We start from the raw sequence: 55396 nt of genomic DNA, 5'->3' as shown, positions 1-55396 counted from the left end.
AGGCATCGGGATGGCGGGCGGCGATCTGCGCCAGAGCATCCCGTATATGGAAAGCACCAACGCTGCGCAGTGAAGCGCTGACGAGATCAGGATCTTCCTTGGGAGTAAAAAAAGCCACCGGGCGACCTGTCGCCTCAACGATCTTGGCCGCGCAGATTCCTTGCACCCCGGCATGTCCTGCGGGGTCGAAGATGCACAGCGCCGCGGCATCGGAGCGGAGCTGTTCCTGCACCTGCCGCTGCGCCGCACCCAGCATCTGCGCCTGCACCGCCTTGCGCGCCTCGTTATCCTCCAGAAGCACGGCGGCGAGGCTTTCCGCCTCGGGCAGATTTTCGCTCAAAAACAGTCGTACGCTGTCCTCCGCCGAGTCGAGACGGCCACGAGCATTGATCAACGGTGCAAAACGAAAGGCCAGGGTAGCGGCGTCAATCTGCGCACTACTCCGGGTCAGGGCGGCGAGGGCGGTCCAGACCGGCCGCCGGCGAGCTCCGTTCATCAAGCGCAAGCCGTACGCGATGACGGCTCGATTATTGGGGGAGCGGGCCAGATCCACACAGTCCGCCACCGTCCCCAAGGCCACCAGATCCAGCAAGTCGCCCAATTTGGGGGCCGTGGCCGGCAGCAAGCCCGCCTTCTGCAAGCCCTGGCGCACCGCACAGCAATACAGCCAGGCGACATGGACGCCAGCCACATAGGGGTCGGGAAACTGCCCATCGCGGCGTACCGGATTGACGCAGGCAACCGCGCCGGCGGGCGGGCCCGCCTCCGGAATCCCATGGTGATCGGTGACGATGACGGTAAAGCCTGCAGCTTGCAGGCGGGCAATGCGCTCCTGATCGCTGCTGCCCTGATCGGCGGTGATCACCAGGGCCGGACGCGGTGCCTCGGCCAGAATGCGCTCGGTGAGCTTCTCCGAGACACCATAGCCATCGCGCAGGCGATGGCCGATGAAGCTGTGCAACCGCTCTTCCGGCACCAAAAAGTGGTCGCGAAAGGCCAGTTTCAACACCGCATGGGCAGAGGCACCATCGGCGTCATAATCAGAGATGAGGAGAATCGGCAGGCGCCGTCGCAGCGCGTCGATGGTGGCTTGCACCGCGACATCGATGTCGGGGAGCAAGTCGGGGGGACTCAGTTGCGCGAGCTTCCCCGATAGCAGATCCGCCACGCATCCGGCATACTCCGCGCCCAGGCGGCCAGCGATGATGCGCGCTTGCAAAGGGCGATAGCCAAGGGCCAGCGCCGCCGATTCTACTTCCGCAGAGACTTTCCGCGTGCAGATTTTCGGTCGTTGCATCGCTACCAATGTCCTTGTCGCAGCGCGGCGCCCGGCTGCCGACGGCGACGCCAGAAGGCCCAGCGGCTACGCGGTGACAGATACAGGTGCTCCAGACCATCCCCCTGGGCAAGTAGCCCGGTGTAGAGGTCGATGACACCGTGCCTTTGGCGAAAAGCGCGCAGCGCGGCTGCCTGTTGCTCGAACTGCGCTGCCACCTCGGGAAGACGCCAGTCCTCCGACCACACCCACAGCAGGGCCTCTGGCCAAGGATCCTGGCCAGGACTCCAGTCCGTCAACCCCAGCCACCGCTGGGCCGCGCGCAGCTCCTCGTCCGTCGCCGCCAGGTGGGTCCAGGGGCTTTGCGGGCGCTCGCTGGGCAGGCTTCCCTCGCCCCAAGGCCAGAAGTAACACCAGGGGTCGAGACCCTCGGCACTGCGCTTTTCGTTGTGGGAATGTGCGGCCAGCAGCATCTGCAATTCGTTGAGAAAGGCATGCACGGCGCGGGCATCGGCACCCTGTATCCGCTCCACCAAGGGTTCGTGGGCCCACACCGTATTGGGGTCGGGGGTGTGCAGCGCGAGGGGAGAGCGGCTGCACAGATACCAGCGCTGGCGGCCCCGCTGCAGCCGCCAGGGCATGGCGGCAAAATGAGCCTGAGCGGCGGCGAACAATGCGGCGTCCTCAGCCTCTGGCAACGTCCCAACGGGCGTCAGCACCGCCCTCCCCGCCTGCCCGCCAATCGCCACCGGCTCCAAGGCCAGTGTCCAGTCACCAGCGCAGTCTACGCCATCCTGCCATGCCAGCAGGGCGGCGGCTGGCAGCGATGCAGAAAAACCCAGGAGCCGGCCCGCCGCCTCCAAGCGGGATGGCGCCGCCAGGCGCTCGGCCCGGCCCTGCCCCCAAAGCCTTGGTAGCAACGTACCGAGCCTTTCCTCGGGCAATCCGTGCAGGCCCGTGAGCCACAGGCCCAGTCGTGACATCAGCGCTCCAGGATGGCGCGCTGCACCGCCTCCAGATTGGCATCGACGGTGACGACCGATCCGCCTTGGGCAATGGCAGCGTCCGGGTCCTTCAAGCCGTGCCCCGTCAAGGTGCAGACCACCGTTGCCCCGGCCTCGATCTTGCCCGCCCGCGCGGCCGCCACCACGCCTGCAACAGAGGTTGCCGAGGCCGGCTCGCAGAAGACGCCCTCGTACTGCGCGAGCCAACGCTGCGCCTCGAGGATCTCCGCGTCGCTGTGCGCGGCAAACCAGCCACCGCTCTCCTTTTGTACTTGATGCGCCTGCTCCCAGGACATCGGGCGACCGATGCGGATGGCGGTGGCGATGGTTTCCGGCTCGCGCACGAAGTCGCCCGCGATAAAAGGTGCGCTGCCTGCCGCCTGAAAGCCCAGCATCTTGGGCCGTTTGCTGCTGCCCGTTTGCTGCCCATAGGGGCACTGTCCCGCGCAGAACTTGCACGCCCCGGTCAGCACATCCCCGACGTCACAACGTGAATCGGTGGACTCGCAATAGCCCATCCAGTGCGCCGTGATGTTGCCGGCATTGCCAACGGGCAGGGCATGGTAGTCGGGGGCCTCACCCAGCGCCTCGATGATCTCGAAGGCCGCCGTCTTCTGCCCTTGCAGACGATAGGGATTGACCGAGTTGACCAGGGTGATGGGGGCATTGGCCGCCACGTCCTGGACGATCTGCATACCGGCATCGAAGTTGCCGCGAATCTGCAGGACCAAGGCGCCGTGCATCATGGCCTGCGACAGCTTGCCCAGGGCGATCTTGCCTTCCGGAATGACGACGAAGGCGCGCATCCCCGCCCGCGCCGCATAGGCAGCGGCAGCGGCGGAGGTATTACCGGTCGAGGCGCAGATGATCATCTCGCTGCCTTCTTCCTTGGCCTTGGTCACCGCCATGGTCATACCGCGATCCTTGAAAGACCCGGTGGGATTCAGGCCCTCGAACTTCACGAAGAGCCGCAGGTCGATACCCAGCTGGCGCGGCAGATTGATGCATTCGATGAGCGGCGTGTTGCCTTCCCCCAAGGAAACCGCCTCGGTTTCCGGTTGCAGGGGCAAGAAGGCACGGTAACGATCGATAATTCCGGTGTAACGGGTCATGTCAAAGATCCTTGAGTGGAAATTAGCCTTCGTCCAGGGACTCGACGCGCAAGCGCAGCACCGCTGCAGTGACGACGGGAAGGGCCTCGATACGGGCAATGGCCTGCTCCAGATCGCCCTCGCGACAACGATGCAGAAGCAAGACGATGGGAACCGATGCGGCACCAGGACGCTCACGCTGCACCAGCGCCTCGATGGAGATCTGATATTCCGCCAGAATCGTCGCCAGCTGGGCGAGAACCCCAGCGCGGTTCTCCGCCTGAATGCGCAGGTAGTAAGCGCTTTCGACTTCGGCCATGGGCAACAAGGGCAAGGGGCTCAGGGCATCCGCCTGAAAGGCCAGATGCGGCACCCGATTGCTGGGATCGGCGGTCATGGTGCGTGCTACGTCGACCAGATCGGCCACCACCGCACTGGCGGTCGGATCGCCACCGGCGCCGCGGCCGTAATAGAGACTCTGCCCCGCGGCATCGCTATCGGCGAGCACGGCATTGAAGGGGCCTTCCACGTGGGCAAGCAGATGATCCTGAGGAATCAGGGTGGGATGCACGCGCAGCTCGACACCATCGTCACGTCGCCGCGCAATGCCCAGCAGCTTGATGCGGTAACCGAGCTCCGCCGCATAGTGCACATCCTCGCCCTGTAAGGAGCGAATGCCCTCCACATGGCAGTGGGCAAAGTCCACGGGAATACCAAAGGCGATGGAGGCCATCAGGGTAATCTTGTGCGCCGCATCGCCGCCGTCCACGTCGAGGGCCGGATCGGCCTCGGCATAGCCAAGCTCCTGCGCCTTGGCCAAGGCCTCGGCAAAGCTCCAGCCCTCGCGAAACATCTGCGTGAGAATGTAATTGCTGGTGCCGTTGATGATCCCTGCCAGCCAATGGATGCGGTTGCCTGCCAGGCCCTCGCGGATCGCCTTGATGATCGGGATAGCCCCGGCTACCGCCGCCTCGAAGGCCACCATGACACCGCGGCGCTGCGCCGCGGCGAAGATCTCGTTGCCATGCTCAGCGAGCAGCGCCTTGTTGGCGGTGACCACATGCTTGCCGCTGTCGATGGCGGCGAGGATCAGCTCGCGCGCAAGGCCAGTGCCCCCCATCACCTCCACCAGCACATCGACCTCGGAGTCGCGCACCACCGCCCACGGATCCACGCTGACCCGGCCAGGAAAATCGAGACCTTGCAGCCGTTGCGGACTGCGCACCGCCGCGTGGACCACACGCAGATCGCGCCCTACCCGGCGGGTGATCTCTTCGGCGTTGCGCAGCAGAACGCGCACGGTGCCCTGTCCCACGGTACCCATACCGAGGATGCCAACGCGCACTGGACGACTGTCGGTGCTCATCCCCATCCCTCGCGAAACATCTGCTTGATCCCTCGAATGGCCTGCCGGGTACGATGCTCGTTCTCCACCAGACCGAAACGCACATATTCATCGCCGAGTTCGCCAAAACCGATGCCCGGGCTGACGGCCACCTTGGCGCGCTCCAACACCATCTTGGAGAACTCCAGCGATCCCTTGCCGCGCAGTTCTTCCGGGATCCGCGCCCAGACGAACATCGTGGCCTTCGGGCTCGTCACCTCCCATCCCGCCGCATTCAATCCTTCGCAAAGGACATCACGGCGCTGTTCATACATCTTGCGGATGTCCTCGACGCAATCCTGCGGCCCTTCCAGGGCAGTGATGGAGGCCACCTGGATGGGGGTAAACGTGCCATAGTCCAGATAGCTCTTAATGCGTGCCAGGGCGCCGATCAGCTTGGGGTTACCCGCCGCGAAACCGACGCGCCAGCCAGGCATGTTGTAGCTCTTGGACAGGGTGAAGAACTCGACCCCGACATCCTTGGCCCCCGGCACCTGCAAAAAGCTCGGCGCCTGATAGCCATCGAAGACAATGTCGGCGTAGGCCAGATCATGGACCACCCAGATGCGATGTTCCTTGGCAAATTCCACGATGCGGGCAAAGAAGTCCAGATCGACCACTGCAGCGGTGGGGTTGTGCGGAAAGTTGATGACCAGCATCTTGGGTCTGGGCCACGCCGCCTTTATCGCCTTTTCCAGTTCGTCGAAGAAATCGAGACCCGGCAGCATGGGCACATGGCGCACATCGGCGCCGGCAATGACAAAACCATAGGGATGGATGGGGTAGGTCGGGCTCGGCACCAACACCGTATCACCGGGGCCCATGGTAGCAAGGGCCAGATGGGCCAGCCCCTCCTTCGAGCCAATGGTGACGATGGCCTCAGATTCCGGATCGATGGAAACGCCATAGCGGCGCTCGTACCAGCCGGAAATGGCCTTTCGCAGCCGTGGAATGCCACGCGAGACGCTGTAGCGGTGGGTATCGCCGCGCTGGGCGGTCTCACAGAGCTTGTCGACGATGAACTGCGGCGTCGGCTGATCGGGATTGCCCATGCCAAAGTCGATGATGTCTTCGCCACGCTTGCGGGCCTGCAGCTTCAGGTCCGTGACAATATTGAAGACATATGGCGGGAGGCGTCGAATCCGCTCGAAATCGCTGTTCATGGCTACCAGAGTCCTGCCCTTGAGGCATCTATCAAAATCGGAGAACAATAGAGAGGCAAATCGGCGCTGTCAATTGAGGAGACGGGCATGAAACTACACCGGCAGGTCGGCAACCTGCGCCACAACCTGCAATCCTACGATGAGCTGGGATTTGTCATCGATGGTCAGCATTACCACGGCGGCGTTCTGCTCGCGCAAGACCTCTTGCTGCACCCCTGGGGTCCGACCCACGCCGGCCTACTTGACCGCGAGGATTTCCAACCGCTACTGGCTGCCATTCCAGAAGTCGTGCTACTCGGCACCGGACGGAGGCAGCACCTCGACGTCACCCTACTGCGCACCCTGCGCGATAGCGGACTGACGGTGGAAGCAATGGACAGCGCCGCGGCCTGCCGCACCTACGGCATCCTTTTGGCAGAAGACCGGCAAGTGGCAGCGGCGCTGCTGCCCATCAGCGCCTGAGTTCAGGAAAACAGGGTGAAGGGATCTAGCTGCTCGGCCTCGATGCGCCGCCGCAGAAGGAGGAGGCTCTCCACCTGGATCTGGCGCACCCGTTCGCGCGTCAGACCGAGTCGACCGCCCACATCTTCCAGGGTGGCACCGTCGTTGCCGTCCAGACCAAAACGCCAGAACAGCACCAGGCGCTGCTTTTCCTCCAGCGCCGAAATCCAATCGTACATGCGCTGGTTGAGGTTGAGCTCCGCCAGACGCTCTTCGGGACCGGCCACCTCGGGGTCGCGCACAATCTCGGCCAGACCAAGATCCTCTTCCCGCCCACCGCCAGAGTCCAGACTGGTGACCCGGCCATCGAGGTCAAGGCACTGACGAATCTGCTCCACTGGACGGTCCAGTGCTGCGGCTACCTCATCCGGCGTGGGATCGCGCTGCAGCTTTTGCTCCAGGCAACGCGCCGCACGCAAAATGGAGGAAATTTCCTTCATGACATGAATCGGCAGACGGATGGTACGCGTCTGGTTCATCAGGGCACGCTCGATGTTTTGCCGAATCCACCAGGTGGCGTAGGTAGAAAAGCGAAAGCCCTTCTCCGGGTCGAATTTTTCCACCGCATGGATCAGGCCAAGATTGCCCTCTTCAATCAGATCAAGGAGGGGCAATCCGCGATTGATATAACGTCGCGCCAGCCGAACCACCAGACGCAGGTTGCATTCGATCATACGCTGGCGCGCGGCGCTGTCGCCCTGTTGCACCAAGCGCCCCAGAGTGATCTCTTCCTCTGCCGTCAGCAGCGGATTATGGCCAATCTCTTCGAGATAGCACTGGGTGGCATCCCAATCCGGACCATGCTCGGCGAAGGGAGAAGCTGCTGCGTCGTTGTCTTGGCTATTTTCTTCTTCCAGTTCCAGCTCCGACCGCAGTTCCAACGCTTCGCTGCTCATGTTCAGGCTCCTTGGTGATCCCTCTGATTGACCGTCCCGGGTAGTAGCGGGACAAAACGACAGTCGCCAAGGTCTTCCTCTTCGGCATCCTGTCCATTCCAGCGATAAAACTTGAGACGCTGCCCGTCGGCGGTGTCGGCCTGCGGCATGAGCAGACAGCCCCCCGCGACGAGTTGGTGAAACAAGGGGGGCAAGACACAAGGGACGGCAGCAGCAAACAGCACCGCGTCGAAGGGCGCAAACGCCTCCCAGCCCTGACTGCCATCTCCCAAGCGCAGACGCACGTTTGGAGCGCGCAACCGCTGCAGAAGTTCCTGCGCCGCCGTAAACAAGCCTTCGATCCGCTCGATGCTGTATACCTCATAGCCCAACGCGGCGAGCAACGCCGTCTGGTACCCCGAGCCCGTGCCAATTTCCAGAACCCGCCGCGGATTTCCACTGGCCCGCAGCACAGAAAGCATCCGCGCCACGATGAGCGGCTGAGAAATGGTCTGCCCCCAGCCGATCGGCAGGGAAACCGGCTCGTAGGCGCGACAGGCCAGCGCCTCGGCGACAAAGAGATGCCGGGGTACCTGGGCCATTACGGCCAGGACCTCTTCGTCGTCGATACCGGCCGCACGCAGCGCGGCCACCATGCGCTCCCGGGTGCGCGGCGAAATCATCCCGACTTCGGGGTTCACCGCGCGCAACAACGCAGCCATTGCGAGAGATCATCCATGAAGCGGTAGCGGGTCATGTCGAGATCGAGGGGGGTGATGGAGACACAGCCGCGCCGCACTGCATCGAAGTCCGTACCGGGACCACCATCCGCCTCGCGCCCCGAAGGACCAATCCAGTACACCGGCTCTCCCCGCGGATCGGCCGCCGGCATGAGCATCTCGCTCTTGTGCCGCCGCCCGAGGCGGGTGACCTCAAAACCCTGTAACTCGGCATAGGGCAGGTCCGGGACGTTGACATTGAGGATGGTGTCGCCGGGAAGGGGATTTTCCAGCAGGCCCCGTAACAAATCCGCCGCAACCCGTGCCGCGCTGTGGAAATGCTCCGGTTCCCGTCCAACGAGAGAGACGGCCATGGCCGGCATACCCAGGTGGCGACCTTCCATGGCGGCAGCGACGGTACCGGAGTAGAGGACATCGTCGCCCATATTGGCGCCGCGATTGATACCAGAAACCACCATTTCGGGCGGCTCGGGAAGAATTCCAGTGGCCGCGAGATGGACGCAATCGGTGGGCGTGCCACCTACCAGATAGTGGAAACCGTTGAGACCTGTGCGAACCCGTAGGGGCCGGTCCAGGGTGAGGGAATTGCTGGCGCCACTGCGATCCTGCTCCGGGGCCACCACGTCGATGCTGCCAAGTGGCCGCAACGCCTCGGCCAAGGCGGCCAGACCGGGAGCCAGATAACCATCATCATTACTGAGAAGGATTCGGGGCATTGCTCATCCATGGCTGGAGACTGGCACGGCGATCCAGCAAGCCTTGGACCGCTGGCCTATGGTACGTCAGGCGCGGTCCCGCGGTCTAGTTCCGCGGCTCGGGCGTGCTGGAGGATTGCTGCTGCAACTGATGCTGGAGCAGGGCTACCCGCAGCTCCGCCACGTGTACCGCCTCTTTCAGGCTATCGATGCGCTGCAGATAGCGGGCATAATTACGCTCATTGCCATAGCGAACTGCTTTCCCTTTCTCGTAGGCTTGAGTAGCTTGCAGAAGCTGCAAGCGCGCAGCCGCCAGTTGCATCTTGAGGGCCTGTTGTGCTTGGTTATCTGCATGATTCTGCGGCGCAGCGGGCTGCTCCGGCGACGACTGCGCTGGTCGATTGCCCAGCGGCCCACTTGCTGGCGCGGCATGGTCCGGGGCGCTAGGCATTGGTGCCCCGTCGAGGGTCTCTACCTGGCGCGCATTGGCGGGAGGATTTCCGCCGTAACTGACCACACCATCCGGAGAAACCCAGCGATAGATCGTGGCCTGTGCATCGAATGCCAGGCCGGTACTTAGCAAAGCGACTACAACTGCAAGCGTGCACGTGCGACGCCCAGATGATTGCATGATCAATCTCCTCTGCATTCCTCAGTCCGGAACAATTAGCGCAAGTCTGCCGGTTCAGCAAGTAAAAAGCCCCGCGAGGGCGGGGCTCCAGCAGCAGAAACCAGCTAGGCTCAGAGACTATAGTACATCTGGTATTCTACGGGATGGGTGGTGACGCGCAGGGCCTGGACTTCGGCCCACTTCACGTCCAGGTAGCCTTCCAGCCATTCCGGGGTAAAGACCCCACCTTTCATCAGGAACTCATGATCGGCCTCCAGGGCACGCAGGGCCTCTTCCAGCGAAGCCGCCACGCCGGGGATCTTCTCCTGCTCTTCGGCGGGCAGATCATAGAGGTTCTTGTCCATGGCATCGCCGGGATGGATCTTGTTCTGGATGCCATCCAGACCCGCCATCATCATCGCCGCAAAGGCCAGATAGGGATTGGCGGTGGAATCCGGGAAACGCACCTCGATGCGCCGCGCCTTGGGGTTACTGACATAGGGGATACGAATCGAGGCCGAACGGTTCTTGGCCGAGTAGGCGAGCAGCACCGGCGCCTCGAAGTGGGGCACCAGACGCTTGTAGCTGTTGGTGCTGGGGTTGGTCAGGGCGTTGATGGCCTTGGCGTGCTTGATGATGCCGCCGATGTAGTACAGCGCCAGTTCCGACAGACCACCATAGGCGTCGCCGGTGAAGAGGTTCTTGCCATCCTTGGCCAGGGACTGATGCACGTGCATGCCGCTGCCATTGTCGCCGACGATGGGCTTGGGCATGAAGGTAGCGGTCTGCCCATAGGCCGCCGCGACGTTGTGCACCACGTATTTGAGAATCTGCACCTCATCGGCCTTGCGCGTCAGGGTGCTGAAGCCCACGCCGATCTCATGCTGCCCGGCGGTGGCCACCTCGTGATGGTGCACTTCGACGGTCAAGCCCATCTCCTCCAGGGCCAGACACATGGCCGAACGCAGATCCTGTGCCGAATCCACCGGCGGTACCGGAAAGTAGCCGCCCTTGACGCCCGGACGATGGCCCATGTTGCCCGATTCGTATTCCTTGCCGGAATTCCAGGCCGCCTCTTCGGCATCGACCTTATAGCCGCAGCCACTCATGTCGATGTGCCAGGTGACGGAATCGAAGACGAAGAATTCGTTCTCCGGCCCAAAGTAGGCGGTATCGGCAATGCCGGTGCTCTTCAGATACGCCTCGGCGCGCTTGGCCAGGCTGCGCGGATCGCGCTCATAGCCCTGGCCGGTGGCAGGCTCGATCACGTCGCAACGAATGATCAGGGTGACCTCGTCGGTGAAGGGATCGAGTACCGCCGAACCCGCCTCGGGCATGAGGATCATGTCGGACTCGTTAATGCCCTTCCAGCCGGTAATGGAGGAACCATCAAACATCTTGCCTTCGATAAAGGTCTTCTCTTCGATGGTGTGGGACGGCACCGAGACGTGCTGTTCCTTGCCCTTGGTGTCGGTAAAACGAAAATCAATGAACTTGACATCTTTTTCGGAAATCAATTGCAGCACGTCTTTCGGGCTGTACCCCATGAGCTTTTCCTCCACGGCACTCGTCAATGAACCTGCCCCAGATTGGGGCGCCAATGCGGCAAGTGTACGGCGGAATGCAGGCGGCGCCTAGGGCTTGATCGAGCCGCCCAGCGCGTCGCTACAGCCGAACACGACAATTTCTCTTATACTAGAGTGCTACGCAAAATCAGGAGGCACACCATGGACACTGAAGAAATCCTCGCCCGCGCTACGCAGCGGGCGCAAGGCAAAAAGCACGCAGGAGACCTGACTCCGGAAGAGGCCCATGCGCTTCTACGCGAGCATCCCAAGGCCAAATTGATCGATGTGCGCTCGCATCCCGAGCTGGAGTTTTCCGGCTTTGTTGAAGGGTGTTGCCATGTGCCGTGGAAGCTCTATCCGGGGATGACTCCCAACTCGGATTTCGACCAACAGCTCCAGGCAATCACTGAGCCAGACGATTTATTGCTGCTGCTTTGCCGCACTGGCGGACGCTCCACCGAGGCCGCCGAGCATCTGGCCGACCTGGGATACACGCATGCCTACAACATCCTTGGCGGCTTTGATGGCAAGGGCGACGAACACGGACAGCGCGGCAAGCTTGAGGGCTGGAAGGCGAGCGGCTTGCCCTGGCGCCACCCTTGAGCAGCACCCCGCGGAGCGCGGACTGATCCTCGCGCCGCACCAGCAGCAGACCCTTTCAGATCTGGCAGGCAGGGCAAAACAGCGCCGTTTTGCCCCCAACCGGCAACGACTCCAACGCTCCCCCACAGGTCGGACAGTGCCCATCCTCCCGATGGCGGGTGAGGAAGGTCTTGGGCAACAAGGGAATCTTCGCCTGCGAGCGCAGCACTCGTTGCAAGACCTGCGGAATCTGTTCCAGAAAACGATCCCGCTCCTCTTCACTGAGGCTGGGAACCGTACGATCCGGGCGCAAACGCGCCTGAAACAGAATCTCATCGGCCCACAGAGGACCGATGCCGGTCACGAAGCTGTCATCCAGCAGCACATTGCGCAGGGCGCTACGACGCCGCGCCAACGATTCGCGCAGATGACTCAGCCCATCTGTCGGGACGAGCAACGGATCCGGCCCCAGCTTGGTGAGAAAATCCACATCACTGGTCTCGTCCAGCAGGCGCAGACGACCCCCCAGTTGGGTCCCTTGCAAGCGCAGGCGCAGCTGCGCATTGATGGCCAGTTCCAGGCCCGCGCGGTTATCGTTGCCCTCTTCCGCTGGAGCGCCGCGCTCCAGATCCATTACCAGATCTCCGCCCAACTGCAGGGCAAGGATCTCGCGCCGGTCCAGCTCGCAAAAGACCTGGGTACCGTAGCGATGGATATCGGTGATTTCCTTCCCTTGCAAGGCGTCCTCCGCCAGTCCGCCGGCCTCGGCGAGCTGCTCGCCCTTGGCATTCTGCAGACGCAAGGCACCGAGCTTTTTGCGCAGCACACTACGTTGCAGTTTTTGTTTGAACAATTCGATTTCGGGCAATTCTGCCATAGTCTGTACTCACTTCATTATCCTGTCGGCCCTAGTCTACCGCGCTCGCTTGCCAGGCGGAAACTGCCAGTCGGAAACTTGGCAGCCCGAAAGCGGGGGAATAGACTGACAAGAACGCTAGCGAAGGAGCGATGATTTATGAGCGTCCCGACCGAGATCCAAATTCAGGTCGACACCCGCTATATCCCCGAGCAATCCAGTCCGGAGCAGGAGCATTACGTCTTTGCCTACCAGATTCGCATCGAGAATCATGGCCCGAAGACCGCACAGCTGCGCAACCGCCACTGGATCATCACCGATGCGGATGGACGGATACAGGAAGTGCGCGGCCCCGGCGTCGTCGGCGAACATCCCACCCTCGCCCCGGGCGAGCACTTCCAGTACACCAGCGGCACCGTGTTACCTACCCCGGTCGGCAGTATGCATGGCAGCTACGAGTGGGTGAGTGAAGACGGCGATGAGTTCGAGACCCCAATCCCCGCCTTTCGCCTGGCCGTGGCCACCGTCTTCCATTGAGCTACCGGAGTCTGCAGCGCGCCTATGGCCTGTGGGCGCCCATCTACGACCGCGCCGTAGCGGGCTTTTCAGCGGCCGCACGGGCCGCCAACATTGCCAATATTCCAGCAGAGGCGCAGCAAATCCTGATCATCGGCGCCGGAACCGGTCTCGATTTTCCCTATCTACCTACACAGAACTTCAATGTTGCGGTGGATTTCAGCGCGGCTATGCTCGCGCGAGCGCGCCCGCGGGCAGCGCAGGTGCGCCTCCTGCAGGCCGACGCCGAGCGCCTACCGCTGCGGGATGCCAGCTTTGACGTCGTGCTGATGCATCTGATTCTCGCAGTAGTACCGCAGCCAGCACAGGCCTTGGCGGAGGCGAGTCGCGTACTGCGCCCCGGCGGGACACTGCTGATCTTCGACAAGTTCCTGCGGCCGCAGCAAAGGGCGCCCCTGCGTCGACTCCTGGCCCCCCTCTCGGCGAGTCTGGCGACGCGCACCGACGTCGTCTTCGAAGACTTGCTGGCGCAGCGCCCGGAATTACGTCTGCTGGACGACCAACCGGCCGCCCTGGGCGGCTGGTTTCGTCGCCTACGCCTGGAAAAAAAGACAGAAAGCCCCGCCTGAAGCGGGGCCAAGCCGGCAGCTCAAGCGCCGCTGCGCGCTGCTTTTTTCCGATCGTTTTCCTTGAGATAGCGCTTGCGGATGCGGATCGACTCCGGCGTAACCTCCACCAGCTCGTCATCCGCAATAAACTCCACTGCCGCCTCGAGGCTCATGCGGATCGGCGGAGTGAGCAGGATGTTTTCGTCCGAACCCGAAGCACGCATGTTGGTGAGTTTCTTTTCCTTAAGGGGGTTCACCACCAGATCGTTGTCGCGACTGTGAATGCCGATGACCATGCCTTCATACACCTTGTCACCGGGATTGACGAAGAGTCGTCCGCGATCCTGCAGATTGAAAAGGGCATAGCCTACCGCTTCCCCTTCCTCGGCTGAGATCAGCACCCCGTTGATGCGTGCCGGAATGGCACCCTTCACCGGACCATAGCCATCAAAAATGTGACTGATGACACCGGTACCCGAGGTGGCAGTCATGAATTCGGTGTGAAAGCCAATGAGGCCGCGGGCGGGAATCCGATACTCCAGACGCACTCGACCACGGCCATCGGGCTGCATATCCTGCAACTCGCCGCGCCGCGTGCCGAGGCGCTCCATGATCGTGCCCTGATGGGTCTCTTCGACATCGATGGTGAGGGCTTCATAGGGCTCTTCCGGGACGCCATCGACGACCCGCTGAATGACCCGGGGTCGGGAAACCGCCAACTCATAGCCCTCGCGACGCATGTTCTCGATGAGGATGGTGAGATGCAGCTCCCCCCGACCGGATACCTGAAACACGTCGGCGTTGTCGGTATCTTCCACCCGCAGGGCGACGTTGGTGAGGAGCTCTTTGTAGAGACGCTCGCGCAGTTGGCGGCTGGTCACGAATTTCCCTTCGCGCCCGGCGAAGGGACTGGTATTGACCTGAAAACTCATGTTCAGGGTGGGCTCGTCGATGGGCTTCCATGGCAGCGGCTCCGGTGCTTCGGGGGCAGCGATGGTGGCACCGATAGACGGCGCATCGATGCCGGTCACGGCTACGATATCGCCAACAGTGGCGCCGTCCTCCCAGGGAATCCGCTTCAGGCCCTCAAAGCCCAGCACCTGCAGGATACGACCTTTTATGGGCTTGGCCTCCTGTCCCTGCAGCATGACCACGTCCTGGCCTGGCCGGATACGTCCGCGCCGCACCCGGCCAATGGCGATCTGTCCCACATAGCTGGAGTAGTCCAAATCGGCAATTTGCAGTTGCAACGGCGCTTCCGGATCGCCCTCGGGCGCTCGTACATGGCTCAGGATCAGTTCGAAGAGCGGGCGCATATCACCCTCGCGCACGCTTGGGTCTTCTCCGGCATAACCCTGCAAGCCCGAGGCGTACATCACCGGGAAGTCCAGTTGCTCCTCCGTGGCACCGAGCTTGTCGAAAAGGTCCAGCGTCGCGCTGATCACGTAATCGGGGCGCGCGCCAGGCCGGTCGATCTTGTTGATGACGACGATTGGCTTGAGCCCCAGCTCCAGGGCCTTGCGCGTCACAAAGCGGGTTTGCGGCATGGGGCCTTCGACGGCATCCACCAGCAGCAATACCCCATCCACCATGCCCAGTACCCGCTCCACCTCGGCCCCAAAGTCGGCATGGCCGGGGGTGTCGACAATATTGATGTGGGTCTCGCCCCACTGCACCGCGGTGTTCTTGGCCATGATGGTGATGCCGCGCTCCTTTTCCAGGGCGTTGCTGTCCATGACCCGCTCTTCCACCTGCTGATGCGCGGCGAAGGTACCGGATTGCTTGAGCAGTTGATCGACCAGGGTGGTCTTGCCGTGGTCGACGTGGGCGATGATGGCGATGTTACGAAGTTGACGTGACACAGATTTCCCCAAAAAGACAGAGCCGGCTGGCAGCGGGCTCTCTTATAACGGCATGCCCCCCAAAAAGCAAACCGCCCCGCCACGAAAACTCGTGACGGGGCGAAGAAACGAGGCGCCGCAGCGCCCCGCAAGACTAAGCGAACTTAGAAGCCCGCCTGGAACTGCAACATCAGAGTGTTGTAAGCCATGCCGTTGATGGGGGCACCATTGCCGCCAAAAACGCCCCCTGGGGTTCCTACACCGAAATTACCGTTGCGAGCCGTGGGGATGATGTAGTTCACCTGAATCTCCGCTGCGTGCGGGTTATTCGGATTGACATAATAATTCAGGCCGACCGTGGTGTTATCCAGCTTCGCATCATAACCTTGACGATCATTATAACTGAAAGAATCGAAGCGAACCGCAGGCTCAATGTCTAGCCAAGACGGGGTAAGGGTCATCTGATAAAGATTGAGCGCCAAGCCGACGTTCCAGTCCTGCGCCAGGAATCCCGGCAACCCATTGCGACTCTCACCGGTGTTGAGATTGGTGTAACCCGCAACATAATGGATTCCCATCAAACCACCATGCACACCCACATTCCAGGTGGTCATGGAATCCGCATTGTAGATACTATTCTCCGGCAAGGTCATACGCGACCCGCTGACCTCGGCATTGAGCAACGGACCCATGAAATCATAGGTCAAACGAGCCGAAGCAATATAGCGACCGCTTCCGTTGAGAAATCCACCTTGGCCGCCGCCAAAGGGATTGGACACAGTTCCGAGCCCCCAGTTATAGGCGCTGCCGTAGTCCAAGGAGCTATCATCGGCAATAGCGAAAGCATAGCCGATGCCCGTGCCCATTACGTCCTTGGCGTGCAGCATCGCACCGGCACTACGCCCCGGCAACAATGACTGGCCCATAGAGCGTAGGATGAAGGGCAAGGCGTTACCTTGCGTATCGATATACTCATTGCCTACAGGCTGTTTGAACTTACCCACCTCCAACTGCACGAAGGGCACTGGGGCAAAGTTGATCCAGGCATCCAGAATGGAAGCATTGCCACCGTTACCCAAGCCGTTGTTCAGCGCATTGGTACTATATCCAGGAATGCTTTGATTGTTAGCATTGTTCCCACTGATAGCGGCGTTATCCCAGCCAGCCATGATGTTATACGTCACACCATCCGTTGCCTCACCCTTCACACCCAGGCGGATGCGGTTGGCACCGATAACCAGGCCATTGGGGCCAGACTGAGAGCCGTTCGTAGACGTACCGAACTGATTGCTGCCAGTAATCTGGGCATAGCCGTACAGGATCGGGCCGTTGTCCTTGGCGGAACTGTCGGCCGCAAAAGCCGCACCGGGGACCAGTACTGCTGCAGCAACTGCAAAAGCTACAAGATTCTTCTTCATGACAAAGCTCCTCCTCATGAGCCGTTGTTAAAGTACAACGAGAGAAGTTATAGCACCACTTTTGCGCCGTTGCAACGATATGCCAAGAACTTTTTGCAACGAGGCGCTAAGAAAGGGAATTTTGCGGCACTCGCACGGTTTCTCCGCTCGCCATGGCGGCGCGACGCGCGCTCAGATTGGCGCGCAAAAAGGTGATGGCGCGGCGGTACTGTCCGAGTTCGCGGTCTACCTCCAGGACCTGATCAAGGAGCTCCGCTGGCGAGGCCCCCGGTAAACCGCGCAAGAGGCGGTGCCAGCGGTCGTCGACGCGCTCCTGGCCTGCGAGTAGGGCATCCAGAACGGAAAGGGAGTCCAGGCATTCGGCGGGACACTGGGAGTCACAGAGCTGATGAAGGAGATGAATGCTATCCATGGCGGTCTGCTTTGCGGTGACTGGGGTTATAACCCTACGACCGTGGCGAAAACGAAAAGTTGCGCACCCACAAAAAAACCGGGGCGGTGCCCCGGTTCTTTGTGACTCCCCGATCAGTGGGCAGCGTAGATGCTCTTTTTGGTGAAGCGTCCGCGGAACACCCAGATCTGGTACCAGTTATACATGATCATGATGGGGACGAAGCCCGTCATGAACAGGGTAAATACCGCCAGCGAATTGGCCGGGTTGGCGGCCTCCTGAATCGTCCAGGTACCGGGCACGATATAGGGGTACATAGTCGCCCACATGGCAGCCCAAAGGAGTACTACTACACCTTCTCCCCAGAGCAGGGCGACGAAATTGTGCCCAGCAGAATGATTGCTCATCGACTTGAAGGCAAAGAACAGCACGATCACGATCCAGGCCGCCCAGACCCACCAGTTCGGGCCGGTCCACTTGGCCGCCGCCCAGGGGAAGATGGCGTAGGACCAGACCAAGGTTACCACGATGGCAGCCAGGGCCAGAAGCGAGAAGAGGCTGGTCCAGCCCTTGGCGCGCTGGTGGATGACATCACCGGGGACAAAGCGCGCGCAGAGGTACAGGCCGCCGGCCAGTCCTGCAGCGATGACCGCACCAAAACCCGTCCAGATGCTGAAAGGCGTCAGCCAGGTCAGCGCGTTGCCAGAGAAGTGCATGACCGGGGTGGTATAATCCCGCCCGGCAATATGTGCCATGGCCAGGCCGTTCTCCATGGGGAAACCCTGCAGGGCGGCACCCAGGGCAACACCGGCAAAGAACGGTGCCAGCAGACTGCCAATGGCAAAGAACCAGCCCCAGACCTTGCGACTGGAACGGGCATGGACATGGAACTCGAAGGCCACAGCACGCATGATGATGGCCCAAAGGGCGATCATCAGCGGGATCATCAGGTAGTTGAACGCTGAGCCATAGACCAGCGGAAAGGCGCCAAAGAGCACGCCGCCGGCCACGACCAGCCAGGTCTCGTTGCCATCCCAAAAACCGGCCATCGACGCCATAATGGCGCCGCGCTCGTCTTCATCCTTGGAAAACAGGGCAAAGATTCCGGCACCCAGATCGGCGCCATCCAAAGCGATATAAAACAGAAACATCAGCCCCAGCAAAATCCACCACCAAGTAGATAGAGCTGAGGTTATCCGCACGATGTCGTGGGTAAAATCCATGGTGACCTCCGTCAAAATCAGTAACTGGGGTGGCACAGGCCACCCCAGGCGGCTTAGCGCTCAGCCTTCAACATCGGCTTGGCGAAGCTGGCCTGCGCATGTCCACCGCCGGCGTGCGCATCACCCTCTTCCCCGTGATGGAAGAGCTGATCCGATGGAGCAATACCGTCCACCCCCTTGGCGATGACACGGGCGAAGAAGTACCAAGCACCCGCCCATACCAGAAGTTCAAAGACGATATAGCCGGCAAACCAGATAACTTCCTGAGCCACGCTCATGTGGCTGACCCCCTGATAGGTGCGCATCTGGCCGTAGACCACCCACGGCTGACGGCCGATTTCGCGTACCCACCAACCGGTCCAGATGGCGAGATAGGGCAGGAAGGCCGAAAAGATCACCGCCCGCAGGAACCAGGGACTTTTACGGAGCGATTCGGCACTGAGCTTGCCACGCAGGCGCAGCCAGTTGCCCCAGAGCGCCACGAAGAAGAGGAAGAAACCAATCGCCACCATCACCCGGAAGGAATAGAAGGGTACCCAGACATCCGGGCGGTCCTCGGGCGCAAACTGGTCCATACCCTTCACTACACCGTCCCAGGTATGCGTTTCCAGCAGACTCAAGACATGCGGGATGGAGATCTGGAAGAGGTTGCCGTCGTTGTTGGCATTAGGGATGGCGATCAGATTCCAGCTGGTGTTCGGCTTTCCATCCGGCAGATAGGTATGGTAATGCCCTTCCATGGCCGCCAGAGAAGTCGGCTGGGTATCCGCCACATCCTTGCCCACGCTATCACCGATAAAGATCTGGATGGGCGTTACGATGAGTAGGGCCAGCAGGGTGGGCTTGAGCATCTTGGTGAAGAGATCGGCGTTGCGATTCTTCAGAATGAACCAGGCACTCACGCCAGCCATGACGAAGAGAGACAGCTCCACCGTTGCCACCCACATGTGCGGGAAGCCCCAAATAAAATTATCATTGAGGATGGCGTGCCACCAGTTCTCGACCTGGAAGAGGCCATCCTTGAGTACGACGCCATTGGGTGTCTGCATCCAGGAATTGGCGACCAGAATCCACATGGCCGAGAGACTGGAGGACAGGCCGACGTTGAAGGTGGCAAAGGCGTGCATGCCCTTGCTGACCTTGCCCCAGCCAAAGACCATCAGGCCAATGAAGCCAGCTTCGTACATGAAGGCGGTAATGGTCTCGAAGCCCAGGATATTGCCAAAGAACGGGCCCGCGGCCTGAGAAAAGGGGCCATAGAGGATACCGAAGGCCATCTCCATGGTCACCCCGGTCGCCACACCGGCACCAAAGTTGATGATGAAGATTTTCTCGAAGAAGCGATTGAGCTTATACCAGCGCTCGTCACCGGTACGCAGCCAAGCAATCTCCAGGAAAAATAATAGCCAGGACATGCCGATGGTCAACGGCGTCCAGAGAATGTGCATGGTCGTGATCCACGCAAAGTCCAGCCGACTGAGCAGGACGGGTAAACTGTTTTCGATGATCATTGCTGATTCCTCGACTCGCTAAGGTTATAGATGAACTACTGCTTCCTAAATTGAGCAAAGGGCGTGCCACATTTCTGGCGAAGGGAACGGCAGAAAGAATAAGGATTTGGTGATATAGACAGTCGCGGCCCGTTCAAAAGCACCAAAAGCATCGGTTCATTTGCACCATCATCGTCCAAATAACCCAATATAATTATATATCTAGATACTTTTTTCTATTTTTATCCTTGCGCCTGGCATGGCCTTCTCCTACTCTTTCTGGAGTATCTCCCAATCAACTTGGCAAGCCCAGGAGAGTGAACATGTGCGCAGCAAGATTGCAGGATTTACCGGCCTGGCAACAAGTGCAGAAGCAACGAGAGGATTGGGGCGATGCGAAGATCGCCGACCTCTTTGACGCGGATCCCGAGCGCGGTACCCACATGACCGCCGAGGCCTGCGGCATCTACCTGGATTATTCAAAGAACTGGCTGCGCCAGGAAACTCTGGCGGCACTGATCGATCTGGCGCGGGAGCGCGGTCTGGAAGCGCGGCGCGGCGCCATGTTCGCTGGCGAGCACATCAATACAACGGAAGATCGTGCTGTCCTGCATTGCGCCCTGCGCGCACCGAAAGATACCCAGATCTGCGATCAAGGCGTCAACGTCGTGCCCGAGGTGCACGCGGTTCTGCAGCGCATGATGATCTTCTGCGACAAGGTCCACCAAGGCGAGTGGCTGGGCGCGACGGGCAAAGCCCTACGCCAAATCGTCAACATCGGTATCGGCGGCTCTTACCTGGGCCCAGAGATGGCCTATCGGGCCACGCGCCAGCAGCGGATCGCAGGTATCCGCGAGCACTTCGTGGCGAATGTCGATGGTGCGGCACTCGCTGCGGTACTCGCCGAGATCGACCCCGAAGAAACTCTGTTCATCATCGCCTCAAAGACGTTTACTACCCTGGAAACCATGACCAATGCCCACGCCGCCCGACGCTGGCTGGTGGCGGCCCTGGGCGAGGCGGCGGTGGAGCAACACTTCGTTGCCGTCTCTAGCAATGACAAGGCGGTCGCCGCCTTTGGTATGAATCCGGAGCATAGCTTTGGCTTCTGGGACTGGGTAGGCGGGCGCTACTCGATGGATTCCGCCATCGGCCTGGCCACTATGCTAGCGATTGGCTCGGCGGCCTTTACCGAGATGTTGCGCGGTTTCCATGCCATGGATGAACACTTTCGGCATGCCGAACTGGCGCAGAACCTGCCTGTCCTGCTGGGTTTGATCTCGGTCTGGTACAACAACTTCTGGGGCGCCCAGAGCCAGGCGATCCTGCCCTACGCCCACGACCTCGCCCGCTTTCCCGCCTATCTGCAGCAACTGCAGATGGAGAGTAACGGCAAACGGGTAGATCTGGCAGGGAACCCTCTCGCCGTGGATAGCGGCCCGATCATCTGGGGGGAACCAGGCACCGACGGCCAACATTCCTTTTACCAGTTGCTGCATCAGGGAACCCGTTTGGTGCCCTGCGATTTGATTGGCTTTATTGCGCCCCTCAGCGAATACCACGATCAACATGACCTGCTCATGGCCAACCTCTTTGCCCAAAGTGAGGCCCTGGCCTTTGGCCGTTCGGCGGAGGAACTGCGTGCCCTGGGGGTACCCGAAGCACAGATTCCCCACCGGGTTTCCCCCGGCAATCGGCCCAGCAATCTGCTCCTCGTCGATGCCCTCACCCCGTTTTCTCTGGGCGCTCTGGTCGCCCTCTACGAACACAGCGTCTTCACCCAAGGGGTGATCTGGGGCATCGACTCCTTTGACCAGTGGGGGGTAGAGCTCGGTAAGGTCCTGGCCACGCGCGTCGAATCGGATCTGCAGGGCAAAACCAAACATCCCCACGACAGCTCTACCCGGGCGCTGATCGAGCGCTACCGCGCCAGCCGCAGCTAGGCGGCGGGAACTTTTCCCGGCGGCAGTTTTTCCAAAGGAAAATCTTTCCTGAAGAGTTCTGCCGCCCCTATGAAGAAAACCGCCGCGTTTTTTGCTGTTTTGCTGGTCTCCAGCACTGCCTATGCCGTTGTACCCACCCCCACCCTGCCCGCTGCACCCCCCATGCCGGCGCCACAGATTTCTGGCGTCAAGGCGGCGGTGCTGATAGACGTCAATACCGATCAAGTCCTGCTCGACCAAAATGGGCAAGCGAGCTATGACCCCTCGGGCCTGGTAAAACTGATGACCGCCTATCTGCTCTACCAGGCAGAAGCGCAGAAGATGTTGCAACCCGACCAGCACGTCTCGGTAAGCGTCGATGCTTGGCATGCCCCTGGCTCGCGCATGTTCATCCAGCCCGGGCTGCCGGTTACCGTCGACCAACTTACCCATGGCCTGCTGATCGACGGGGGCAACGACGCCGCCATTGCCATCGCCCAGTCGGTAGCAGGCAGTGTCGGCGGCTTTGTCGACCTGATGAATCGCGAAGCCGCCAGCATGGGGCTGACCCAGACCCATTTCGTCAACCCCGATGGCATGCCGACGCCCGGACAGCGCAGTACAGCGCTCGACATTGCCCGCCTGGCACGCGCCCTGGTGGTGAAATTCCCGCAGATAGAGAAGGTCGCCGGGCAGGCCAGTTACCGCTACAACCACATTACCCAGTACAACTACAACCCGCTGGCAGGACAAAACGGCATCACCGGTCTGGGAGTGGGCTTGGCCTCCGCCAACAACTGGGATCTGGCCGTCAGCGCCAGCCAGGATGGCCGAGGCCTGGTAGCGGTCATCCTGGGCGCCAGCTCCCGTGCCGTCGCCGGTACCGATGCTGCCGCCATGCTCCACTACGGTTTTCATGGCTGGCAGCAACAGCAGATCTACCCGGCCGGCGCGATGGTGGCACAAATCAAGCGGATCGACTGGAGCCCGGAGACCCTCTCGGTCATCACCCCCAAAGCGATCAACGTGGTCATTCCCCGGCCCAGTCAGGGTAAGGTGGAAAGCCGCTTCGTCGCCGCCAGCAACCTGCAGGCCCCGATCAAGGCCAATAGCAGCGTGGGCACCCTCGACCTTCTCTGGCAAGGCAAGGTCCTGAAGACGGAGCCGGTCCTGGCGAAAAATGCGGTGGCCAAGGCCGGCTGGTTCAGCCGTCTCTGGCATCGCGCGCAGGGTGCGCTATGAGCGGCGTACGATCGCGCTCCTGCGAGGCCTGAACGATGACTGCGACTACCTTCTTCCGCCAGCGCAGCTGGCGGTTCTGGCTGGTCTTTGTCGTTCTCTTCGTATTGGTGGACGCCGCTGTTGCCGCTGCTTTCTGGACCTATCGTATCTACCAGGAACTTCCTCCGGTGCATGCGCTAGAACATTGGCATCCGGCCGAACCACTGCGCATCTATGCCGACAACGGTAAGCTCCTGCAGGTCATCGGTCCGCAGTTGCGCTACGCCCTGCCTATCCGTCAGGTTCCGAAGCGCCTGCAGGACGCCTTCATCGCCGCCGAAAATTCCAAGTTCTACAGCCACAATCCACTGTATTATCCGGTTAGTTTTCCCGGCATCGTTCGCGCTGCCTGGGTGGACCTCATTCATTGGGGACCAGTGCAAGGGGCCAGCACGATCACCGAGCAGGTTGCCCGCAATTTTTATCTGACCCCCAAAAAGACCATTACCCGCAAGGTGGCGGAGATCCTGCTTGCCTATAAACTGGCGCAACATCTTGATCGCGCGCAGATTCTCGATCTCTACGTCAACAAGATCTATCTGGGCGAAGGCGCCTACGGAGTGCAGGCCGCCGCCGAGACCTATTATGGCAAGACGGTCTCGCAACTGAGTTTGGGCGAGATGGCGACTCTGGCGGGTTTGCCGGCTGCCCCGTCGGTGTTCAACCCCATCGCTTCGCCGGCTTCGGCCAAGACCCGGCGCGATTATGTACTGCGACGCATGGCAAAACTGGGATTCATCAGCGAGGCTGCCGCGCAACGCGCCATGGCCGAGCCGATTCGCGCCCGCTACCACGCCCCAGCAAGCAATCTGGCGCCCTATGCCACCGACTGGATCCGTAGCTGGCTGGAAAAGCATTTCGGGCCGGATTTTACCTACCGCAGTGGCCTGCGGGTCTATACCAGCATCGATCCGCGCGATCAGCAGGCAGCCAGCCAGGATGTGGCAATTGGCCTGGAGAATTACGCCATGGGCCTCGATAGTATGGACCCAAAGGCTTGGCGTGGCCCGATTGCGCAACTGCGCGGAGAGATGCTCCAGGCCGCTCTGCATGGACAGCGTCCGCCCATGTTACCGGACTTCGACCCGGCCAACCTGCGCTGGGCGGTGGTGGAAAATGTCGATGCGCAGAGAGCGCGTATTAACATCGAAGGACAACGGCAGGCCGAGCTGCGTCTTCCAGACGTTGCCTGGGCCCGGCTACACCCCAACGGCCAGCGCCCGACGAGCGTGAATCAGGTGCTGGCAGCAGGCGATCTCATCTGGGTGCGGCACTATGTCGCGGCAGCGACGGAAGGCACCGGCAATCCCGTCTGGGGCACCAAGGTCTGGCATGATGTTCCGCATGCTGGCTGGCAGTTGGCGCAGATCCCCCACGCCCAGGGCGCCCTGGTTTCGCTGAATAGCCACAGCGGCGCCATCCTTGCCCTGGTCGGCGGCTTCAGCTACGAACTCAGTCATTTTGATCGCGCCCTGTATTCCTACCGGCAACCGGGATCCGGCTTCAAGCCCTTCGTCTATTCCTCGGCCATCGACGCGCCAACGCTGCTGGCCAGCGGTCACAAGGGCTACTACACCCCAGTTTCGTTGATTGCTGACACGCCCCTGATCATCCATCTGGCGGACGGGCAGATCTACGCACCCACCAACTACAGTCGCACCTTTTCCAATACCCCGTTCCCCATTTGGGAGGATCTGGCAGATTCCCACAATGTACCGAGTGTGCGCCTGCTCATGGATGTGGGCATCCCTTACGCGAAAACCTACGTGCAGCGTTTCGGCTTTCCCGCCAAACAGGTACCAGCAACCCCGTCCATGGTGCTCGGCGCCGGCGATTTCACGCCTCTACAAATGGCACGCGCCTATGCCACCTTCTCCAGTGGCGGCTTTCTGCCCCATCCCTATCTCATTCGCAAGGTGGTCACCGCCAACGGCACCGACGTGGCGCTTCTGCACTGCCCCTTGGCCTATCAACCACCCGCCCGGCAGACGGTCATCCCCCCGGGGGTGGCCTATCTGATGACACGGATGATGGAGAGGGTGATCCGGGTCGGGACGGGGGTCGCCGCGCAGATCCTGCATCGCCATGACCTCGCCGGAAAAACCGGCACCACCAATGCCGAAGAAAACGCCTGGTTCAATGGCTTCAATCCGAAAATCACGACCTCGGTATGGGTGGGCTACGACGATAACCATACCATGGGGACCTGGGCAGCGGGCGCCCGCGAGGCCCTGCCGATCTGGATACGCTATATGGGGACGGCTCTACAAGGCAGGCCGGACACCGGCTTTTTCCGGCCGCCCGACGTCGTCACCGCGCGCTATGACCCGCAGACCGGCACCCTGGCCGACCCCGGTGCGAAAGCAGATTCCGGTAAACTAGGATATTTTTTGGCAGGCTATCTACCGCCCACAGCCAAGTCACCACGACAGCGGCAAGAACAGAGTTTCGTGCGCGCATTGATGAAAATTTTCTAGGAGCAAAAATGACAGAAGATGGCAAAAATACCAGTGCCTACGCCTGGATTTGGAGTACGCTGATCCTTCTCTTGGCGGTGGTCGCGTACTTTTTTCTGCATACCTGGTTGGTGAACGATGTTGACCGGCCCAACCCACATCCGTTGACTGTCATCGAAGGAAATGCCGCAACGCCCGCCCCGCAACTGCCCGAACACAAAACCCTCGACGGCCAGGCCGCTCCGTACTCCTGAAAATCAGTCCATGAACAGGGAACTGACGGAGTCTTCCTCGGCAATCCGGCGGATGGTTTCAGCAAAGAGTTCGGCGACCGAGAGCACGCGGATCTTGTCACAGGCGCGCGCCTCGCTGCTCAGGGGGATGGTATCGGTCACCACCAGTTCGTCGAGATCGGAGCCGCTGATGCGCTCGATCGCCTTACCCGATAGCACCGGGTGGGTGCAGTAGGCGCTCACACGCAGGGCCCCGCGCGTCTTCAGGGCATGGGCTGCCTCGCAAAGGGTATTGGCGGTATCGACCATGTCATCCACCAACACACAGCTGCGTCCATCCACTTCACCGATGATGTTCATGACCACCGATTCGTTGGGACGCGGGCGGCGTTTGTCGATGATGGCGAGATCGACTTCCAGACGTTTGGCGATGGCACGGGCGCGCACCACGCCACCAACGTCGGGGGATACCACCATGAGGTTTTCCGGATTCTGCCGCCAGATATCGCCGAGCAGAATGGGGGAGGCATAGATGTTGTCTACCGGAACGTCGAAAAAGCCCTGGATCTGGTCCGCATGCAGGTCCATGGTCAGGACGCGGTGCGCGCCGGCGGTGGTTACCAGATCGGCGACGAGTTTGGCGGTGATCGCGGTGCGGGCACGGGATTTGCGATCCTGCCGCGCATAGCCAAAGTACGGCATGACGGCAGTAATGCGATTGGCCGAAGCGCGCTTGAGGGCGTCGATCATGGCCAGCAGTTCCATGAGATGATCGTTGGTCGGGGCACAGGTGGGTTGCAAAACGAAAACGTCATGACCGCGGACATTTTCCAGAATCTCGACGAAGACCTCACCGTCACTGAAGCGGCTGACTTCCGCCCGCCCCAGGGGAATCTGGAGAAATTTGACGATCTGTGCTGCCAGGGCGGGATTGGCGTTCCCGCTGAATACCATCAGGCTACCGTGAGACATGAAAGGATGGATACCTCTGCACTGTCCGCAAAAATAAAATGGCTGGGGCGCCAGGATTCGAACCTGGGAATGCCGGAATCAAAATCCGGTGCCTTACCGCTTGGCTACGCCCCAGCAGGGATTTCCGGGAGAAGTTCGAGAAGCGGGTGGCGGTTACATCCTCTCACCAACCACCCACGCCACGACGCTGGCAGACGGTCGAGAAGGACGTCATTCGCCGTCTCTTCCGGAACTTCGGCAAAACAGCAGGCACCGCTGCCCGTCAATCTTGCATTCCGCAGGCCCTGGGCACGCAGCCAATCGATGCACTCGGCAATGACGGGATAGCGACTCCGGACCAGGGGCTCCAGGGTATTCTCCTGCTCTCCCCCCAAAAACGCCGATATTGTGCTGGGCGGGTGTTGGCGTGTCAATTCGGGGGCGCGGAAAATTTCCGCGGTGGCGACGGATACGCCGGGATGTACCAGCAGATACGGGAGCTCCGGGATCGGCGGCATGGGCTGCAGGATCTCGCCGATGCCTTCCGCCCAGGCGCTGCGGCCAAAGAGGAAAATGGGGACATCGGCACCGAGGGTAGTACCCAGAGAGATCAATTCCGCCCGCGACAGGGCGCAGTTCCAGAGATGGTTGAGCACCAGCAGGGTAGTGGCGGCATCAGACGAACCTCCGCCCACGCCGCCGCCCTCGGGCAAGCGCTTGCGCAGGGTGATCTCCACGCCTTCGCACACGCCACAGCGCTCGGCGAGGAGGCGCGCCGCGCGCAGGGTCAGTTCCTTTTCCGGCGCTAAGCCGACCGGCCCGCCAAAGGAGCGAAACACGCCGGACGGCGCCGAGGCAAAGCGCAGATCGTCGTGCAAATCCAGAAACTGAAAGACGCTTTGCAAAAGGTGATAGCCATCGTCGCGCTGACCAATGACCCGCAACATCAGATTCAGTTTGGCCGGCGCCGGATACCAGTGCTCGTGCATCATTGCCCCAGTTGCCAGTTGCTGACTGCGATACGCAACTGCAGGTCATCTGGCCCGGAGGCCTGCAGAAGGGCCGGCATCTGCAGGCCACCCACAGCGTCAAAGCGCAGATATTGCAATTGCCAGCGGCCCCAGCGCGCACGCTGCGGCAGCCCGGCGGCATCGTAGGCATCCACCTGCCCGGCTGGCGGAATGCCGAGCAGCCACTGGGGAAGTTCCGCAACGGGCAAGGTCACCCCCAGTACCCGTTCGAGCAAGACGCTCATGGTACTCGCCGTCAGGCGCTTGCCACTGGCTTCCAGCAACTCGGCCTGCGTACCGTCATCGCGTAATTCGGCAACCGTGTTGCCCAGGGGCCCCAGAATCCGGAGCTGCTCACTGTTTGCCTGCTGCCGCCAGACAAAGCCAAAACTCTGGCTCCCACGCGAGCTGCGCAGGGAGGCCTGGCCGGTGGCCGTCCAGCGCGGTACCGAGGCGAGAACCTGCGCCCGCTGCTGCGCCGGCAGGACGAGCTGCGCCTGCCCCGTCGGCGCGGGTAGCTGGGCGCAGGCGCCGAGCAACAGCAGCGCGGGAATGGCCAAGACCCGCCAGTTCTTCCGCATCAGACCTTTCATGGGTGCAACAGGGCCTCCTGTAACTCCTTACTCTCGGGATGCTTTTCGAGACCACGCTGCCACAGGGCACGCGCCTCCTGCTGACGCCCCAGCTGCCAGAGGACGCGACCCAGATGATCGAGCACTTCCGGCTCGTCGCCCAGTTGGGCATGGGCTTTTTGCAGGTAGTCCAGAGCCTTCTTTTGATCGCCCTGCAGATGGTAATACCAGCCTATGCTATCCTGGATGTTGGCGTCTTCGGGAGCCAGCTGGATGGCCTTTTCGAGATACGCCCCGGCCTGCGCCAGTTGCTGGCGTCGTTCGAGCAGGCTGTAACCGATGAAGTTATAGGCTTGCGCATCATCTGGGCGCAGCTCGATGACGATGCGCATGGCCTTTTCCATGCCGGCATAGTCCTTTTGCAGTTCGGCGATGGCGCCACGGGCATACCACAGGGCGGCATCGCGGGGGTGGCGCTCCAGGGCCTGATCGAGCAGCTGCGCGGCAGCGGCATAATTGCCTTCTTCCTGCAGTAATTGCGCACGCAGGAGAGGAATCTGCGCATCGTTCGGGTGTCGTGTCTGCAGTTTCTGCAACTCCGTCAGCGTCTTGCTCTTTTGCCCCTGCGCATAATAGGTCTGGGCGATGCGCAACTGCGCCTCATCTGCCAGAGGCGTACCAGCCAGCTTGGCGTACGCCTCCCGCGCCTTCGACCATTCGTTTTGACCTTCCGCGATACGCCCCTGGTAATAGGGAACCAGTGGCGAGTGCGGAGCCAGCTCGCGGAAATGCTCCAACGCCTGCTGGGCCCCCGGCCAGTCCGTTTCGGCAATGGCCAGGGGTAGTAACTGATCCCAGACCTTGGGTTGATCCGGTTGCAACAAGCTGATCTGCTGCAACACCCGATAGGCTTGTGTTTGTCCACCGAGACTGAGGTAAAGCGAGGCCAGATAGCTACGCGCCTGCACGGCGCTCGGATGTGCGGCACAGAAGCCCTGCAGCATCTGCAACGCCGCCAGGGAGTTCCCCTGTTGGCGGAGACTTTCGGCCTGCAATACCGCCGCTTCTTCCCAGTCCGGGCGCAGTCGTAGTGCCGCAGCGAAGGCCTCGGCTGCGCGTTTCGGCTGCTTCTGCAGCAAGGCAAGGCGACCCAAGGCGAGCTGCGCGGCAGCAGAATGGGGATGATTCTGCATGACCGTGTGGAGCAGTCGTTCTGCATCGCCAAAACGGCCATGCTGTGCCAGCAATTCGGCCAGTTGGCTACTCACCCGCTCCTCATCGGGAAAACGCGCCAGCGTCGCCTGCAGCAGTTCCAGGGCCGCCGGCTCCTGACCATCGGCAAGAAGCAGGCCGGCTTCAAAGCGCGCCGACTCGCTGTCCTCGGGTGCCAGTTCATGCCACTTCTTGGCCCAAAGCAGCGCCTTGGGCAGATCTCCAAGCTGCGCTGCGGCCCTGGCTGCCGCCGCCAAGATTGGCGCCGTGGGGAGTTGGTCAACGCTGTGCTGCCAGGCCGGGATGGCGACTGCGGGATCCTGTTGTTGGGTGGCAAACTCTGCACTGAGGAGGTAGTACAGACTCTCCCCCGTCAACTGGAGGCTCGCCCCGGCCCAGGGAGACACCCCAAGTACTATCAAGGCCAGCCAACGCCACTGCATCTTCCTGCCCATACCATTCCCTGCCCACCACGATGCGCCGACAATAGCGCCAGCCCCTGCGGCTTGCAATCCAGACACGCCTTGCGGACAATGCGCGGGTATTATCAGGTCCCCAATGTTACGGATGGTACCGCCATTTTTTGCTACGGTTTGAGTCATCACAGCGCACCCATCGAGGTTCGCGAAAAAGTCGCATTTGCGCCGGAGCAACTGGCAGCGGCCCACCGGGATCTACTGGCCCAAAATCTGGCCAGGGAAGCCCTGATCATTTCCACCTGTAACCGCACCGAAATCTACACCTACGGCGGGTCGGGCCCCAGAGAAAGTCATCTGCAGCATTGGCTGGCCGACTTTCACGGTATCGATGCGGATCTCCTGACCGGCAACAGCTTCAGCTTCCACGATGCGGCAGCGGTACAGCACCTGTTTCGCGTGGTTTGTGGCCTCGATTCCATGATCATCGGCGAACCGCAGATTTTGGGTCAGGTGAAAGATGCCTATCAGGTCGCAGCCGACAGCGACAGTACCGGGCCCGTCCTCAACCGTCTGCTGCACTGGGCCTTTCGTGTCGCCAAACAGGTGCGCACGGAAACCGCCATTGGCGCAGCGCCGGTGAGCGTGGCCTACGCGGCAGTGACCCTGGCGCGGCAGTTGCTGGGTTCCCTACAGGGCAAGCGGGTGCTGCTCATCGGTGCGGGCGAGACCATCGAACTGGTCGCCACACATCTGCGCGAGCATGACCTGGATGGATTTCACGTCGCCAACCGCAGTCCCGAGCGCGCTCGCCTGCTTGCCAAACGCCTGGATGGTCAGGCGTATCCCCTGGAAGATGCGGCGTCCCTGCTTCCCAAAGTCGATCTGGTCCTGAGCTGTACCGCGAGCCCCCAGGCGATCCTGCGCTCCGCTGACGTTCAGCCCGGGTTGCCGCGCGAGCGTGGCAGTCTGCTCTTTCTTGATCTGGCCGTACCACGTGACCTCGACCCGGCCATTGACGAGCTGGACGGCTGCTATCTGTATACCATCGACGACCTCAACGACATCGCCCAGGCCGGCATGCAGGCGCGGCGTGAAGCGGCAGCAGAGGCGGAGCAGATCATTGCGCAGGAGTCCGATGGATTTCAGCAATGGCGCGACAGCCTGGAAGTGGTGCCCGCCATTCGCCGCTTGCGGGAGCACGTCGAGCAGGCGCGGCAGGTAGAGTTACAGCGTTTTCGGCATTATCTGCAGCAGGGGCAGGATCCCGAAACGGTATTAGAGGCCTTTTCCAGGGCGCTCATGAACAAAGTCCTGCACGACCCCATCTCCACCCTGCGCCAGCCCTGCCAAGACGCCACCAGCGAGGCCCTGGTCGCCTCTCTCGACATTCTCTTTCATCTCAGCGACGCAGAAGGATGAGTCTCAGCCCCCGTTTGGCGGGCCAGCTCGAGCAGTTGAGCCTGCGTGCCGAAGAACTCGAACATCGTCTGGCGAGCCCGGAGATCTTACAGGATCCGCAGCAATATCAAGCCTTGTCCCGCGAGCTAGGCGAAATTCAGCCCCTGCGGGACCTGCTCGCGCAGCAAGAACGCCGGCAGGCAGAACGCGAAGATGCCCTGCGCATCCTGCGCGAAGAAAGCGATATCGAACTGCGCGACCTGGCGAGTGAAGAGCTGGCCGCGGCGGAGAGCGAACTTACCGAACTCGAGGCGGAGTTGCGTCTGCGTCTGCTCCCCAAGGATCCGCAGGACGAGCGCAATGTCTTTCTGGAGATCCGTGCCGGCACCGGTGGCGAGGAGGCAGCGCTGTTTGCCGGTGATTTAGCGCGTATGTATACCCGCTATGCCCAAACCAAGGGTTTCGGCGTCATCATCCTTTCCGCCTCGGAGTCCGAGCGCGGCGGCTACCGCGAGGTGGTACTGGAAATCTCCGGGCGGGGCGCCTATTCCCGCTTCAAGTTCGAATCCGGTGGGCACCGTGTACAGCGGGTGCCGGATACCGAGGCGCAGGGGCGCATTCATACCTCGGCCTGCACCGTGGCCGTCCTGCCGGAGGTGGACGAGATTGAAGGAATAGAGATCCAGAGCAGTGATCTGCGCATCGACACCTTTCGAGCCAGTGGTGCCGGCGGCCAACATGTCAACAAGACCGATTCGGCAGTGCGCATCACCCATCTGCCCACGGGGCTCGTGGTCGCCTGCCAGGAAGACCGTTCGCAACACAAAAATCGCGCCAAGGCCATGGCCCTGTTGCAGGCCCGTCTAATGGAAATGGCGCAGGAAAAGCAGCAAAGCGCCACCGCAGCGACGCGGCGCTCCCTGGTCGGCTCGGGCGACCGCTCGGAACGCATCCGCACCTACAATTTTCCCCAGGGCCGCGTAACGGACCATCGCATCAATCTCACCCTGTATCGCCTGGAGGCGATCATCGCCGGGGATCTGGATCCGCTCTACGAGGCGCTCCTGCGCGAACATCAGGCCGATCTTCTGCAAAATCTGGGTGATGATGCCTGAGGTACCCGCCGCCGAAGATTCTCTGCGGCACTGGCTTGCCTGGCTCGGCATCCAACTTGCAGCGCATTGCGATGCGCCGGAGCAAGAGGCCCGCTGGCTTCTGGAGGAGATCCTGGACAGCGGCACCGAACTCTGGAGCCATCCCCAGGCGCCTCTAGGAGAAACGCGCCGTAGCCACTTGCTGGCGCTGCTTGCCCGCCGCATGAGTGGCGAGCCTCTACCCTATTGCCTTGGCCACTGGTCGTTCATGGACCTCGACCTGCGCGTCGATCCACACGTCCTCATTCCCCGCCCGGATACCGAAACCCTGGTGCGTTGGGCCCTGGCGCATCTACCCGAGAAGGGGTCGGTGCTCGATCTCGGTACCGGTAGCGGCGCCATTATCCTCGCCCTGGCGCAGGCGCGACCGGATCTGGACTACTGGGCCGTGGACCGGTGCGAGGACGCCCTGGCCGTCGCCCGCCACAATGGGGCCGTCCTGGGGCTATCGGTGCATTGGTGTGCCGGAGATTGGTGTCAGGCGTTACCGGCAGGACAGCGCTTTTCACTCGTGTTGAGCAACCCGCCCTATCTGGCGACTGATGACCCCCATCTGGCCGAGCTCGACGCAGAGCCCATCAGCGCCCTGGTGGCCGGAGAGACCGGACTGGAGTCCTACCAAGCCATTCTCGCCGGACTCCCCGCCCACCTGGAGCCGCAGACCCGGATCGCTTTCGAACACGGCCACGAGCAAGGGCCGGCGCTACGCCAACTCTTGCGCGCGCATGGCTGGGAGGGGGTGGAGACACATCGGGATTTGGCCGGCCGCGAGCGGGTGAGCAGCGCCGTCTGGAGCACTCTCTATGCCTGAACTGCCCGAGGTGGAGGTCACGCGGCGCGGCATCGAGCCGCATCTCGTGGGTCGGCGCATCGCAGCGGTCGCTGTGCGTGAAACACGTCTGCGGCGCCCCGTCAATGACGATCTCGCCGCCCGCTTACAGGGACAAAGGATCGCCCGCCTGCACCGTCGCGGGAAGTACCTGCTGGCCGATCTCGATCGGGGCCAGCTCCTGCTGCACCTGGGCATGTCCGGTCATTTGCGCGTCGTGCCACAAGATACCCTCGTGCAGCGACATGACCATGTCGATCTGCTTCTGGAGGACGGCAACTGCCTGCGTTTTCATGACCCGCGACGCTTCGGTCTGCTCCTCTGGGGCGAGGACTGGACCAGCGATCCCCTGTTACAGGGCCTCGGACCGGAACCCTTGGGCAGCGAATTTGATGCAGATTACCTCTTCGCTCGCAGTCGCCGGCATCAGCAGCCCATCAAGAGCTTCCTCATGGATGCCCACGTCGTGGTCGGCGTAGGCAACATCTACGCCAACGAGTCGTTGTTCCGTGCCGGCATCGATCCCCGCCGGGCGGCCGGGCGCATCGCTCTGCCCCGCTTTCGCCGCTTGCATCAGGCAATCGTGGAGATCCTGCAGGAGGCCATCATCGCCGGCGGCACTACCCTGCGCGACTTTACCCGCCCCGATGGCAGAAAGGGCTATTTTCGACTATCTCTGGCCGTGTACGGACGCGAGAAGGAACCCTGTATTCGCTGCGGCAAAGCTCTGCGCGCCGCGCGCATCGGGGGCCGCTCGTCATTTTACTGTGGACAGTGCCAGCGCTAGAGGCAGCGAACGGGAGCGATATGCCGAATTCATTGAATGATTCGCCGATTCTGCAAGGCTTGCGATCCTTTCGGCTGTGGCGGGAGGAGGTAGCACAATCGCTGCATCAACTCGCCGAGCTCACCGGCGATCTCGGGTTACTTCCCGGAGGGAATATTCTGCAGCTTGAGAACCTCGCCTTCGAGGTCGAACAAGACAGTCTACGCCTGGCGGTGGTGGGTGAGTTTTCCCGTGGCAAGACTGAACTGATCAACGCCCTGTTGTTTGCCGATCTCGGCCAGCGTTTCCTACCTTCCAGCACCGGCCAGACGACCATGTGCCCAGTAGAAATTCGCGGTGCTCCACAAGGCCGCGCGGGACTGCAGCTCTTGCCCATCGCCAGCCGCAGCATGGATGTCAGCATCGAAAAGCTCAAACGGGCGGGCAGCGCGTGGGTACGTCTCAGTTGTGAGGAAGGCGGCAACCAAGGCCAGCGTTTGAAGGTCTTGACCGAGACCATCTGTGTCGCAATCGAAGAAGCCAGGCGCCTGGGACTCTGTCCACCCCTCAATCGCGTGGCCAAAGGTCAGGAAAGTAGCGTCTGTCCCTCCTGCGGCCTGGGCAAGGTCCTGATTCCGCGCTGGCGGCACTCCATGCTCTTTCTGCCCCATCCGATCCTCGACGCCGGCCTGACCGTGCTCGATACGCCCGGTTTGAACGCCATCGGCGCGGAACCCGAACTTACCTTCAGCATGCTTGCCGATGCCGACGCCCTGCTCTTCATTCTCGGGATCGACACCGGGGTCACGCAAAGCGATCTGACCATTTGGGAGCAATACCTCAAACGCAATCGGAATCAACACCAACTCGTCCTCTTGAACAAGGTCGACACCCTCTGGGATGAGCTGCGTGACCCCTTCGAAATCGAGGAAGAAATCGAGGCCCAGGCGCAGCGCACAGCGGAGCGTTTGGGAATTACCCGTGCGCAGGTGATCCCGATCAGCGGCCAGAAGGCGCTTCTGGCTCGCATCCGCGGCAATGAGGAATTATTGCAGCGCAGCGGCATTCTGGAGCTGGAAAAGGCCATCGCCGAACTGATCATCCCGGGCCACCGCGCAGCCCTGGAACAGAAGAGCAGGACTCTGACAAAGCGCATTCTGACCGAGCAAAAAGCACTGCTGGCCGAGCAGGATCGGCACCTGGCCATGCAAACCCAGAACCTGCAAGAACTCAAGGACCGTACCGGCGAAAAGGTACCGAAACTGGTCCGCCAGCATCAACAGCGTCTAGCGCATTTCGAGCACGATCGAAGCGCCTTCGAGGGACGGAAGCTGGCCTTTCAGGAATCGGTACAGGAACATTTGCTCGCTCCGCTCTCTACCGCCACCTTTGACTTGATCATCAGCAATGCCAAGGGCGAGATGCTCTCCGCCTGGACCACGGCCGGCATCGTCGATCGCTTTCGCAACTTTTTCGCCGAGGCCACCCGGCAGTTCGACTTGGCGCTAGCTGGTGCAGAAAGGGTCAATGGGGAAATCACCAAGGAGTACGCCGCGTTGCAGCAACGCTATTCCTTACCGGCCTTGGCCACCATCCCCTATGCCATTCTTCCCCGCCGCGCCGAGCTGTTGGCCATGGCAGAGAGTTACGAACGTTTCGGCATGATGCTGGAAATCGCGGTGAACACGCAAAGCTCCGTCGTCCGCAAGGCGTTTCTCACGGTGGCCGGCAAGGTGCGTGACTATATCGTCGACACGCGCCGCGACGCGCAGAACTGGGTAGACGAGGTCATGGCCGTCATGAATCAGTATCTGGAGAGCTACCATCGCAAAGCGGCCGAAGAGCTCGAGGCATTGGAACGCATCTCACTGGCCATGGATAGCATCGACGGTCGGGTGGAACACCTGCAGACACAGCGCAGCACCACGCAGCAGCAAGTTCAGGAACTGGAAAGAGTCAGCAATTTGGTACAAAACAGCCTGGACGCGAAGGCCCTCTGATTCGGGCAGCGTCGCTGCCGCAAAGATCAGATCTGGCCGGTCAGGAGCAGGAATTTTTCCTGCAAGGCCTCCGCAGATTCCGGGTTAGCGGGATCGAGCTCGATACAGTCTACCGGACAAACCTCCTGGCACTGCGGGGTATCGTAGTGCCCCACACACTGGGTACAAAGCCCCGCCTCGATGACGTAGATCTGCTGCCCCATGTGAATGGCACCGTTGGGACATTCGGGCTCGCAAACGTCACAATTGATGCAGTTGTCAAGAATGTGCAACGACATGGAAAAGTACCCCAAGAAGAAACTGGACTGATTCTACGCTCTCCTAGCCTTGCGGGGCAAAGCGCCGACGCAGAGCATCGGCAACGACGGGCTGCACAAAGGCGCTCACGTCGCCGCCCAGGCGGCTGATTTCGCGTACCAGACTCGACGACAGGAAGGTGTGGGCGTCCGAAGTCATGAGAAATAAGGTCTCCACGCGCAGATCCATGCGTCGCTGAATCGATGCCAGCTGAAACTCATGCTCAAAATCGGAAACCGCGCGCAGTCCACGGAGAATGACCCGCACCCCCTCAGCCTGCAGCAAATGCAGGAGGAGCCCCTGAAATGGCCGCACCCGCACCCCCGGGATTTCCGCCAGGCAGGCCTCGGCCAAAGCTACCCGCTCGTCCAGAGGAAAAATGGTCCGTTTGGGGGTCTCGGCGGCGACGGCAACAACTACCTCATCAAAAAGGCCGGTAGCGCGACGCACCAAGTCCTCATGGCCGAGAGTGATCGGATCGAAGGTGCCAGGATAAACGATGCGGCGCGGACTCTCGTTCTGACTCATGCTTCCCCCTCCTGCAAGTGCAGCAGCACATAGTGGCTGTCGCCGCAACGACCGCTGCGATACCACTCCCAGCCGGCGGGGAGCTCGCTTTCCTGCCAGAGCTCCGCAGCATTGGCCTCCAGATATAGCCATCCTCCCGCATGTACCGGGCTGTTTTCGCCCAGCAGGAGCGGCCGCAGGCGCTCCGGCCAGCCCGCCGCAAAGGGCGGATCGGCAAGTACCAGATCGTACTGCCGCGCCAGGCGCGGTAGCACGCTGAGCGCATCGTGGCCGAGCAGGCGGAGCTTTGCGTCGGGGCCACAACTGGCAAGGTTTTTCTCCAGAATACGCCGGTGCGCGGCCGCACTCTCGACAAAGTCCACCCGTTCGGCACCCCGCGACCAGGCCTCCAGACCCAAAGCACCGGTCCCGGCAAAGAGGTCGAGCACCCGGGCACCCGCGCTTTCCGTCGCCAGCCAGTTGAACAGACGCTCGCGCACCACGCCTGGTGTGGGCCGGATACTGGCACCGCTGGCCGTCTGTAATTTCTTGCCGCGCAACTTCCCGGCAATGATGGCAACCGACATCGCATCTCCAAGAGATTGTTCGAGTTCGTCCTTCGCGAGATAATGCGGGCCGACAGCGACAATGAGGTTGGCCCACAGATCATGGTTTTTTCTTGGTTCAAGCGTAACAAAAGCACCCCCGCAGAGGAAACGCCATCGGTTCCCGAGCCTGCGGAGCCAAGCCAAGAGCCGCTACCTTCCGCACCCGACACTCCGTCCAACCCGGTTCCTGCCGCCGAGCCACCAGAAGAAAGCCAGCCGACGCCGGAAAAGCCCCCTGCAGAGCCCGGGACTACGCTGAACGAGGCGCAGCCGGCTCCCGCCACGACCGCAGGCGATGAGATCGAGAGGGCGGCTTCCCCGACGGTAGGGGAAAGCGACACGCAACCGCCTGCAGAGGCATCCAAGAAAAGCCTATTTGCCCGTCTGAAATCGGGGCTCAGCCGCTCCCGCGAACAACTCAGCGAGGGTGTTGCACGCCTCGTACTCGGCAAAAAGGAAATCGATGACGAGCTTCTGGAGGATCTGGAGACCATCCTCCTGCAGTCTGATGTCGGCGTGCCTGCCACCCGCAGCATCATGCAAGCCGTCACCGAAAAGGTCCGTCGCAAGGAGCTGAGCGACCCGGCGGCGCTGCAGCAAGCCATCCGTCAGTCTCTCCTCGATCTCTTGCAGCCCCGTTGCGAGCCTTGGTCCCCAAAACCAGGACAAACCCAGGTGCTGATGATGGTGGGCATCAACGGTGCCGGCAAGACCACCACCATCGGCAAGTTGGCTGCGCGCTGGAAACGGGAGGGCTTTGGGGTTCTGCTGGCGGCTGGAGACACCTTCCGCGCAGCGGCGGTGGAGCAGTTGCAGGGCTGGGGGACGCGAGTGCAGGTGCCGGTGATCGCCCAAGGCAGTGGCGCCGATAGCGCCTCGGTGATCTTTGATGCCTTTGCCGCAGCCCGCTCGCGCGGTGCCGACCTCCTCATTGCCGATACGGCCGGGCGCCTGCATACCCAGGGCCATCTGATGGAAGAACTGAAAAAGGTGAAGCGCGTCCTGGGCAAGCAGGATCCCGGCGCCCCGCAGCAGATCTGGCTGGTGCTGGATGCCGGTACCGGCCAGAATGCCTTGCAGCAGGCCCAACAGTTTCACGCGGCGGTAGGCCTCACCGGCATTTGCATCACCAAGCTGGATGGCACCGCCAAGGGCGGCGTGGTGGCGGCCATCGCCCAGGCGCTGCCCATTCCCATCCGTTTCATCGGCGTCGGCGAGGGGGTGGAAGACCTCCGCCCCTTCGATGCCGAGGCCTTTGTCGATGCCTTGTTTGCGCGGGAGTCTGCATGATCGAGTTCATCAATGTCACCAAACACTATCCAGGACGTCGTCACGTCCTGCGCGAGCTCAATCTGCAGTTGGGCAAGGGCGAAATGGCCTTGCTTACGGGTCCATCCGGCGCGGGTAAGAGTACCCTGTTGAAGCTGTTGACCCGGCTGGAGGCGGTGAGCCACGGCACCCTGCGCGTTGCCGGGGTAGACTTGGCCACTCTGCGTCGCCGCCACATCCCGGCGTATCGACGGCGCGTCGGGGTCGTCTTTCAGGATCACAAGCTGCTCATGGATCGCACCGTCTACGCCAATGTCGCACTGACCTTGCAGGTGGCGGGCATGTCAGCGCGGCAACTCGACCATCGCGTGCGTGCTGCCCTCGACAAGGTGGGGCTGGGAGACCACTGGCGGGAGTTTCCGGAGACCCTCTCGGGTGGTGAACAGCAGCGGGTGGGCATTGCCCGGGCCATCGTCCACACCCCGGAGATCCTGCTGGCTGATGAACCGACCGGCAATCTCGATCCCGAACTCAGCAGCGAAATCCTGGACATGTTCCGCGATTTTTATCGGCACGGCACCACGGTACTAGTGGCAACCCACGATCAGGGTCAGGTGGACCGCATGGGCGTACGCACCCTGCACCTGGCCCACGGACAGTTGCAGGAGAAAGCATGAGCCTTCACATACGCCTGCAGGCCCTTGGCAATGCGCGGGATACGCTGCTGCGCCAACCCATCGCCACGGCACTCACCATCATCGCCCTCGCAGTCGTATTCGCCCTGCCCGTCGGCTTGTTTACCGCCCTGAGCAACCTGCAGCAGCTCCTCGCCAGCTGGCACAACCAGGCGCAGATTTCGCTCTATCTGCACGACGATGCCAGTCCCCAGGCCGTCGCCCAACTTCGTCGCCAGCTCCAGCAGAGCCCTGGCGTCGTGGCCGTGCGCTTTGTCGACAAGAATCACGCCCTGGCGGATTTTCAGCACTATGCGGGCATGACCGCAGCCATTCAGACACTGGGCGAGAACCCCTTGCCGGCCTCTCTGATCGTCGAACTGAACCCGCTGGCGCAAAGCTCTAGCAGTCTGGAGGCCCAGGTCCAGCAGTGGAGCCACGAGCCGATCGTGCGCAGCGCCCAGTCGGATCTGAAATGGGTGGCCCGCCTGCAGGCCATCGTCGCCCTCGGTACACGGGCGGTCTACATCCTCGCCATCCTGCTGGCCCTGGGCGCGGTGCTGGTGATGGGCAACACCATCCGCCTGCATATCGAGCAGCGTCGCGACGAGATCGAGATCAGTTCCCTGGTCGGGGCAACCAAGAGTTTCATTCGCCGTCCCTTCCTGTATCAGGGCCTGATCCAGGGCATCCTCGCCGGATTTCTGGCTTGGTTGATCGTGGCCATCGCCTTTGCAGTGTTGCAGGGTCCGGTCGATCACCTCGCAAATCTGTATGGCACGAGCTTCCCGCTGCATGCTCTGACCGTCGGCGAGGGATTTCTCCTGGTGCTCATCAGTGCCGCATTGGGCTGGCTGGGTTCCTTGGTGGCGGTGGGCCGGCATCTCGACAACACCGTCTCTTGAAATCCCGGATGCACGTCCCCATGTAGAAAGATGTTGTTCGGAGTAAACCTTTGTCCCTAGCACGGGTCTATACTCAGAGCGGAAACAGGAGACAGGCAATGAATGAACTGGCGGTCGCGAACAGAGATTTGGCGAGTGTAGACGGCATGGCGGCATACCTGCGCTTTGTCAATGCGCAGCCGCTGCTGAGCGCCGAGGAAGAGCACGACTACGCGCAGCGCTTACGCGATCAGGACGATATGGAGGCAGCCAAGGCCCTCGTGCTGAGCCACCTGCGTTTTGTCGTGCGCGTCGCCCGCGCCTATCGTGGCTATGGCCTGCAAGAGGCCGACCTGATCCAGGAAGGCAACATCGGCTTGATGAAAGCGGTCAAACGTTTTGATCCCGACCACGGGGTGCGCTTGGTGTCCTTCGCAGTACACTGGATCAAGGCCGAGATGCACGAATTCATCCTGCGCAACTGGCGGATCGTCAAGGTGGCCACTACCAAGGCGCAGCGCAAGCTCTTCTTCAATCTGCGTTCCAGTCGTAGCGATACCGGCTGGATGAACCTGAGTGAGAGCGAGGCCATTGCCGAGGAACTCGGGGTAAGCCAGCGCGAAGTGCTGGAGATGGAAGGTCGCATGGCGGGGTATGACTACTCCCTCGACCACAGCAGCGAGGACGAGGAAGGGCACGCTCGTACCTTCGAGTTGGCGGATCAGGGCGTGTCTTCGGTCGAGCAGATCATCGAAAGCGATTGGGACCGCGCACGCGAGCGTGGGCTGCGCAGCGCCTTGGCCGCGTTGCCGCCTCGCGATCGCTACATCATCGAGAATCGCTGGCTGAGCGAGGAACCCAAGACCCTGCAATCCTTGGGCGACGAACTTGGAGTTTCGGCGGAGCGCGTGCGGCAACTCGAAAAGAGCAGCATGAACAAGCTGCGCCAACAGCTGCTCGGGAACGCCGCGGCTTGAAACCTGCCGCTGCACTGGTCTTTCATATCGATGAGCCGGGCAAATGGCCATTGCTCCTCGGTAATCTGCGTAATGCGCTGCGCTCTGATGCCGGGGCACGATTGCGGGTCGTCGCGAATGGCCCTGCGCCCATTCCCCTGTGGGCAGAAGGGCTCTGGCGGAGGGAACTCGCTGCCTTGAGCGCCCAAGGGGTAGAATTTTTCTTTTGTCAGAATAGTCTGACGGCCTACGAGCTCGATGCCGCAGGCCGCCCAGAAGGGAGCCAAGTGGCACCTGCCGGCGTCCTCGCCCTTGGCGAGGCGCAGGTGCAGGGTTTCGCCTACATCAAGCCCTAGTTTCTGCTCCCTTCCCCATTTTCTCTACGATCTACGGGAGGGTTTCCTTGCTGATTCAGCATCTGTGGACGAGTGCCATCATTTTCGTCGCTGCGGGACTACTGTGGTGGCTACAGCGCAGCTATTTTCGCCATTATCCCCACAAGGGTTCCCTGCCTTTCTACCTGCTGCGAGTGATTGCGCAGCTCAGCATCCTCTGCGCTGGAGTCGTTGCCCTGGCCCTGAACTGGGGCATGCCCAAAGAAGGTCTGCGCTATATCGGACACTATTTTCTGGATGGTTTTACCGTCAGTGGCGTCAGAATCGTCCCCGCACATATCGTCGTTGCCATCATCATTCTGGCGCTATTACTGCGTCTGGTGGAATTCAGTACCCGACGACTCGACAGTTTTCTCGGCATGTTTTCTCTGGATAGTGGAGCGCGCTACTCCCTGGTTATCCTGAGCAAATATGTCTCCATCACCCTGAGCCTGTTAATTGGCATTGGGCTTGCCGGGGTGCCGCTGGAAAAGCTAACCCTGATTGCCAGCGCCTTATCGGTCGGTATTGGCTTTGGCCTGCAGACCATGGTCAACAATTTTGTTTCGGGCATTATTTTGATCTTCGAACGACCGATCAAGGTAGGAGACTGGATCAAGGTTGGCAGCGCCGAGGGGTATGTCCAGCGCATCAGCATCCGCTACACCCTCATCCTCACCTTTGACCGCACCGAAGTCTTTGTGCCCAATTCCGAGATCATCTCCGGGCAGGTCACCAACTGGATGCATTCCAATAGCGTGGTACGCCTGATGTTACCCTTTACGGTGGAACATAATGCCAATCTCGATCGGGTCAAAGAACTCCTGGTAGCAGTTGCGCAAAGGCACCCGGACGTCATGCAGGATGACCCGAGCATCATCCCGCCCTCGGCCCTGATTCTCGACGTGAATACGAACGGGATCGTGGTCTATCTGCGGGTGTATCTGCGCGACTGCAACCTGATGTTCAATGTGCAGACGGATCTACGCGCCGGCGTCATGGAATCCTTGCTGGCGGAAGGTATCCCGGTGGCCCGTCAGCAGCAGGACATACGGATTCTCAACAGCCAGCTCGAACCTCTACGACTGACCGACGCCGAGGCGGGGAACAAGGCCTAGAGGATGTAGCGGGACAGGTCCTCGTCGGCAGCCAGGTCATTCAGGCGGCCATCGACATAGTCGGCGTCAATGCGCAGCGGCTGGCCGTCGTGATCCGGCGCCTGAAAGGCAATCTCTTCCAGCAGGCGTTCCATTACCGTATGCAGGCGGCGGGCACCGATGTTTTCGACCCGCTCATTCACCTGCTGGGCAATCTCGGCAATGCGGCGGATGCCGGAGTCCACGAACTGCAAGGTGACGCCGTCCGCCGCCAGCAAGGCGCTATACTGGCGGATCAAGGCGTTTTCCGGCTCGCGCAGAATGCGCTCCAGATCGTCTGCCTGCAGCGCCTGCAGTTCGACACGAATGGGCAGACGCCCCTGCAGCTCCGGGATCAAGTCGGCGGGCTTGCTGAGATGAAAGGCTCCCGAGGCAATGAACAGGATATGGTCGGTCTTGACCACGCCATAACGGGTGCTGACGCTCGCTCCTTCGATCAGCGGCAGGAGATCGCGTTGCACTCCCTCGCGGGAGACCTCTGCTGCGCTTTGCCCACTGCCCCGCGAGGTGACCTTGTCGATTTCGTCGATGAAGACGATGCCATCCTCCTGTACCCGCTCCAGGGCCAGGCTGCGCACTTCGTCCTCATTGACCAGCTTGGCCGCCTCCTCCTCACAGAGCAGTTTGCGCGCCTCGGCAATGGGCATCTTGCGCTTGGCCGTCTTTTGCGGCGCCATGTTGCTGAAGAGATCGCGTAGCTGGGCACTCATTTCCTCCATGCCGGGCGGGGTCATGATCTCGACACTGGCCTTGGGCGCCGCCAGTTCGATCTCGATCTCCTGCTGGTCCAGACGTCCTTCGCGCAGCATCTTGCGGAACTTCTGCCGCGTGCCTTCGTCCTGCCGCGGGACACTACTGTCGCGCGGTCCAGGAACGAGGATATCGAGCAGGCGATCCTCCGCCAGCTCCTCGGCGCGCTGGCCATTGGCGGCCTGACGCTCGCTGCGCAGCAGGTTCACGGAAATCTCCGCCAGGTCGCGAATGATCGATTCGACATCCTTGCCCACATAGCCCACCTCGGTGAACTTGGTGGCCTCCACCTTCAGAAAAGGGGCACTCGCAAGCTGCGCCAGTCGCCGCGCGATCTCCGTCTTGCCCACCCCGGTGGGGCCAATCATGAGGATGTTCTTGGGGGTGATTTCCTTCCGCAGCGGACCATCCACCTGGGCACGACGCCAGCGATTGCGCAGGGCAACGGCAACGGCGCGCTTCGCCTCCGCCTGGCCGATGATGTATTTGTCGAGCTCCTGCACGATCTCGCGCGGGGTCATTTCACTCATTTTCATGACAATTCTTCCACGGTACGTTGTTGATTGGTGTAGATGCAGATGTCCCCGGCAATCGCCAAGGCCTGTTCGGCAACCGCGCGGGCGGGCAGATCGCTGTTTTCCAGAAGGGCGCGGGCGGCGGCGAGGGCGTAGGGCCCGCCCGAGCCAATGGCAATGATGCCATGCTCCGGTTCCAGGACGTCGCCTTGCCCGGTAATGATCAGGCTCTGACTGCGATCCGCCACCGCCAGCATCGCCTCCAAACGGCGCAATACCCGGTCAGTACGCCACTCCTTGGCAAGCTCCACCGCAGCCTTGGCGAGCTGTCCCGGATGCGCCTTGAGCTTGGCCTCGAAACGCTCCAAGAGCGTAAACGCGTCAGCGGTGGCGCCGGCAAAGCCGGTCAGTACCCCCGGCTCGATGCGTCGCACCTTGCGCGCATTGCCCTTCATGACGGTATTGCCAAAAGTGACCTGACCATCCCCGGCCATCACCACATTCTCCCCGCGGCGTACCGAGAGGATGGTGGTGCCGTGCAGGGTTGTTGCTTCACTCATGCGACTGCTCCTTGTGCTTGGCGTGCGGGTGCGCCTGATCGTAGACCTGGGCCAGATGCTGATAATCCAGATGGGTATAAATCGCGGTGGTATCAATCTGTGCATGGCCGAGAAATTCCTGGACGGCACGCAGATCGCCGGAGGACTGCAGCAGATGGCTGGCGGCACTGTGGCGCAGACTGTGGGGATGCAAACGCTGCCCTAGACGCTCTCGTCCGGCCTTGTCGACCAGGTACTGCACGCCCCGCACGCCCAGAGGACGACCAAGGCGATTGAGAAAAAGGGCTGTCTCTGTGCTTTCTGGTCGCCGCGCCAGATAGCGTTGCAGGGCCTCCCGCGCCATGCGGCCCACGGGCACGATGCGCTGCTTTTGGCCTTTGCCGAGAACGCGCAGCCGGCCCGCCTCCAGATGAAGATCGTGGCGCTGCAGCTGCACCAGCTCCGAGACCCGCAAGGCACTCGAATAGAGCAGTTCGAGGATGGCTTGATCACGCAGTTGCAGCCAGTCATCGCCGGCGTCTGGCTGGGTGTCGAGGAGCTTCTGCGCCACATCGATCCCCAGCCAGTCGGGAAAATGTTGTTCGCCCTTGGGCATAGGCAGGCCACGACTCGGGTCGGTAATTTGTGGATCCTGCTGGCGCAGCCAGCGGAACCAGGCGCGCAGGGCAGCAAAGCGGCGTCGCAGACTGCGCACCGACACTCCTCGCTGGCGTTCACGGAGCAGGAAATGACGAAGCTGGGGGGCCTGGATATCGGTGAGGGAAGAAATCTTTTCCGCCGTGAAAAACGCCTGCCACAACTGCAAATCCTCGCGGTAGGCGACAACGGAGCGGGCGGCCAGGCGCGTCGTGGCGCTCTGTAAAAACGCCTCAATCTGCAAGTCGATTTCGCTAGGCATCACGATCGCTGCCAGCGCAGCGTTGCAGGGCCGCGGAGAACAGCCGGGAGATTTGCTCGAGCAGGTCGGTTGCCATGTCGGCGCCATAGCGTTCGGGGTCTGCACTGGCCAACAAAATCAGCGCGCTACAGTCGGCGCCGCGGACGCGGATACTGGCCAGCGACGCCGGCAGGGATGCCGCTGCCGGAAAATAGCGGCGCAGTTCGCCTTCCTCCAGTTGCACGCCGGCTTGGGCTTCTCGATCATCGGCCAGGCGTTGCCAGTCACTTTCCTCCAAGGTGATGGTATCGGGCAGACAGGATTGCGGCCCCGTCAGCATCACAAAGGACTCCACGGCGAAATCTTCTTCCAGACTCCGGCGCAAGGCCGTCACGCAAGCGTCCGGACTCTGCGCCAGTAACAGCTCGACGGCGAGGCGGCCGAGATGCCGTCCCAACTCCGTTTGCCGCTGCGCCTGACGGAGCAGCGTATCGACATAGTGCTGCAACTGATCGCGTTCGTCGCGCAGGCGCTGCACCTGGCGTTCGAGCAGAGAGCTGGCAGAGCCCACGCCCAGATGGGGCAGGGTCAGTTCTTGCAGCAGATCCGGCGCCTGCAGCAAAAATTCGGGGTGCGCCTGCAGATAGGCGCGGCACTGTGCGGCAGCCTCGTCCTGCATCCCTCAGTCGTCCTCCCAATGGGTGTCGGTATACTGCTCGGACCGTGCATGGATCTCGAGCTGGGCGATGAGTTGCGCGAGCAGTTCCAGCTCGTTCTCTTCCAGCTTGTGCAGAAAGGCAATCTGCCCGGCAGGCGCCTGCAGGTTGCGGGCAATGGCATCCAGAAGCTGCTGACTCATGTCTTTTCTCCTTCGGGGATCCAGGTACCATCAAAAACCACTTCCGCGGGCCCTACCATATACAGTGGCGTACCGGGACCCGCCCAGCGAATTTCCAGTGTACCCCCGGGAAGGGTGACTTGCACCGTATCGGCTAGCCGCTCCCAGAGCTGGCCCGCCACCACCGCCGCACAGGCGTTACTGCCACAGGCGAGGGTCTCCCCCGCCCCGCGCTCCCAGGTGCGCAGACGCAGGTGTGCAGGGTCCTGAATTTCGAGAAAGCCGACATTGCAGCGCTCGGGAAAGGCGGGGTGCTGCTCCAGCTCCGCGCCCCAGTCGGCAACCGGGGCGCTGTCGCATTGCTCCACCGTCAGCAGCAGGTGCGGATTGCCCATGCTCACCGCTGCAATCGGCAACGCCTGGCCGCGGAAAGGCAACGCATACTCCCTGGCAGGAGCTTCAGCGCGAAAAGGGATGGCCGCAGGGTCGAGAATCGGCACTCCCATATTTACCTCTACCAGACCATCCGGCCGGATGTGGAGCGACATCTGCCCAGCACGGGTCTCCACGCGGAGGGGATTCTTGTCGCTCAGGCCACTGCGCCGCACGAACACGGCAAAGCAGCGCGCACCGTTACCACACTGATTCACCTCACTGCCATCAGCGTTGAAGATGCGATAGCGAAAATCGCAATCGGGGTCGGTGGCCGGTTCCACTAGCAAAATCTGATCACAACCAATGCCAAAGTGACGATCGGCAATCCGTCGGCAATCTTCCGGCCGCAAGGAAAAGGACTGCCGCACACCATCGAGCACGACAAAGTCGTTACCCAAGCCATGCATCTTGGTAAAGGTCCAGGGTTGGGAAAGGGCGGAGTGCTGTTCCATGATTTTGCTCATATAGGGAGTGTAACAGGTTGTGGCAGACTGCATAGTGTCTGCTAGGCGCAGGTGCTTGCGGGCGGCCATGGATTTCTTGACCGCAGGCTGCTCAGGGCCTAGCTTTAAACCAACTGGTATGAATGTTTAGGAGGTGGTATGAAAATCGGCTTTTTAGGACTCGGGCGGATGGGTAGCGGGATGGCGCAACGCCTTCTGGATTCGCAGACGGATCTGATCGTCTACAATCGTAACCCCGCGGCGTCGAAGCCGCTGGTGGCCAAGGGTGCCAGGGCCGTCGCTCGGCCCGGGGCAATGGCGGATCGTGAGCTGGTCTTTACCATGCTGGCGGACGATCAGGCGCTGCGTGATGTCGTGCTGGCGCCAGAGGCCCTGCTGGAAAGCCTGCCAGAAGGCGCGGTTCATGTGTCGTGCAGCACCATCAGCGTGGCTCTGGCAGGCGAACTTGCCGAGCGTCACGCGGCAGCTGGGCAGCACTTCGTTTCCCTGCCGGTGTTCGGGCGCCCGGATGCCGCTGCGGCTGGCAAACTGTTTCTGGTAGCCGGTGGCGCGGAAGAAATCGTAGAAAGATTGCGGCCAGTTTTCCTGCGGGTGGGGCAGGACCTCTGGTGGGTTTCGCCGCGGCCAGAACTCGCCAATCTGGTCAAGCTCAGTGGCAATTTCCTGATTGCTTCCACCATCGAATCCATGGGCGAAGCCATGGCCTTGGTCGAGAAAGGCGGCGTCGACCGCCATGCCTATCTCGATTTCCTCACCCGATCCCTCTTCACCGCCCCGGTACATCGCAATTACGGCAAGCTCATAGCTGATCGCGCCATACGCCCCGCCGGCTTTGCCGCGCCGCTGGGGCAAAAGGACCTTCGCCTGGTAGGCGAAGCCGCAGAGAAGCTGGCCGTGCCCATGCCTTTCTTTGGTTCCCTGCGCGAGCGCTTTCTGGCCCTTGCCGCCCGCGGCGAGAGTGATGTCGATTGGGCGGCGCTGGGCGTCGAAGCGGCGCGCAGCGCTGGTCTACAATCTACGGATAGGGATAACTGAAGGGCGGATACCCGGTGGCGGCAGAAAAATCACAGATAGCTGATGACAGTCCCGGCCTTTGGGCGAGTTGGCAGGGGCAGGGGCAAGCGCAAAGCCTGGTCGAGGAGTCCCCGGTTTCCTTCGTGCTCAACGGCGAGGTTTATGCTGTCATGCTCGCAACCCCCCACGATCTTGCGGATTTTGCGCGGGGCTTTCTCTGGACCGAGGATATCGTGCGAACGCCCGACGAGATTCTGGCACTGGAAATCGAAAGCACAGCGGGCGGCAGCGCCATCTATTTGCAGTTGCATGCGACTGCCATGGATCGCGCCGCCAGCCACCGCCGGGCACTCCCCGGCGCCAGCGCCTGCGGGCTTTGCGGTTGTCCCGACTTTCGCGGCCTGCAGCCCTTCGCGCCGTTACCCGCCGCCCGGAATTTGCCGAATCTGGAGCAAATTCATGCAACCATGGCGGAACTCGCAGCGCAGCAGTGTCTCCACCAGCAAAGTGGCAACTGCCACGCTGCCGCCCTTTGCTTTGTCGACGGGGAGATCCTGGTGCGCGAGGACATCGGTCGCCACAACGCCGTCGACAAGGTCATCGGCGCCGCTTTGGCCCGCGGAGCCGTTCCCGGCTCGGCAGATATTCTAGCGGTCTCCTCACGACTGCCCTTCGAGATCGTGCGCAAGGCGCTCGCCTGGCGAATTCCGTTGGTAGCAGCCATCTCTGGCGTCAGCAGCATGGCGGTGGACATTGCCAGGAAAAATCACGTGCAACTGGTAGGTTTTGTTCGCGACGGGCGCGCCACCCTGTATTGCGATGGCGGGGCGGCTCCGCAGTCCTAATTGCAGACCCAAATGAGAAAACACAGCAGCCCTGCCAGTGTCTCACGGACAACAAAAAGCCCCTATCAGGCTCGCTAGAGGCTTAATTTATTTGGCTGGGGGACGTGGATTCGAACCACGGTTAGCGGAGTCAGAGTCCGCTGTCCTACCGCTAGACGATCCCCCAATTGAGCGCGAGAGCATACCGGTTAGTCCGGCTTTCTGTCAAATCCAAATTCTGCGAAATTAGCCAATTTATGCTTTTGGGGACCACTACCAAGCTTGTGCCACCAAGAAGCACAGCGGAAAAGCTATCAGTTACAACGCTATATCCAGCCGACCAATCTGCATACAGCTTGGCGGCATAAAACACATGGCTACGACTGCGCAAGCTGAACATTAACCCGCCTGGCCGAATAGTTGACGGCCACCACTCCCCATATTCAGAGAGTCAGCGACATTTTCATTAACGCCCTGTCGCGCACTCCCGGCAGAAAACGACAGCGGGATCGGCGTTCAATCGTTCCGGCTCAATATCGTCGTGACAGGCGCAGCACAGCCCATAGGTGCCTGCGTCGATGCGGGCCATTGCTGCTTCGATCTTGCGCTTGCGAACACTCAGCCGCTCCAAGAATCCTTGGGCGAGGGCTTGTTGTTGGATGGCGTCGATACGCGACACCCTGCCGACACTCGATTGATCCAGCTCGACCGGTGCAGCGGACTGTTGGGCCTGCTGGATTGCCGCAACGGTTTCTTTTTGCTCGGCCAGCAAGCGTGCGCGGAACTGTTCTATTTCCATTTACGCGAACCCTTCACTATCGCAGCAGAAACGTGGGGATGGCCGATGAGCGCAACAGGTCGGCGGTTTTGCTGCCGAATGGCAGTGATAGTTAAGCCTATTGGTTTTGCGGCGGTGCAGCAACAACCCCATTTCCTTTTGTAGCATCATTTTCGTCTGATGTTTGCACCCGGTGGCTGTCTATGGCGCTGCCGCATCGGTATACTTTTGATCTAGCAACGCAAAGCCCAGGGGAATTTCGATGAAGCGGGATCTCGCATGAACCGCTCGGCAATCATGCAAACCTTGCAAGTCCACGTGCCCAAGCTGCTGGCGATCTACGCCTTTGGTAGCCGCATCAGCGGCACGGCAAGGCCGGACAGCGACCTGGATCTGGCCGTTTTGCGCTGTGTGGCGCAAGGCGGCTGGATCGAAGCGGCACTGGCTGACAGACTCAAGCGCATGGTGGGCTTTCGCCATTCCCAATGAATGTCACGGTTCAGCAGCAGGCAGATTCCCCCGCTGCAGAATCTGGCAATCTGTGTCGTTTCGACTATTTAGGCGTTCATGACATGGAAGGGGACCATGAGCGTGGCAGACATCGGAATGGCGGAGGCAGCGAGGACGTGATCGCGGGGCAAGAGCGCATGCGCGGCAGAGCCATGGGTTTCACTCTGGTGGAACTCATGATCCTCATCGCCATCATGGCCATCGTCGCCGCCGTTGCCATTCCCCAGTTCAACATCTGGATGGTGCGGGCGCGCATCCAGGGGGCCTCCGGACATCTGCAGCAGGATCTCGCCTGGGCGCAGGGCTACGCGATCCGGTCGGGATATCCCGTGCAGGTGACCGTGGCCAGCGGGGGAGCTACTGGATGCTCCTGGACCATCACGCCAGCGGCTCCCAACGTCTCGCAGTCAGTACCACAGATGCCGGTCGGCGCTTTCAGCAGCCGTTACCCCAACACCGTCTGCAATGTGCTGACCGGCAGCACCTTCAGCATCACCCCCACCGGCATGGTATACGGCTCGGCTAGTACCGTCTCCAGCGCCAATGTGACCTTTGGGACGGTGGGCAACGATGCGGCCAGCTACGGCTACTGGCTGGTACAGCTCAGCGGCGCCGGCAACCTGCGCAACTGCGCCACCGCGTCCTCCACCAGCAGCGTGTGCACCCTCCAATGAACGCCAAGACGCCCAGCCAAGCGCAGCAGACAACCCTAGCCCAGCGTCAACAGGGCCTGACCCTGATCGAGGCAATGGTCGCCCTCGCCATCTTTGCCATTGGTTCCCTGGGAATCATTGGCCTCTTTCTGAACAGTTTCAGTATGTCGGCCCAGAACCAGAACCTCACCTCCGGCTTCGAGATCGCTCAAAGTGCTGTAGGCGTGTTACGAGCCAATGGGGCGAACGCCTTGAATCTGAATGGCGCCACCGCGAGCGCCAGCTCGGCCAGTAACTCCTTGCTGGCACCGGTGTCTTCGGTGATGAGCGCCTACGGGATGCCTCCGCAGGCGTCGGTTACCATTATTGTCGCAACCACCATAACTGGTGCCAACCTGTGCCCCTGCAATGCAACGGTAACCGTGAGCTGGGGTAATGGCGCCAGCTATCAAACCCAAACCATCGTGGGATACTGACATGAGAGCGACCAAGGAATTCCTTGCAACCAACGCAGATCGCCAGCTTGGTCTCTCACTGGTCGAGCTGCTGGTGGCGCTGGTGGTGGTGGGCCTGCTGTCCACGGCGGTCTTCAGCTTCTTTTTGCACACCAGCCAGGGCGTCAGCCAGCAATCCGCCAATGGAGAAATGTGGCAACGGGGCCGCAATGCCATGGCCATCATGCGCCAGGCCATCGAGTCGGCGGGCTATGGGCTGCCGAGCTACAGTCAGTGTCCTAACGGGGTGGTGGGGGTCAAATATCCCAACGCTGGAGCAATGCTTGCGATAACCGCTTCGGCACAAAGCTCCGGCTACGTTCCGTCTGGAATCTCGACCTACTCGTTCAGCACCGTCATAGGAGGTGGCAGCTTTGGTGGCGCTCCCGCAACGACTGTTGTTGGATATTCAGGGCACTCCAACGGTAATTCCGAAAATATTAATGTCACCAATGCCAAGCCACTAAATAACTGCGACTTTTCTTTAATTGTACCTCAAGGAGGCGGGACATGTCTGATCGGTCAAATAACCAATATAACCGGCGGCACAAGTAACAAAGTTGGTTTTAATTCCGGAAACAATTGCGGCTCGCAAATAAACCCAACGCAAATTTTCACATTGCCCGCCGGAACAGCTACTGCGCCATCTATAAGTGGCGCAAGCCTGTACGATCTGGGCTCCCATGATTTTCTCTTTGAGCAATTCCAGATCATGGAAAGCCCCGCAGGCAGCACGCCCACGCTCTATATGACCCAATATACGGGAGCGCCGGCAGTAGCGCCGGCAGTAGCGCCGGCGCCACAGCCTCTGGCGAGCGGTGTCGTCGATATTCAGATGCAGTATGGGCTGGGGACCAATGGCAGCGTGCAGAACTGGGTAGCACCAGAGAATTATACGCCAAGCGCTACGCAATCCATTGTCGCTGTGCAGTTGGCCATGCTGATCCGTAGTACCCAGTACCTGCCCAATAGTTTGAGCCCCGCCAGCTTCAACATCCTCGGCCAAATCTATAACGTGCCCACCGTCAATGGTCCCGGCTGTCTACAGGGGAACTGCCGGCACTACGAGTATCATCTCTTTCAAAGCATCATTCCCGTGCGCAATGGGATCTGGGGGAGCGAGTGAAGCCGCAGAATAAAGCAATCGGAGAACCGCTCCCCAAAGACGACACCGCACAGCGGGAGCAAGGCGCCATCCTGCTCATTGTGCTGGTCCTGATCTTTGCCGTCACGCTGGCGGTCATGGCCTATCTCTACCTCAACAAAAACAATACCCTGATCGCCAGCAATCTGGCGGTGCAAAACGCCGCGCAGGAGGCAACGGATGCAGGGCTCCATAAGGTACAAAATCTTTTGGCTACGGTTCCCAATCCGCCTCCGTCGAGCATATCTCCCTGGTATGTTGCGCCCACAAGCTCAGGCACGCCACCAACAGCTCCACTGGCCAGCTTTTGGCAATCCTGTGCTTCTGCCAATACTTGCGGAAAAACCACGGTAGCCTACGGCCCTTATCATTTTATTGTTAATTACGTCGTGTATCCCTTAGGACCAAATGCCCAGAACAATGGCTATTATTACGTAACCTACATTCATTCCTCGAATGCAAATGGTGGCGGCCTGGGGGTCACGATCGAAGCAACGCTGGAGAATACCCAATGATATTCCATAAATATCGGAAAATTATTTCCGTGGTATTGGCAATTACCACCCCGCTGCTTCCCCTCAGCGCCTGGGCTGCACCGCAGCAAACTGGCGTTACAATTAATAATATCCCGGTTGGCGATCAACCGCAGGTAATGATCATTATCGATAATTCGCAGGGAATGGCGGGGGTCGTAAAAGATCCGAACACCGGCCTCTCCGGAGCCATCATGACCGGATCTGGCATCGTTGCGGAAAATAACTCCTCAGCATCCCCAGTAAATTATAACGCGACAACTTTTCCGCCTATTGCCTATGGCACAAAAAATAGCTCGGTGCCATATACAGTAGCTTGTGGTACGACGGGATTGACCGCCGCAGCACAAAGCACCTGCTCCACTGTTAAGGGACTTTATAGTGGAAAGCAAACAATATATATTGATAACTCTCCATCGATGCTCAATGCTGCGAAAGAGGCAGTAAGCACTCTTCTCAACAGTTCCTACTACAGCCAGAACATTCAGTTCGGACTTGAAGACTATGCGTATTCTGGGAGCCTAACCGACCGCTATTCTTCAATTTATTACATGTTTGACAATGGATTTTCCACTAGCTCATTTTCCAGTAGCTTACCTAAAACAGGAACTTTTGGAGAAGACTATGTAATCAATCCTTGCTGGAATAACAGCTCTGGATCATGTCAAAATATCGCACAGTATTTAGGGTATAACAATTATTACTATATAAATAATGGATGGCAATATTATCCATATACAAGCTCGCCAAGCTACAAGGATCAGTATCTCATCATATCCGACAGCAGCGACAACCCCATGATCAATAGCGTGCTATACTCTAGCAGCTATACTGCCAATAACTTATATTACAATTATCAAGGAACTTATAATTACAATCTAACAAACTATTCACAACAGTTGACCTATCCAAACACTTCTCCATATGCAGTTTATAACTCCTCAACATATAACGGTTATGGAATGACAGTCGGGCCATCTAATCCTGGCTACTTAACACAAACCCCACAAGTTTTTACAGCCGCACGCGGTTATGCGTTTTTTGGTACCACAGTAATATCGCAAACATCGAGTACCTTACAAGGGAATATTATCGCTCCGGTTGCCTCCGCCGCTGTCAGCAATGGGTTGATTCAGCAAGCAATACAACCGGCTCCGCTCATCTCACCAGCAAGCAACTTTAACTACAATCAGGCGGGAGTTCCGATTGAAGCCGGAGCTGGTCATACCCCCATGGCAGGGGCCTTCCAGACTGCTCTGAAATACTTCCAAAGCACGGCCAACAGTTATGGTGGACAACCAACTCCCCCTCAGACTTGTGGACAAAAATATGTAATTTTGATTACCAATGGGCAGCCGACTCAGGGACTTAAAGGCAGTTTATACCCTCCTCTAGGCAGCCAAGCTGCCGACACTTTTAACACTGCAAACCCTTCTACATTTACCGCAGTTACTGCGAGTACCGTAAGCACGTCTGCTGATTCCAACAACGCGGCAGTGGAGGCTATACAGCAGGTTGCCAATCTATACTCCAAGGGTATAAAAACGTATGTTTTGGGGGTGGGGTCGGCTGTCAATCCCACAGCGGCAGGCTCAAGTAGTCAAAACGCAGAAGCCGCGCAAGGGAATATTGTCCTTAATGCAATGGCTCAGGCTGGCGGCACTGGAAGCGTCTATGCCGCGACCGACTCGTCCCAGGTATTGACTGCGTTGCAGGCGATACTCGGAAATATCCTGAATAACACCGTTACCGCCCCCATCGCTGCGACGGCAACAGTAAATAATAATTCAGTGGAATTGGTGGCGGAAAATGTGAACAGTAGTCAGGGGCAGGGGAATTTGTTTGCATTTCCTTTCTCGGCAAGTGGCGTCACAGCTACGGCAACGTCGCAGGCCAAGTGGGATGCCAATTCGGTATATTCCGCTGCCGTTTCCTCTAATAACGTGCCGTTTTATACCACAGCGCCGACTTCTTCTAGTGGCTCCATCGTTTCCGGCGCAGCCATTCCTCTCGCTCAGGCTGCCTCCTCGTATCCCAGTGCCTTCGGGTCTTCCTTACCGACAGGCCTGACGGCCTCCACGATTGCGTCCTACACCATCAATCCTTCGGTAGGCACAACAGGCGCTTACCTTGGGGGACGGGCAGCTAACTGGTACATTGGATTGCCAACTACCAGCGCTCCCATCATTGTGACACCACCCGACAACGGTACTTTGCTCTCCGCAAGCGGAAGCACTAGCAGCTAC

At 60.6% G+C, this 55396-nt stretch carries 57 protein-coding genes and 2 tRNA genes (2 of these 59 cut by a window edge); 27 read left to right on the top strand and 32 right to left on the bottom strand.

From position 1 onward, the window contains the following. The 5 genes in view from MQE22_RS01070 to alaC are tightly spaced (at most 22 nt apart) and all read right to left on the bottom strand, a layout consistent with a single transcriptional unit that may run on beyond the window. A protein-coding gene (locus tag MQE22_RS01070) for a single-stranded-DNA-specific exonuclease RecJ (protein ID WP_215872610.1) crosses the window boundary here: on the bottom strand, positions 1-1297 show its 5' portion. It extends 464 nt beyond the left edge of the window; the window shows 1297 of its 1761 coding nt (coding positions 1-1297); it begins with the start codon at positions 1295-1297; the stop codon falls past the left edge of the window. A 2-nt stretch (positions 1298-1299) separates the two neighbouring features. After that, complete coding sequence (locus MQE22_RS01065) at positions 1300-2259, bottom strand: hypothetical protein (RefSeq protein ID WP_215872609.1); 960 nt, start codon at positions 2257-2259, stop codon at positions 1300-1302. Further along, positions 2259-3392, bottom strand: coding sequence for a threonine synthase (gene thrC / locus MQE22_RS01060; RefSeq protein ID WP_215872608.1), 1134 nt, complete (start codon positions 3390-3392; stop codon positions 2259-2261). The genes MQE22_RS01065 and thrC overlap by 1 nt, the downstream gene beginning before the upstream one ends. A gap of 22 nt (positions 3393-3414) precedes the next feature. Further along, the gene (locus MQE22_RS01055) at positions 3415-4737 is read right to left on the bottom strand and encodes a homoserine dehydrogenase (RefSeq protein ID WP_215872607.1); all 1323 of its coding nucleotides are present in this window, start codon (positions 4735-4737) and stop codon (positions 3415-3417) included. Then, complete coding sequence (gene alaC / locus MQE22_RS01050) at positions 4734-5918, bottom strand: alanine transaminase (RefSeq protein WP_215872606.1); 1185 nt, start codon at positions 5916-5918, stop codon at positions 4734-4736. Before alaC ends, MQE22_RS01055 begins: the two co-directional genes overlap by 4 nt. Positions 5919-6005: 87 nt before the next feature. Here alaC and MQE22_RS01045 point away from each other — a divergent pair, with 87 nt between their 5' ends. Next, positions 6006-6380 carry an Mth938-like domain-containing protein gene (locus tag MQE22_RS01045; RefSeq protein WP_215872605.1) on the top strand — a complete coding sequence of 125 codons (375 nt, stop codon included), beginning with the start codon at positions 6006-6008 and terminating at the stop codon, positions 6378-6380. 2 nt (positions 6381-6382) lie between these two features. On the opposite strand, the gene rpoS is transcribed toward MQE22_RS01045, so the two are convergent. The 5 genes from rpoS to glnA form a co-directional block, all read right to left on the bottom strand. Then, positions 6383-7315, bottom strand: coding sequence for an RNA polymerase sigma factor RpoS (rpoS, locus tag MQE22_RS01040; protein ID WP_255789945.1), 933 nt, complete (start codon positions 7313-7315; stop codon positions 6383-6385). Positions 7316-7317: 2 nt separating this feature from the next. Then, positions 7318-8016 carry a protein-L-isoaspartate(D-aspartate) O-methyltransferase gene (locus tag MQE22_RS01035; RefSeq protein WP_215872603.1) on the bottom strand — a complete coding sequence of 233 codons (699 nt, stop codon included), beginning with the start codon at positions 8014-8016 and terminating at the stop codon, positions 7318-7320. Next, a complete protein-coding gene (surE, locus tag MQE22_RS01030; protein ID WP_215872602.1) occupies positions 7992-8750 on the bottom strand; it encodes a 5'/3'-nucleotidase SurE in 759 nt (252 codons plus the stop codon). Before surE ends, MQE22_RS01035 begins: the two co-directional genes overlap by 25 nt. Before the next feature lie 85 nt (positions 8751-8835). Then, a complete protein-coding gene (locus tag MQE22_RS01025; protein ID WP_226827327.1) occupies positions 8836-9360 on the bottom strand; it encodes a DUF4124 domain-containing protein in 525 nt (174 codons plus the stop codon). A gap of 110 nt (positions 9361-9470) precedes the next feature. Beyond that, positions 9471-10913 (bottom strand): glutamate--ammonia ligase, encoded by a 1443-nt coding sequence (gene glnA, locus MQE22_RS01020; protein WP_480082215.1) that lies wholly within the window; start codon positions 10911-10913, stop codon positions 9471-9473. Positions 10914-11066: 153 nt separating this feature from the next. Between glnA and MQE22_RS01015 the strand changes: the two genes are divergently transcribed. Continuing rightward, positions 11067-11510 carry a rhodanese-like domain-containing protein gene (locus MQE22_RS01015; RefSeq protein WP_215871338.1) on the top strand — a complete coding sequence of 148 codons (444 nt, stop codon included), beginning with the start codon at positions 11067-11069 and terminating at the stop codon, positions 11508-11510. Positions 11511-11565: 55 nt separating this feature from the next. Here MQE22_RS01015 and MQE22_RS01010 read toward each other — a convergent pair whose 3' ends face one another. Beyond that, on the bottom strand, positions 11566-12366 hold the full coding sequence (locus MQE22_RS01010; RefSeq protein WP_215871339.1) for a DNA-formamidopyrimidine glycosylase family protein: 801 nt from the start codon (positions 12364-12366) through the stop codon (positions 11566-11568). 138 nt (positions 12367-12504) lie between these two features. Here MQE22_RS01010 and apaG point away from each other — a divergent pair, with 138 nt between their 5' ends. Both apaG and MQE22_RS01000 read left to right on the top strand, forming a co-directional pair. Beyond that, entirely contained in the window at positions 12505-12882 is a 378-nt protein-coding gene (gene apaG / locus MQE22_RS01005) for a Co2+/Mg2+ efflux protein ApaG (RefSeq protein WP_215871340.1), read from the top strand. Beyond that, entirely contained in the window at positions 12879-13490 is a 612-nt protein-coding gene (locus MQE22_RS01000) for a class I SAM-dependent methyltransferase (RefSeq protein ID WP_215871341.1), read from the top strand. Before apaG ends, MQE22_RS01000 begins: the two co-directional genes overlap by 4 nt. Before the next feature lie 20 nt (positions 13491-13510). Here MQE22_RS01000 and typA read toward each other — a convergent pair whose 3' ends face one another. The 5 genes from typA to MQE22_RS00975 form a co-directional block, all read right to left on the bottom strand. Then, the gene (gene typA / locus MQE22_RS00995) at positions 13511-15331 is read right to left on the bottom strand and encodes a translational GTPase TypA (RefSeq protein WP_255789943.1); all 1821 of its coding nucleotides are present in this window, start codon (positions 15329-15331) and stop codon (positions 13511-13513) included. A 143-nt stretch (positions 15332-15474) separates the two neighbouring features. After that, entirely contained in the window at positions 15475-16728 is a 1254-nt protein-coding gene (locus tag MQE22_RS00990) for a porin (RefSeq protein ID WP_255789942.1), read from the bottom strand. Between the two features lie 106 nt (positions 16729-16834). Beyond that, the gene (locus MQE22_RS00985; protein WP_255789941.1) at positions 16835-17140 is read right to left on the bottom strand and encodes a hypothetical protein; all 306 of its coding nucleotides are present in this window, start codon (positions 17138-17140) and stop codon (positions 16835-16837) included. A gap of 113 nt (positions 17141-17253) precedes the next feature. Continuing rightward, the gene (gene cydB / locus MQE22_RS00980; RefSeq protein WP_255789940.1) at positions 17254-18342 is read right to left on the bottom strand and encodes a cytochrome d ubiquinol oxidase subunit II; all 1089 of its coding nucleotides are present in this window, start codon (positions 18340-18342) and stop codon (positions 17254-17256) included. 53 nt (positions 18343-18395) lie between these two features. Beyond that, entirely contained in the window at positions 18396-19853 is a 1458-nt protein-coding gene (locus MQE22_RS00975) for a cytochrome ubiquinol oxidase subunit I (RefSeq protein WP_215871346.1), read from the bottom strand. Positions 19854-20155: 302 nt separating this feature from the next. Between MQE22_RS00975 and pgi the strand changes: the two genes are divergently transcribed. From pgi to MQE22_RS00955, 4 genes are all read left to right on the top strand, one after another. Further along, positions 20156-21775, top strand: a complete 1620-nt coding sequence (gene pgi, locus MQE22_RS00970; RefSeq protein ID WP_215871347.1) for a glucose-6-phosphate isomerase — start codon at positions 20156-20158, stop codon at positions 21773-21775. A gap of 69 nt (positions 21776-21844) precedes the next feature. Next, positions 21845-22996, top strand: coding sequence for a D-alanyl-D-alanine carboxypeptidase family protein (locus tag MQE22_RS00965; protein ID WP_215871348.1), 1152 nt, complete (start codon positions 21845-21847; stop codon positions 22994-22996). A 35-nt stretch (positions 22997-23031) separates the two neighbouring features. Continuing rightward, positions 23032-25512 carry a penicillin-binding protein 1A gene (locus MQE22_RS00960; protein WP_255789939.1) on the top strand — a complete coding sequence of 827 codons (2481 nt, stop codon included), beginning with the start codon at positions 23032-23034 and terminating at the stop codon, positions 25510-25512. Positions 25513-25520: 8 nt separating this feature from the next. Further along, positions 25521-25745: a hypothetical protein gene (locus MQE22_RS00955; protein WP_215871350.1), complete on the top strand. Its 225-nt coding sequence runs from the start codon at positions 25521-25523 to the stop codon at positions 25743-25745. A 3-nt stretch (positions 25746-25748) separates the two neighbouring features. On the opposite strand, the gene MQE22_RS00950 is transcribed toward MQE22_RS00955, so the two are convergent. The 5 genes from MQE22_RS00950 to MQE22_RS00930 all read right to left on the bottom strand — a co-directional run bounded on the left by MQE22_RS00950 (position 25749) and on the right by MQE22_RS00930 (position 29924). Then, positions 25749-26696: a ribose-phosphate pyrophosphokinase gene (locus MQE22_RS00950; RefSeq protein WP_215871351.1), complete on the bottom strand. Its 948-nt coding sequence runs from the start codon at positions 26694-26696 to the stop codon at positions 25749-25751. A gap of 39 nt (positions 26697-26735) precedes the next feature. Then, positions 26736-26810: transfer RNA gene (locus MQE22_RS00945), tRNA-Gln, on the bottom strand. Beyond that, positions 26801-27667 (bottom strand): 4-(cytidine 5'-diphospho)-2-C-methyl-D-erythritol kinase, encoded by an 867-nt coding sequence (gene ispE, locus MQE22_RS00940; protein WP_226826826.1) that lies wholly within the window; start codon positions 27665-27667, stop codon positions 26801-26803. Before ispE ends, MQE22_RS00945 begins: the two co-directional genes overlap by 10 nt. Next, the gene (lolB, locus tag MQE22_RS00935; RefSeq protein WP_215871352.1) at positions 27664-28278 is read right to left on the bottom strand and encodes a lipoprotein insertase outer membrane protein LolB; all 615 of its coding nucleotides are present in this window, start codon (positions 28276-28278) and stop codon (positions 27664-27666) included. Before lolB ends, ispE begins: the two co-directional genes overlap by 4 nt. After that, on the bottom strand, positions 28275-29924 hold the full coding sequence (locus MQE22_RS00930; protein ID WP_226826828.1) for a tetratricopeptide repeat protein: 1650 nt from the start codon (positions 29922-29924) through the stop codon (positions 28275-28277). The genes lolB and MQE22_RS00930 overlap by 4 nt, the downstream gene beginning before the upstream one ends. Positions 29925-30002: 78 nt before the next feature. Here MQE22_RS00930 and hemA point away from each other — a divergent pair, with 78 nt between their 5' ends. The 5 genes from hemA to MQE22_RS00905 are packed head-to-tail and all read left to right on the top strand — an operon-like array spanning position 30003 to position 36035. Continuing rightward, positions 30003-31307, top strand: coding sequence for a glutamyl-tRNA reductase (hemA, locus tag MQE22_RS00925; protein ID WP_215871400.1), 1305 nt, complete (start codon positions 30003-30005; stop codon positions 31305-31307). Further along, positions 31304-32401 carry a peptide chain release factor 1 gene (gene prfA, locus MQE22_RS00920; protein ID WP_215871353.1) on the top strand — a complete coding sequence of 366 codons (1098 nt, stop codon included), beginning with the start codon at positions 31304-31306 and terminating at the stop codon, positions 32399-32401. The genes hemA and prfA overlap by 4 nt, the downstream gene beginning before the upstream one ends. Further along, on the top strand, positions 32391-33251 hold the full coding sequence (prmC, locus tag MQE22_RS00915; RefSeq protein ID WP_226826834.1) for a peptide chain release factor N(5)-glutamine methyltransferase: 861 nt from the start codon (positions 32391-32393) through the stop codon (positions 33249-33251). The genes prfA and prmC overlap by 11 nt, the downstream gene beginning before the upstream one ends. After that, positions 33244-34056: a bifunctional DNA-formamidopyrimidine glycosylase/DNA-(apurinic or apyrimidinic site) lyase gene (gene mutM, locus MQE22_RS00910; protein ID WP_215871354.1), complete on the top strand. Its 813-nt coding sequence runs from the start codon at positions 33244-33246 to the stop codon at positions 34054-34056. Before prmC ends, mutM begins: the two co-directional genes overlap by 8 nt. A 20-nt stretch (positions 34057-34076) precedes the next feature. After that, the gene (locus tag MQE22_RS00905) at positions 34077-36035 is read left to right on the top strand and encodes a dynamin family protein (protein ID WP_215871355.1); all 1959 of its coding nucleotides are present in this window, start codon (positions 34077-34079) and stop codon (positions 36033-36035) included. Positions 36036-36061: 26 nt separating this feature from the next. Here the strand turns inward: MQE22_RS00905 and MQE22_RS00900 are convergent, their stop codons facing one another. From MQE22_RS00900 to rsmD, 3 genes are read right to left on the bottom strand one after another with little or no spacing between them, the layout of a single operon-like run. Further along, entirely contained in the window at positions 36062-36313 is a 252-nt protein-coding gene (locus MQE22_RS00900) for a YfhL family 4Fe-4S dicluster ferredoxin (RefSeq protein ID WP_215871356.1), read from the bottom strand. A 43-nt stretch (positions 36314-36356) separates the two neighbouring features. Continuing rightward, entirely contained in the window at positions 36357-36860 is a 504-nt protein-coding gene (coaD, locus tag MQE22_RS00895) for a pantetheine-phosphate adenylyltransferase (protein WP_215871357.1), read from the bottom strand. Continuing rightward, positions 36857-37426: a 16S rRNA (guanine(966)-N(2))-methyltransferase RsmD gene (rsmD, locus tag MQE22_RS00890; RefSeq protein WP_215871358.1), complete on the bottom strand. Its 570-nt coding sequence runs from the start codon at positions 37424-37426 to the stop codon at positions 36857-36859. The genes coaD and rsmD overlap by 4 nt, the downstream gene beginning before the upstream one ends. Before the next feature lie 42 nt (positions 37427-37468). Here rsmD and ftsY point away from each other — a divergent pair, with 42 nt between their 5' ends. The 6 genes from ftsY (at position 37469) to MQE22_RS00860 (ending at position 42722) form a co-directional block, all read left to right on the top strand. Further along, the gene (gene ftsY / locus MQE22_RS00885; protein WP_226830574.1) at positions 37469-38737 is read left to right on the top strand and encodes a signal recognition particle-docking protein FtsY; all 1269 of its coding nucleotides are present in this window, start codon (positions 37469-37471) and stop codon (positions 38735-38737) included. Next, positions 38734-39393: a cell division ATP-binding protein FtsE gene (ftsE, locus tag MQE22_RS00880; protein ID WP_215871359.1), complete on the top strand. Its 660-nt coding sequence runs from the start codon at positions 38734-38736 to the stop codon at positions 39391-39393. Before ftsY ends, ftsE begins: the two co-directional genes overlap by 4 nt. Next, positions 39390-40295 (top strand): permease-like cell division protein FtsX, encoded by a 906-nt coding sequence (gene ftsX, locus MQE22_RS00875; RefSeq protein ID WP_215871360.1) that lies wholly within the window; start codon positions 39390-39392, stop codon positions 40293-40295. The genes ftsE and ftsX overlap by 4 nt, the downstream gene beginning before the upstream one ends. A gap of 98 nt (positions 40296-40393) precedes the next feature. Beyond that, entirely contained in the window at positions 40394-41251 is an 858-nt protein-coding gene (rpoH, locus tag MQE22_RS00870) for an RNA polymerase sigma factor RpoH (protein WP_215871361.1), read from the top strand. Beyond that, positions 41248-41586: a DsrE family protein gene (locus MQE22_RS00865; RefSeq protein ID WP_215871362.1), complete on the top strand. Its 339-nt coding sequence runs from the start codon at positions 41248-41250 to the stop codon at positions 41584-41586. Before rpoH ends, MQE22_RS00865 begins: the two co-directional genes overlap by 4 nt. A 47-nt stretch (positions 41587-41633) precedes the next feature. Further along, positions 41634-42722 (top strand): mechanosensitive ion channel family protein, encoded by a 1089-nt coding sequence (locus MQE22_RS00860; RefSeq protein ID WP_226826832.1) that lies wholly within the window; start codon positions 41634-41636, stop codon positions 42720-42722. Here the strand turns inward: MQE22_RS00860 and hslU are convergent. From hslU to dapF, 6 genes are read right to left on the bottom strand one after another with little or no spacing between them, the layout of a single operon-like run. Continuing rightward, positions 42719-44047: an ATP-dependent protease ATPase subunit HslU gene (gene hslU, locus MQE22_RS00855; RefSeq protein ID WP_303652386.1), complete on the bottom strand. Its 1329-nt coding sequence runs from the start codon at positions 44045-44047 to the stop codon at positions 42719-42721. The genes MQE22_RS00860 and hslU overlap by 4 nt on opposite strands. Further along, positions 44044-44586, bottom strand: coding sequence for an ATP-dependent protease subunit HslV (gene hslV / locus MQE22_RS00850; protein WP_215871363.1), 543 nt, complete (start codon positions 44584-44586; stop codon positions 44044-44046). Before hslV ends, hslU begins: the two co-directional genes overlap by 4 nt. Continuing rightward, on the bottom strand, positions 44579-45484 hold the full coding sequence (locus tag MQE22_RS00845; protein WP_215871364.1) for a tyrosine recombinase XerC: 906 nt from the start codon (positions 45482-45484) through the stop codon (positions 44579-44581). Before MQE22_RS00845 ends, hslV begins: the two co-directional genes overlap by 8 nt. After that, complete coding sequence (locus MQE22_RS00840; RefSeq protein WP_215871365.1) at positions 45477-46142, bottom strand: DUF484 family protein; 666 nt, start codon at positions 46140-46142, stop codon at positions 45477-45479. Before MQE22_RS00840 ends, MQE22_RS00845 begins: the two co-directional genes overlap by 8 nt. A gap of 3 nt (positions 46143-46145) precedes the next feature. Then, a complete protein-coding gene (locus tag MQE22_RS00835; RefSeq protein ID WP_215871366.1) occupies positions 46146-46322 on the bottom strand; it encodes a hypothetical protein in 177 nt (58 codons plus the stop codon). Beyond that, positions 46319-47188 (bottom strand): diaminopimelate epimerase, encoded by an 870-nt coding sequence (gene dapF, locus MQE22_RS00830; protein WP_215871405.1) that lies wholly within the window; start codon positions 47186-47188, stop codon positions 46319-46321. The genes MQE22_RS00835 and dapF overlap by 4 nt, the downstream gene beginning before the upstream one ends. 150 nt (positions 47189-47338) lie before the next feature. Here dapF and MQE22_RS00825 point away from each other — a divergent pair, with 150 nt between their 5' ends. Beyond that, positions 47339-48235 (top strand): NAD(P)-dependent oxidoreductase, encoded by an 897-nt coding sequence (locus tag MQE22_RS00825; RefSeq protein WP_215871367.1) that lies wholly within the window; start codon positions 47339-47341, stop codon positions 48233-48235. Positions 48236-48249: 14 nt separating this feature from the next. Then, complete coding sequence (gene fdhD / locus MQE22_RS00820; protein WP_215871368.1) at positions 48250-49059, top strand: formate dehydrogenase accessory sulfurtransferase FdhD; 810 nt, start codon at positions 48250-48252, stop codon at positions 49057-49059. A 92-nt stretch (positions 49060-49151) separates the two neighbouring features. Here the strand turns inward: fdhD and MQE22_RS00815 are convergent. Both MQE22_RS00815 and MQE22_RS00810 read right to left on the bottom strand, forming a co-directional pair. Then, a tRNA-Gln gene (locus tag MQE22_RS00815) sits at positions 49152-49225 on the bottom strand. A gap of 279 nt (positions 49226-49504) precedes the next feature. After that, the gene (locus MQE22_RS00810; RefSeq protein ID WP_215871369.1) at positions 49505-49837 is read right to left on the bottom strand and encodes a TraR/DksA family transcriptional regulator; all 333 of its coding nucleotides are present in this window, start codon (positions 49835-49837) and stop codon (positions 49505-49507) included. Between the two features lie 258 nt (positions 49838-50095). Between MQE22_RS00810 and MQE22_RS00805 the strand changes: the two genes are divergently transcribed. The 6 genes in view from MQE22_RS00805 to MQE22_RS00780 are tightly spaced (at most 1 nt apart) and all read left to right on the top strand, a layout consistent with a single transcriptional unit that may run on beyond the window. Beyond that, a complete protein-coding gene (locus MQE22_RS00805) occupies positions 50096-50305 on the top strand; it encodes a nucleotidyltransferase family protein (protein ID WP_215871370.1) in 210 nt (69 codons plus the stop codon). Continuing rightward, positions 50302-51000, top strand: coding sequence for a pilus assembly FimT family protein (locus MQE22_RS00800; RefSeq protein WP_226827642.1), 699 nt, complete (start codon positions 50302-50304; stop codon positions 50998-51000). Before MQE22_RS00805 ends, MQE22_RS00800 begins: the two co-directional genes overlap by 4 nt. Continuing rightward, positions 50997-51455, top strand: a complete 459-nt coding sequence (locus tag MQE22_RS00795) for a type IV pilus modification PilV family protein (protein WP_215871371.1) — start codon at positions 50997-50999, stop codon at positions 51453-51455. The genes MQE22_RS00800 and MQE22_RS00795 overlap by 4 nt, the downstream gene beginning before the upstream one ends. Position 51456: 1 nt before the next feature. After that, positions 51457-52599, top strand: a complete 1143-nt coding sequence (locus MQE22_RS00790) for a PilW family protein (protein WP_215871407.1) — start codon at positions 51457-51459, stop codon at positions 52597-52599. Further along, positions 52596-53132: a pilus assembly PilX family protein gene (locus MQE22_RS00785; RefSeq protein ID WP_255789928.1), complete on the top strand. Its 537-nt coding sequence runs from the start codon at positions 52596-52598 to the stop codon at positions 53130-53132. Before MQE22_RS00790 ends, MQE22_RS00785 begins: the two co-directional genes overlap by 4 nt. Further along, positions 53129-55396, top strand: partial view of a pilus assembly protein gene (locus tag MQE22_RS00780; protein WP_215871372.1) — the 5' portion only. The gene runs 1314 nt beyond the window's last position; 2268 of the gene's 3582 nt are visible here — the first part of the coding sequence; it begins with the start codon at positions 53129-53131; its stop codon lies off the right edge, out of view. The genes MQE22_RS00785 and MQE22_RS00780 overlap by 4 nt, the downstream gene beginning before the upstream one ends.

The sequence above is a fragment of the Acidithiobacillus sp. YTS05 genome, assembly GCF_024396695.1.
GTDB classification, from domain to species: Bacteria; Pseudomonadota; Gammaproteobacteria; order Acidithiobacillales; family Acidithiobacillaceae; genus Igneacidithiobacillus; species Igneacidithiobacillus copahuensis.
This window is presented reverse-complemented; position numbering and strand designations above follow the sequence as displayed.

Bases quoted from the DNA above. Each gene is read 5' to 3' on its own strand.
- MQE22_RS00985 (WP_255789941.1), bottom strand. From the start codon at position 17,140: ATGGATAGCATTCATCTCCTTCATCAGCTCTGTGACTCCCAGTGTCCC.
- cydB (WP_255789940.1), bottom strand. From the start codon at position 18,342: ATGGATTTTACCCACGACATCGTGCGGATAACCTCAGCTCTATCTACT.
- MQE22_RS00900 (WP_215871356.1), bottom strand. From the start codon at position 36,313: ATGTCGTTGCACATTCTTGACAACTGCATCAATTGTGACGTTTGCGAG.
- mutM (WP_215871354.1), top strand. From the start codon at position 33,244: ATGCCTGAACTGCCCGAGGTGGAGGTCACGCGGCGCGGCATCGAGCCG.
- prfA (WP_215871353.1), top strand. From the start codon at position 31,304: ATGAGTCTCAGCCCCCGTTTGGCGGGCCAGCTCGAGCAGTTGAGCCTG.
- MQE22_RS01015 (WP_215871338.1), top strand. From the start codon at position 11,067: ATGGACACTGAAGAAATCCTCGCCCGCGCTACGCAGCGGGCGCAAGGC.
- rpoH (WP_215871361.1), top strand. From the start codon at position 40,394: ATGAATGAACTGGCGGTCGCGAACAGAGATTTGGCGAGTGTAGACGGC.
- ftsX (WP_215871360.1), top strand. From the start codon at position 39,390: ATGAGCCTTCACATACGCCTGCAGGCCCTTGGCAATGCGCGGGATACG.
- pgi (WP_215871347.1), top strand. From the start codon at position 20,156: ATGTGCGCAGCAAGATTGCAGGATTTACCGGCCTGGCAACAAGTGCAG.
- MQE22_RS00975 (WP_215871346.1), bottom strand. From the start codon at position 19,853: ATGATCATCGAAAACAGTTTACCCGTCCTGCTCAGTCGGCTGGACTTT.
- thrC (WP_215872608.1), bottom strand. From the start codon at position 3,392: ATGACCCGTTACACCGGAATTATCGATCGTTACCGTGCCTTCTTGCCC.
- prmC (WP_226826834.1), top strand. From the start codon at position 32,391: ATGATGCCTGAGGTACCCGCCGCCGAAGATTCTCTGCGGCACTGGCTT.
- MQE22_RS01010 (WP_215871339.1), bottom strand. From the start codon at position 12,366: ATGGCAGAATTGCCCGAAATCGAATTGTTCAAACAAAAACTGCAACGT.
- MQE22_RS00845 (WP_215871364.1), bottom strand. From the start codon at position 45,484: ATGCCTAGCGAAATCGACTTGCAGATTGAGGCGTTTTTACAGAGCGCC.
- MQE22_RS00990 (WP_255789942.1), bottom strand. From the start codon at position 16,728: ATGAAGAAGAATCTTGTAGCTTTTGCAGTTGCTGCAGCAGTACTGGTC.
- MQE22_RS00905 (WP_215871355.1), top strand. From the start codon at position 34,077: ATGCCGAATTCATTGAATGATTCGCCGATTCTGCAAGGCTTGCGATCC.
- MQE22_RS00835 (WP_215871366.1), bottom strand. From the start codon at position 46,322: ATGAGTCAGCAGCTTCTGGATGCCATTGCCCGCAACCTGCAGGCGCCT.
- MQE22_RS00965 (WP_215871348.1), top strand. From the start codon at position 21,845: ATGAAGAAAACCGCCGCGTTTTTTGCTGTTTTGCTGGTCTCCAGCACT.
- hslV (WP_215871363.1), bottom strand. From the start codon at position 44,586: ATGAGTGAAGCAACAACCCTGCACGGCACCACCATCCTCTCGGTACGC.
- coaD (WP_215871357.1), bottom strand. From the start codon at position 36,860: ATGAGTCAGAACGAGAGTCCGCGCCGCATCGTTTATCCTGGCACCTTC.
- MQE22_RS00960 (WP_255789939.1), top strand. From the start codon at position 23,032: ATGACTGCGACTACCTTCTTCCGCCAGCGCAGCTGGCGGTTCTGGCTG.
- MQE22_RS00930 (WP_226826828.1), bottom strand. From the start codon at position 29,924: ATGGGCAGGAAGATGCAGTGGCGTTGGCTGGCCTTGATAGTACTTGGG.
- hemA (WP_215871400.1), top strand. From the start codon at position 30,003: ATGCGCGGGTATTATCAGGTCCCCAATGTTACGGATGGTACCGCCATT.
- MQE22_RS00825 (WP_215871367.1), top strand. From the start codon at position 47,339: ATGAAAATCGGCTTTTTAGGACTCGGGCGGATGGGTAGCGGGATGGCG.
- ftsY (WP_226830574.1), top strand. From the start codon at position 37,469: ATGCGGGCCGACAGCGACAATGAGGTTGGCCCACAGATCATGGTTTTT.
- hslU (WP_303652386.1), bottom strand. From the start codon at position 44,047: ATGAAAATGAGTGAAATGACCCCGCGCGAGATCGTGCAGGAGCTCGAC.
- MQE22_RS00950 (WP_215871351.1), bottom strand. From the start codon at position 26,696: ATGTCTCACGGTAGCCTGATGGTATTCAGCGGGAACGCCAATCCCGCC.
- apaG (WP_215871340.1), top strand. From the start codon at position 12,505: ATGAGCGTCCCGACCGAGATCCAAATTCAGGTCGACACCCGCTATATC.
- MQE22_RS01065 (WP_215872609.1), bottom strand. From the start codon at position 2,259: ATGTCACGACTGGGCCTGTGGCTCACGGGCCTGCACGGATTGCCCGAG.
- MQE22_RS01035 (WP_215872603.1), bottom strand. From the start codon at position 8,016: ATGGCTGCGTTGTTGCGCGCGGTGAACCCCGAAGTCGGGATGATTTCG.
- ispE (WP_226826826.1), bottom strand. From the start codon at position 27,667: ATGATGCACGAGCACTGGTATCCGGCGCCGGCCAAACTGAATCTGATG.
- MQE22_RS00810 (WP_215871369.1), bottom strand. From the start codon at position 49,837: ATGGAAATAGAACAGTTCCGCGCACGCTTGCTGGCCGAGCAAAAAGAA.
- MQE22_RS01025 (WP_226827327.1), bottom strand. From the start codon at position 9,360: ATGCAATCATCTGGGCGTCGCACGTGCACGCTTGCAGTTGTAGTCGCT.
- rpoS (WP_255789945.1), bottom strand. From the start codon at position 7,315: ATGAGCAGCGAAGCGTTGGAACTGCGGTCGGAGCTGGAACTGGAAGAA.
- MQE22_RS00840 (WP_215871365.1), bottom strand. From the start codon at position 46,142: ATGCAGGACGAGGCTGCCGCACAGTGCCGCGCCTATCTGCAGGCGCAC.
- lolB (WP_215871352.1), bottom strand. From the start codon at position 28,278: ATGAAAGGTCTGATGCGGAAGAACTGGCGGGTCTTGGCCATTCCCGCG.
- MQE22_RS01045 (WP_215872605.1), top strand. From the start codon at position 6,006: ATGAAACTACACCGGCAGGTCGGCAACCTGCGCCACAACCTGCAATCC.
- MQE22_RS00955 (WP_215871350.1), top strand. From the start codon at position 25,521: ATGACAGAAGATGGCAAAAATACCAGTGCCTACGCCTGGATTTGGAGT.
- alaC (WP_215872606.1), bottom strand. From the start codon at position 5,918: ATGAACAGCGATTTCGAGCGGATTCGACGCCTCCCGCCATATGTCTTC.
- MQE22_RS00805 (WP_215871370.1), top strand. From the start codon at position 50,096: ATGAACCGCTCGGCAATCATGCAAACCTTGCAAGTCCACGTGCCCAAG.
- surE (WP_215872602.1), bottom strand. From the start codon at position 8,750: ATGCCCCGAATCCTTCTCAGTAATGATGATGGTTATCTGGCTCCCGGT.
- MQE22_RS00800 (WP_226827642.1), top strand. From the start codon at position 50,302: ATGAATGTCACGGTTCAGCAGCAGGCAGATTCCCCCGCTGCAGAATCT.
- MQE22_RS01055 (WP_215872607.1), bottom strand. From the start codon at position 4,737: ATGAGCACCGACAGTCGTCCAGTGCGCGTTGGCATCCTCGGTATGGGT.
- MQE22_RS00790 (WP_215871407.1), top strand. From the start codon at position 51,457: ATGAGAGCGACCAAGGAATTCCTTGCAACCAACGCAGATCGCCAGCTT.
- dapF (WP_215871405.1), bottom strand. From the start codon at position 47,188: ATGGAACAGCACTCCGCCCTTTCCCAACCCTGGACCTTTACCAAGATG.
- ftsE (WP_215871359.1), top strand. From the start codon at position 38,734: ATGATCGAGTTCATCAATGTCACCAAACACTATCCAGGACGTCGTCAC.
- rsmD (WP_215871358.1), bottom strand. From the start codon at position 37,426: ATGTCGGTTGCCATCATTGCCGGGAAGTTGCGCGGCAAGAAATTACAG.
- MQE22_RS00795 (WP_215871371.1), top strand. From the start codon at position 50,997: ATGAACGCCAAGACGCCCAGCCAAGCGCAGCAGACAACCCTAGCCCAG.